Source organism: Pandoraea cepalis (assembly GCF_902459625.1).
Lineage (GTDB): Bacteria > Pseudomonadota > Gammaproteobacteria > Burkholderiales > Burkholderiaceae > Pandoraea > Pandoraea cepalis.
In genome coordinates this window covers 1-57,671 of record NZ_CABPRY010000016.1, presented here as the reverse complement: position 1 = coordinate 57,671, position 57,671 = coordinate 1, and the positions used below count along the sequence as shown (strand labels likewise).

General features: G+C 62.8%; 52 protein-coding genes (1 of these 52 running past the window's edge). 7 read left to right on the top strand and 45 right to left on the bottom strand.

The genetic code is table 11. The features are described 5' to 3' along the window. Nucleotides 1–575: the 5' portion of a histone deacetylase family protein gene (locus PCE31107_RS21810; protein ID WP_130025669.1), read on the bottom strand. It extends 367 nt beyond the left edge of the window; only the first 575 of its 942 coding nucleotides appear in the window; its start codon is at nt 573–575; its stop codon lies off the left edge, out of view. A gap of 485 nt (nt 576–1,060) precedes the next feature. On the opposite strand from PCE31107_RS21810, the gene PCE31107_RS21805 reads away from it, so the two are divergent. Beyond that, a complete protein-coding gene (locus PCE31107_RS21805) occupies nt 1,061–1,624 on the top strand; it encodes a phasin family protein (RefSeq protein ID WP_150610631.1) in 564 nt (187 codons plus the stop codon). Nucleotides 1,625–1,861: 237 nt separating this feature from the next. Here the strand turns inward: PCE31107_RS21805 and lpdA are convergent, their stop codons facing one another. From lpdA to aceE, 4 genes are all read right to left on the bottom strand, one after another. Beyond that, nucleotides 1,862–3,634, bottom strand: a complete 1,773-nt coding sequence (gene lpdA / locus PCE31107_RS21800; protein ID WP_150610630.1) for a dihydrolipoyl dehydrogenase — start codon at nt 3,632–3,634, stop codon at nt 1,862–1,864. Nucleotides 3,635–3,654: 20 nt separating this feature from the next. Next, a complete protein-coding gene (locus tag PCE31107_RS21795; protein ID WP_026131554.1) occupies nt 3,655–4,236 on the bottom strand; it encodes an Ntn hydrolase family protein in 582 nt (193 codons plus the stop codon). A gap of 82 nt (nt 4,237–4,318) precedes the next feature. Further along, the gene (gene aceF / locus PCE31107_RS21790) at nt 4,319–5,962 is read right to left on the bottom strand and encodes a dihydrolipoyllysine-residue acetyltransferase (protein WP_150610629.1); all 1,644 of its coding nucleotides are present in this window, start codon (nt 5,960–5,962) and stop codon (nt 4,319–4,321) included. A 95-nt stretch (nt 5,963–6,057) separates the two neighbouring features. Beyond that, nucleotides 6,058–8,745: a pyruvate dehydrogenase (acetyl-transferring), homodimeric type gene (gene aceE, locus PCE31107_RS21785; protein ID WP_130025666.1), complete on the bottom strand. Its 2,688-nt coding sequence runs from the start codon at nt 8,743–8,745 to the stop codon at nt 6,058–6,060. 342 nt (nt 8,746–9,087) lie between these two features. On the opposite strand from aceE, the gene PCE31107_RS21780 reads away from it, so the two are divergent. From PCE31107_RS21780 to PCE31107_RS21765, 4 genes are all read left to right on the top strand, one after another. Next, entirely contained in the window at nt 9,088–11,571 is a 2,484-nt protein-coding gene (locus PCE31107_RS21780; RefSeq protein WP_246181934.1) for a PAS domain-containing sensor histidine kinase, read from the top strand. Continuing rightward, nucleotides 11,568–12,212 (top strand): response regulator transcription factor, encoded by a 645-nt coding sequence (locus PCE31107_RS21775; protein WP_130025665.1) that lies wholly within the window; start codon nt 11,568–11,570, stop codon nt 12,210–12,212. The genes PCE31107_RS21780 and PCE31107_RS21775 overlap by 4 nt, the downstream gene beginning before the upstream one ends. A gap of 329 nt (nt 12,213–12,541) precedes the next feature. Beyond that, complete coding sequence (gene folD / locus PCE31107_RS21770; protein ID WP_150610628.1) at nt 12,542–13,396, top strand: bifunctional methylenetetrahydrofolate dehydrogenase/methenyltetrahydrofolate cyclohydrolase FolD; 855 nt, start codon at nt 12,542–12,544, stop codon at nt 13,394–13,396. A gap of 235 nt (nt 13,397–13,631) precedes the next feature. Next, nucleotides 13,632–15,710, top strand: coding sequence for a M3 family metallopeptidase (locus PCE31107_RS21765; RefSeq protein ID WP_130025663.1), 2,079 nt, complete (start codon nt 13,632–13,634; stop codon nt 15,708–15,710). 81 nt (nt 15,711–15,791) lie between these two features. Here PCE31107_RS21765 and PCE31107_RS21760 read toward each other — a convergent pair whose 3' ends face one another. From PCE31107_RS21760 to ndk, 17 genes are all read right to left on the bottom strand, one after another. Continuing rightward, nucleotides 15,792–16,469, bottom strand: coding sequence for a DUF4189 domain-containing protein (locus tag PCE31107_RS21760; protein ID WP_150610627.1), 678 nt, complete (start codon nt 16,467–16,469; stop codon nt 15,792–15,794). 233 nt (nt 16,470–16,702) lie between these two features. Continuing rightward, nucleotides 16,703–17,239 (bottom strand): phosphoribosyltransferase, encoded by a 537-nt coding sequence (locus PCE31107_RS21755; protein WP_017231571.1) that lies wholly within the window; start codon nt 17,237–17,239, stop codon nt 16,703–16,705. A 27-nt stretch (nt 17,240–17,266) separates the two neighbouring features. After that, nucleotides 17,267–18,607, bottom strand: a complete 1,341-nt coding sequence (locus PCE31107_RS21750) for an adenylosuccinate synthase (protein WP_130025661.1) — start codon at nt 18,605–18,607, stop codon at nt 17,267–17,269. Between the two features lie 74 nt (nt 18,608–18,681). Beyond that, nucleotides 18,682–19,842 (bottom strand): ATP phosphoribosyltransferase regulatory subunit, encoded by a 1,161-nt coding sequence (locus tag PCE31107_RS21745; RefSeq protein ID WP_130025660.1) that lies wholly within the window; start codon nt 19,840–19,842, stop codon nt 18,682–18,684. Between the two features lie 38 nt (nt 19,843–19,880). Next, on the bottom strand, nt 19,881–20,072 hold the full coding sequence (locus PCE31107_RS21740; RefSeq protein WP_017231568.1) for a DUF2065 domain-containing protein: 192 nt from the start codon (nt 20,070–20,072) through the stop codon (nt 19,881–19,883). Between the two features lie 71 nt (nt 20,073–20,143). Then, the gene (gene hflC, locus PCE31107_RS21735) at nt 20,144–21,046 is read right to left on the bottom strand and encodes a protease modulator HflC (RefSeq protein WP_017231567.1); all 903 of its coding nucleotides are present in this window, start codon (nt 21,044–21,046) and stop codon (nt 20,144–20,146) included. Between the two features lie 12 nt (nt 21,047–21,058). After that, the gene (hflK, locus tag PCE31107_RS21730; protein ID WP_150610626.1) at nt 21,059–22,411 is read right to left on the bottom strand and encodes an FtsH protease activity modulator HflK; all 1,353 of its coding nucleotides are present in this window, start codon (nt 22,409–22,411) and stop codon (nt 21,059–21,061) included. Nucleotides 22,412–22,630: 219 nt separating this feature from the next. Continuing rightward, nucleotides 22,631–23,794, bottom strand: coding sequence for a GTPase HflX (hflX, locus tag PCE31107_RS21725; protein WP_425494745.1), 1,164 nt, complete (start codon nt 23,792–23,794; stop codon nt 22,631–22,633). Between the two features lie 105 nt (nt 23,795–23,899). Beyond that, nucleotides 23,900–24,136 (bottom strand): RNA chaperone Hfq, encoded by a 237-nt coding sequence (hfq, locus tag PCE31107_RS21720; RefSeq protein ID WP_010807283.1) that lies wholly within the window; start codon nt 24,134–24,136, stop codon nt 23,900–23,902. A gap of 126 nt (nt 24,137–24,262) precedes the next feature. After that, entirely contained in the window at nt 24,263–25,600 is a 1,338-nt protein-coding gene (gene der / locus PCE31107_RS21715; RefSeq protein ID WP_017231564.1) for a ribosome biogenesis GTPase Der, read from the bottom strand. Between the two features lie 77 nt (nt 25,601–25,677). After that, nucleotides 25,678–26,853 (bottom strand): outer membrane protein assembly factor BamB, encoded by a 1,176-nt coding sequence (gene bamB, locus PCE31107_RS21710; protein ID WP_165385420.1) that lies wholly within the window; start codon nt 26,851–26,853, stop codon nt 25,678–25,680. 98 nt (nt 26,854–26,951) lie between these two features. Continuing rightward, a complete protein-coding gene (locus PCE31107_RS21705; RefSeq protein WP_150610624.1) occupies nt 26,952–27,581 on the bottom strand; it encodes a tetratricopeptide repeat protein in 630 nt (209 codons plus the stop codon). A 32-nt stretch (nt 27,582–27,613) separates the two neighbouring features. Then, on the bottom strand, nt 27,614–28,990 hold the full coding sequence (gene hisS / locus PCE31107_RS21700; RefSeq protein WP_150610623.1) for a histidine--tRNA ligase: 1,377 nt from the start codon (nt 28,988–28,990) through the stop codon (nt 27,614–27,616). A 21-nt stretch (nt 28,991–29,011) separates the two neighbouring features. Further along, nucleotides 29,012–30,292, bottom strand: coding sequence for a flavodoxin-dependent (E)-4-hydroxy-3-methylbut-2-enyl-diphosphate synthase (ispG, locus tag PCE31107_RS21695; RefSeq protein WP_039829649.1), 1,281 nt, complete (start codon nt 30,290–30,292; stop codon nt 29,012–29,014). Between the two features lie 18 nt (nt 30,293–30,310). Then, nucleotides 30,311–31,339 (bottom strand): RodZ domain-containing protein, encoded by a 1,029-nt coding sequence (locus tag PCE31107_RS21690; RefSeq protein WP_165385265.1) that lies wholly within the window; start codon nt 31,337–31,339, stop codon nt 30,311–30,313. Nucleotides 31,340–31,600: 261 nt separating this feature from the next. After that, nucleotides 31,601–32,722 (bottom strand): dual-specificity RNA methyltransferase RlmN, encoded by a 1,122-nt coding sequence (rlmN, locus tag PCE31107_RS21685; protein WP_130025655.1) that lies wholly within the window; start codon nt 32,720–32,722, stop codon nt 31,601–31,603. A 59-nt stretch (nt 32,723–32,781) separates the two neighbouring features. Then, nucleotides 32,782–33,207, bottom strand: coding sequence for a nucleoside-diphosphate kinase (gene ndk / locus PCE31107_RS21680; protein WP_017231638.1), 426 nt, complete (start codon nt 33,205–33,207; stop codon nt 32,782–32,784). Nucleotides 33,208–33,651: 444 nt separating this feature from the next. On the opposite strand from ndk, the gene PCE31107_RS21675 reads away from it, so the two are divergent. Continuing rightward, entirely contained in the window at nt 33,652–34,317 is a 666-nt protein-coding gene (locus tag PCE31107_RS21675; protein ID WP_369751541.1) for a Bax inhibitor-1/YccA family protein, read from the top strand. A gap of 231 nt (nt 34,318–34,548) precedes the next feature. On the opposite strand, the gene rlmD is transcribed toward PCE31107_RS21675, so the two are convergent. The 12 genes from rlmD to PCE31107_RS23755 form a co-directional block, all read right to left on the bottom strand. Further along, nucleotides 34,549–36,096, bottom strand: a complete 1,548-nt coding sequence (gene rlmD / locus PCE31107_RS21670) for a 23S rRNA (uracil(1939)-C(5))-methyltransferase RlmD (protein WP_425494744.1) — start codon at nt 36,094–36,096, stop codon at nt 34,549–34,551. A 111-nt stretch (nt 36,097–36,207) separates the two neighbouring features. Further along, complete coding sequence (locus PCE31107_RS21665; protein ID WP_150610622.1) at nt 36,208–36,984, bottom strand: 3'-5' exonuclease; 777 nt, start codon at nt 36,982–36,984, stop codon at nt 36,208–36,210. 114 nt (nt 36,985–37,098) lie between these two features. Continuing rightward, a complete protein-coding gene (rpoS, locus tag PCE31107_RS21660) occupies nt 37,099–38,184 on the bottom strand; it encodes an RNA polymerase sigma factor RpoS (RefSeq protein ID WP_130025653.1) in 1,086 nt (361 codons plus the stop codon). 15 nt (nt 38,185–38,199) lie between these two features. Beyond that, nucleotides 38,200–38,973, bottom strand: coding sequence for a peptidoglycan DD-metalloendopeptidase family protein (locus PCE31107_RS21655; RefSeq protein WP_246181936.1), 774 nt, complete (start codon nt 38,971–38,973; stop codon nt 38,200–38,202). 86 nt (nt 38,974–39,059) lie between these two features. After that, nucleotides 39,060–40,208: a protein-L-isoaspartate(D-aspartate) O-methyltransferase gene (locus PCE31107_RS21650; protein ID WP_150610620.1), complete on the bottom strand. Its 1,149-nt coding sequence runs from the start codon at nt 40,206–40,208 to the stop codon at nt 39,060–39,062. Then, nucleotides 40,205–40,966, bottom strand: coding sequence for a 5'/3'-nucleotidase SurE (gene surE, locus PCE31107_RS21645; RefSeq protein WP_150610619.1), 762 nt, complete (start codon nt 40,964–40,966; stop codon nt 40,205–40,207). Before surE ends, PCE31107_RS21650 begins: the two co-directional genes overlap by 4 nt. Nucleotides 40,967–41,130: 164 nt before the next feature. Then, on the bottom strand, nt 41,131–41,949 hold the full coding sequence (locus tag PCE31107_RS21640) for an ABC transporter permease (RefSeq protein ID WP_017231422.1): 819 nt from the start codon (nt 41,947–41,949) through the stop codon (nt 41,131–41,133). A 33-nt stretch (nt 41,950–41,982) separates the two neighbouring features. After that, nucleotides 41,983–42,105, bottom strand: coding sequence for a hypothetical protein (locus PCE31107_RS23825; RefSeq protein ID WP_281352594.1), 123 nt, complete (start codon nt 42,103–42,105; stop codon nt 41,983–41,985). Between the two features lie 6 nt (nt 42,106–42,111). Beyond that, nucleotides 42,112–42,924, bottom strand: coding sequence for an ABC transporter ATP-binding protein (locus PCE31107_RS21635; protein WP_130027800.1), 813 nt, complete (start codon nt 42,922–42,924; stop codon nt 42,112–42,114). Beyond that, nucleotides 42,924–43,955, bottom strand: a complete 1,032-nt coding sequence (locus PCE31107_RS21630) for an ABC transporter substrate-binding protein (RefSeq protein ID WP_017231419.1) — start codon at nt 43,953–43,955, stop codon at nt 42,924–42,926. The genes PCE31107_RS21635 and PCE31107_RS21630 overlap by 1 nt, the downstream gene beginning before the upstream one ends. A gap of 104 nt (nt 43,956–44,059) precedes the next feature. Continuing rightward, nucleotides 44,060–45,262: a CaiB/BaiF CoA transferase family protein gene (locus tag PCE31107_RS21625; RefSeq protein ID WP_150610642.1), complete on the bottom strand. Its 1,203-nt coding sequence runs from the start codon at nt 45,260–45,262 to the stop codon at nt 44,060–44,062. 325 nt (nt 45,263–45,587) lie between these two features. Continuing rightward, complete coding sequence (locus PCE31107_RS23755) at nt 45,588–46,313, bottom strand: response regulator transcription factor (protein WP_246181933.1); 726 nt, start codon at nt 46,311–46,313, stop codon at nt 45,588–45,590. A gap of 202 nt (nt 46,314–46,515) precedes the next feature. Here PCE31107_RS23755 and PCE31107_RS21615 point away from each other — a divergent pair, with 202 nt between their 5' ends. Beyond that, complete coding sequence (locus PCE31107_RS21615; protein WP_150610618.1) at nt 46,516–47,145, top strand: hypothetical protein; 630 nt, start codon at nt 46,516–46,518, stop codon at nt 47,143–47,145. Between the two features lie 138 nt (nt 47,146–47,283). Here PCE31107_RS21615 and PCE31107_RS21610 read toward each other — a convergent pair whose 3' ends face one another. From PCE31107_RS21610 to PCE31107_RS21560, 11 genes are all read right to left on the bottom strand, one after another. Further along, the gene (locus tag PCE31107_RS21610; RefSeq protein ID WP_026131491.1) at nt 47,284–48,615 is read right to left on the bottom strand and encodes a porin family protein; all 1,332 of its coding nucleotides are present in this window, start codon (nt 48,613–48,615) and stop codon (nt 47,284–47,286) included. A gap of 362 nt (nt 48,616–48,977) precedes the next feature. After that, nucleotides 48,978–49,739 (bottom strand): hypothetical protein, encoded by a 762-nt coding sequence (locus tag PCE31107_RS21605; protein ID WP_130025648.1) that lies wholly within the window; start codon nt 49,737–49,739, stop codon nt 48,978–48,980. A gap of 12 nt (nt 49,740–49,751) precedes the next feature. Next, the gene (locus PCE31107_RS21600) at nt 49,752–50,462 is read right to left on the bottom strand and encodes a C39 family peptidase (protein ID WP_246181932.1); all 711 of its coding nucleotides are present in this window, start codon (nt 50,460–50,462) and stop codon (nt 49,752–49,754) included. Between the two features lie 52 nt (nt 50,463–50,514). Beyond that, nucleotides 50,515–51,897, bottom strand: a complete 1,383-nt coding sequence (locus PCE31107_RS21595; protein ID WP_150610617.1) for a hypothetical protein — start codon at nt 51,895–51,897, stop codon at nt 50,515–50,517. 30 nt (nt 51,898–51,927) lie between these two features. After that, nucleotides 51,928–52,470, bottom strand: a complete 543-nt coding sequence (locus PCE31107_RS21590) for a hypothetical protein (RefSeq protein ID WP_246181931.1) — start codon at nt 52,468–52,470, stop codon at nt 51,928–51,930. Between the two features lie 104 nt (nt 52,471–52,574). Beyond that, nucleotides 52,575–53,087, bottom strand: coding sequence for a hypothetical protein (locus PCE31107_RS21585; RefSeq protein WP_150610615.1), 513 nt, complete (start codon nt 53,085–53,087; stop codon nt 52,575–52,577). A gap of 5 nt (nt 53,088–53,092) precedes the next feature. Further along, nucleotides 53,093–53,665, bottom strand: a complete 573-nt coding sequence (locus tag PCE31107_RS21580) for a hypothetical protein (protein ID WP_150610614.1) — start codon at nt 53,663–53,665, stop codon at nt 53,093–53,095. Between the two features lie 753 nt (nt 53,666–54,418). After that, nucleotides 54,419–55,777 carry a sigma-54 dependent transcriptional regulator gene (locus PCE31107_RS21575; RefSeq protein WP_130025643.1) on the bottom strand — a complete coding sequence of 453 codons (1,359 nt, stop codon included), beginning with the start codon at nt 55,775–55,777 and terminating at the stop codon, nt 54,419–54,421. Nucleotides 55,778–56,026: 249 nt separating this feature from the next. Continuing rightward, nucleotides 56,027–56,623 (bottom strand): recombination mediator RecR, encoded by a 597-nt coding sequence (recR, locus tag PCE31107_RS21570; protein WP_017231406.1) that lies wholly within the window; start codon nt 56,621–56,623, stop codon nt 56,027–56,029. Between the two features lie 35 nt (nt 56,624–56,658). Beyond that, nucleotides 56,659–56,985 carry a YbaB/EbfC family nucleoid-associated protein gene (locus PCE31107_RS21565; protein ID WP_017231405.1) on the bottom strand — a complete coding sequence of 109 codons (327 nt, stop codon included), beginning with the start codon at nt 56,983–56,985 and terminating at the stop codon, nt 56,659–56,661. A gap of 148 nt (nt 56,986–57,133) precedes the next feature. Continuing rightward, nucleotides 57,134–57,671, bottom strand: a 538-nt coding sequence (locus tag PCE31107_RS21560) for a DNA polymerase III subunit gamma/tau C-terminal domain-containing protein (protein WP_281352593.1), incomplete at its 5' end; no start/stop codon positions are given.

Here is a 57,671-nt window from a genome sequence, read left to right as displayed (position 1 = left end):
AGATCACCGCGCGCCTTGTGAAATGGGTAGTTATGCTCGCCGTGCAGCGACAGCGTGAACACGCTCGGGTCGTGCTCGAAAATGGCCGCCGTGCCGTTGCCCTGATGCACGTCGAGATCGATGATCGCCACACGCGTGCCCGGGCCGAGGTCGGCCTGCATCGTGCGCGCCGCGACCGCTGCGTCGTTGAACACGCAGAAGCCTTCGCCACGGTCGGCATACGCGTGATGGGTTCCCCCAGCGAGATTCGCAGCCACGCCATCGGTCAGCGCGGCCCGGCAGGCCGCCACCGTCGCCCCCGCCGACCGGCGCGAGCGCTCGACCATTTGCGGTGACCATGGGAATCCGATCGTACGCTGCTCTTTGGGATCCAACTGACCGGCGCTCACTCGCGCCACGTACGCCGGCGAGTGGACGCGACCGAGCATCACGTCGTCCGCGGACAATGCCTCGGCAAGCGCGACGTGCGGCAATTCCCCCGCCACACGCTCGCGCAGACGGGCATACTTTTCCATCGGAAACCGATGCCCGGGTGGCAACGGCAGCACGAAATGATCGCTGTAGAACGCTTGCATCGACGCGAATGGCCGGCAGTGGCGGCACGCAAAAGGGCGTTGAATGACATCGGCACAGGCGCATGGACCACGCGAGCCACGCTCGGTAAGGCAGCGAGCCGTTGACCGCGACGATGTCTCGCCAGTGCCGGAACTCGACGATAGTAACATCGGCGCACGGGGTGCGCCGGGTGCCAAAACGGTGCGGAGCCGCACCAATGAAGCGTTTCCGGACGGTGCCCGCCATTCGCCGCAACGCGGTGTCACACGTCGGCCATGGGATCCCAACCGGTTGATTTTGTAAGCTTTTATTGAATTGTTGCAGCGCACAAAAAAGACTTGACAGCGACAAAAATATCTCTACACTTGCAATTGTGCGATGCACAAAAGAAATCGCACCCCATTTAGAGGCCCCAACCGTGTTTTCACCAAGATAAGGTGAGAACTCATTAGCGAACACGGAGTGGGTCGATACGTTGTGTATGACACCATCATAGGAGAACGCCATGTCGTTTCTGACCCCCGAGCAATTCGCCGCCGCCCACAAAGCCAATCTCGAAACCCTTTTTGGCCTGACCAACAAAGCGTTCGAAGGCATGGAAAAGCTCGTTGAGCTGAACCTGCAAGCTGTCAAGGCATCGCTGGCCGAGTCCGCCTCGACCGCGCAGAAGGCCTTCGCCGTGAAAGACGCGCAAGAGTTGCTCGCCCTGCAAGCCAACCTCGTCCAGCCCGCCGCCGAAAAGGCGATCGCGTATGGCCGTCACCTGTACGAAATCGCTTCGTCGACGCAAGCCGAAGTGACGAAGGTGGCCGAAGCCCAACTGGCGGAAAGCTCGCAGAACGTGCAAGCCCTGTTCGACAATCTGGCCAAGAACGCCCCGGCCGGTTCGGAGTCTGCCGTTGCACTGGCCAAGTCGGCCATGTCGGCAGCCAGCAGCGCGTTCGATAGCGTGCAGAAGGCCACCAAGCAAGCCGTTGAAATCGCCGAGACGAACTTCGCTGCCGCGAGCAGCGTCGCGACGAAGGCTGCTGCTCAGGCTTCGCGTGCTGCCTCCAGCGCCAAGAAGTAATCGATAGCGTCTCGCGACGCTAGCGTTCGAACCCGGCCTCGTGCCGGGTTTTTCGTTTTAGGGGCGAACGGCGACGTCGCCGCCATAGAAAAAACCGCCATCTCGGAGCGAAATGGCGGTTTTTTGGCACCCGACCTCGCCCCGAATGCGGCGCGGCGGATATCGGTCACGTCATGCATGCCCGGCGCGCGCCCCCCGGAATCGTCCGAGGCGCACGCCAGACACCGACGCGCCTTTTTACTTCTTGCGAGCCGGCGGAACGTCGGTGCAAACACCTTCGTAAATCTCCGCTGCCATACCGACCGATTCGGCCAGCGTCGGGTGCGGGTGAATCGTCTTCCCGATATCGACGGCATCCGCGCCCATCTCGACGGCCAGGCAAAGTTCGCCGATCAGATCGCCGGCGTGCGTGCCGACGATGGCCCCGCCAACGATGCGATGCGTTTCTTCATCGAACAGCACCTTGGTGAAGCCTTCGTCACGGCCGTTCGCGATCGCGCGCCCCGATGCCGCCCACGGGAACACGGCCTTGCCGTACTTCACACCTTCGGCCTTCAACTGGTCTTCCGTCTTGCCGGCCCAAGCCACTTCCGGATCGGTGTAGGCCACCGACGGAATCTGGATGGCGTCGAAATAAGCCTTCTCGCCTGCCGCCGCTTCCGCCGCGACGTGGGCTTCATGCACGGCCTTGTGGGCCAGCATCGGCTGACCGACGATATCGCCGATCGCGAAGATGTGCGGCACGTTGGTCCGCATCTGCTTGTCGACATCGATGAACCCGCGATCGCCCACGGCGACGCCCGCATTCTCGGCGCCGATCTTCTTGCCGTTCGGGCTGCGGCCCACGGCGACCAGCACGAGGTCGTAACGCTGGGGCTCCGCCGGTGCCGCCTCGCCCTCGAACTTCACGTAGATGCCATCGGCCTTGGCCTCGGCACCCACGGTCTTGGTCTTGAGCATGACGCGGCCGAAGCGCTTCGTGTTCATCTTCTCCCAGACCTTGACCAGATCGCGGTCGGCGCCTTGCATCAGGCCGTCGAGCATTTCCACGACATCGATCTCGGTGCCCAGGGCGCTATATACCGTCGCCATTTCCAGACCGATGATGCCGCCGCCGATCACGAGCATCTTCTTCGGCAGTTGACGCAACTCGAGGGCGCCGGTCGAATCGACAATGCGCGGGTCTTCCGGCAGGAACGGCAACTTCACCGCCTGCGAACCCGCGGCGATGATGGCCTGCGCGAACTTTACGGTGCGTTTGCTGCCGTCTTCAGCGACGACTTCGATGTGATTCGGATCGAGGAACGTGCCGACGCCGCGCACGACTTCCACCTTGCGCATCTTGGCCATGCCGGCCAAACCGCCCGTGAGCTTGCCGACCACGCTTTCCTTGTAGGCGCGCAGCTTGTCGAGATCGATCTCGGGTTTCGCGAACGAAATGCCGTGATGACCGAGCGTCTGGGCCTCTTCGAGAACGGCCGCCGTATGGAGCAGCGCCTTCGACGGGATGCAACCGACGTTCAGGCACACGCCGCCGAGTGTCGCATAGCGTTCGATGAGCACGGTCTTGCGGCCCAGGTCGGCACTGCGGAAAGCCGCCGAGTATCCGCCCGGACCGGCGCCCAACACGAGCACGTCGCACTCGGTGTCGGCACCGCCGCTGTGCTTGGCCGCAGCCGGGGCCGGGGCGCTCGGCTTTGCCGCAGGCGCGGCGGCGACAGGCGCTGCCGGCGCGGAGGCGGCCACCGGGGCTTCGGCCTTGGCGGCACCGGCACCGTCCACTTCGACAAGCGCGATCAGCGTGCCTTGACTGGCCTTGTCGCCCACCTTGATCTTCACTTCCTTGACCGTGCCCGACACTTCCGACGGCACTTCCATGGACGCCTTGTCAGACTCAAGCGTAATGAGCGATGCATCCCTGGCGATCTTGTCGCCCGGCTTGATCATCACTTCGATGACATCCACGCCCTCTGCGCCGATGTCCGGTACTTTGACTTCGATGAGACTCATGCGGGGTCTCCCTGTCGCATTTATGACTTGATGGTGGTATCGATCGGAAACGTGTGCACCTGAAACGGGGCGGCGGAACTCTTGTCGAACTCCGCCCCCGCCTTCACGCCCGCTTCGGCGATGGCGCTGGCACTCAGATCCTGGTCATAGAGGGCGTACATGGCGCCGAGCGCGAAATTGCGCCCTGAGCCAATCCCCCAGAACCGATCGAAAACAAACACTTCCCGGTAGGAATAAATCCCGTAGATGCCCGTCGGATTCGCGATCACGCAGGTGATCTGCGACGACTCGTACGGATCGTCTTCCTCTTCCTTGGTGTTGAGGAAATACTCTTCCTTGAGCTTCTGATGGACGCGGCAGAACGTGCGGAACACCTCGTCACGCGAGTGCAGACGGCATTCGTCCGCCATACCGGAGAGAATGGCGCGCATGACCGGAAAGTGTGCGGTCGTGCCCGCCAGGCCGACATAGGAATCGCCTACGAGAAAAACCTTGCGATTTTCCTCGTACGATTGCGAGAGCCGCGTATCGCCGAACGTCACAAGCGAATCGGCGGCAATCGCGATCTCACCGGCCTTCTTGACGACTACCACGGTGGTCATGATGCCCTCCCCGTCCAGATCCTGAAGCGTTCGCGCGAGCGCCGCCGGGCTTGCGCTTGCGCGCAACCGGCGGCGCCTGCCATTACAGCATCGCGCGACGGAAATCCTGCAACAGTTGCCCCAGGTAGGCGTTGAAGCGTGCGGCCTCGGCGCCGTCGATCACACGGTGATCGTAAGACAGCGACAGCGGCAGCGTCAGTTGCGGCAGGAATTGTTGCTTGCGCTCATCCCACACCGGTTTCTGATACGAACGCGACAGGCCCAGAATGGCCACTTCCGGAGCGTTGATGATCGGCGTGAAGGTCGTGCCGCCGATACCGCCAAGCGACGAGATCGAGAAACAGCCGCCTTGCATCTGGTCCGGTTTGAGCTTGCCTTCGCGGGCGAGCTTTGCCAGTTCCGAGGTCTCGCGGGCGATCTCGAACACGCCCTTCTTGTCGGCATCGCGAACGACCGGCACAACGAGACCGTTCGGCGTGTCGGCTGCGAAACCGATGTGGAAGTACTGCTTGAAGACGAGGTTGTCGCCGTCCAGACTTGCGTTGAACGTGGGGAACTTCTTCAGGGCCAGAACGCAGGCCTTGACGACGAAAGCGAGCATCGTGACCTTGACGCCGGCCTTTTCGTTTTCCTTGTTCAATTGCACGCGGAACGCTTCGAGTTCGCCGATATCCGCTTCGTCGTTGTTCGTGACGTGCGGGATCATGACCCAGTTGCGGTGCAGGTTCGCGCCCGAAATCTTCTTGATGCGCGAGAGCGCCTTGGGCTCGATCGGACCGAACTTCGAGAAGTCGATCTTCGGCCACGGCAACAGGTTCAGCTCACCACCACCGGCAGGCGCGGCGCCCGACACGGCAGGGCGATTGCCCGCAAGCACGCTCTTGATGAAGTTACGCACATCGTCAACGACCACGCGGCCCTTCGGGCCGGTCCCCTTCACTTGCGTCACATCCACCCCCAGTTCGCGGGCGAACTTGCGCACCGACGGACTGGCGTGGCTGATCGGCGGATGGTCCGACGCGGCGGCGGGGGTCGCAGGCGCGGCGGTCGGGGCCGGAGCAGGAGCCGGGGCTGCGGGGGCAGCGCTCGGTGCCGCCGGGGCCGGTGCGCTCGCTACGGCAGCGGCAGCGGCCTTCGCCGGTGCGGCGGCAACAGCGCCTTCGAGCACAACGATCAGCGTGCCTTCCGACACCTTGTCGCCGACCTTGACCTTCAATTCCTTGACCACACCAGCCGCGGGGCTAGGCACATCCATCGATGCCTTGTCGGACTCCAGCGTGACGAGCGACTGCTCGGCCGTCACGGTATCGCCCACCTTGACCAGCACATCGATCACGGGCACGTCGTCGTAACCGCCAATATCCGGCACCTTGACGTCGATCTTGCTCGTACCGCCGCTGGCGGCCGGGGTCGCCGGTGCAGCAGCCGCAGCAGGTGCCGCCGCCGGCGCGGGCGCCGCCGCATTCGCTGATGCGCCCGAACCGTTTACGGTCTCGAGCGTCAGAATGAGAGAACCCTCAGATACTTCATCGCCGACTTTCAGGCTCAGCGCCTTGATGATGCCAGCGGCCGGGCTCGGCACATCCATCGTCGCCTTGTCCGATTCCAGCGTGATCAGGGCCTGCTCGGCATCGATCTTGTCGCCCGCCTTGACCAGCACGTCGATGACGGGCAAGTCCTTGAAGTCACCGATATCCGGGACTTTCACTTCGATCACTTGACTCATTTTCCACAGTCTCCTCGAGGCTGCGCTTGACGTGCGGCGCGCCCCGCCTGCCGCTTGAGGCGGCTGGCGGTCACACGCGCCGCGCGAAGCGGCCTTTAGACGGTCATCGGGTTGGGTTTGTTCGGATCCAGGTTGTACTTGGCAATCGCTTCGGCAACCTTGGTCGCCGGCAGCGTGCCTTCGTCGGCCAATGCCTTGAGGGCAGCGACCGTGACCCAGTTACGATCCACCTCGAAGAAGTGACGCAGCTTCTCGCGCGTATCCGAACGGCCGTAGCCGTCGGTACCGAGCGCCACATAACGACCCCGCACGAAGGGGCGAATCTGATCGGCGTACGTGCGGATGTAGTCGGTCGATGCGATGACCGGACCACGGGTGTCGTTCAGGCACGACTCGACATGCGACAAGCGCGCCGGCTCGGTCGGGTGCAGCAGATTGTGGCGCGCCGCGTCGTTACCTTCGCGGGCCAGTTCCGTGAAGCTCGGGCAGCTCCACAGGTCCGATTCGACGCCCCAATCGTTCTTGAGCATTTCAGCGGCGGCGATCACTTCGTTGAAGATCGTGCCCGAACCCAGCAGTTGCACGCGCGGTGCCTTGCTGTCGTCCGCCCCGCGACGGAACGCGTACATCCCCTTGAGGATGTCGCGCTCCACGCCCTCCGGCATGGCCGGATGCGCGTAGTTTTCGTTCATCACGGTCAGGTAGTAATAGACATCTTCCTGATCCTGCACCATGCGACGCAGGCCGTCCTGAACGATCACGGCGAGTTCGTAAGCGAACGTCGGATCGTACGGCAAGCAGTTCGGAATCGACGACGCCCACAGCAGCGAGTGACCGTCTTCGTGCTGGAGACCTTCGCCGTTCAGGGTCGTACGTCCGGCCGTGCCGCCCACGAGGAAACCGCGAGCGCGCATGTCGCCGGCCGCCCAGGCCAGGTCGCCCACGCGCTGGAAGCCGAACATCGAGTAGAAGATGTAGAAGGGGATCATCGTCTCGCCGTGCGTCGAGTACGACGTTGCGGCCGCGATCCAGTCGCACATGCCACCGGCTTCATTGATGCCTTCCTGCAGAATCTGACCGCTCTCCGATTCCTTGTAGAACATCAGTTGATCCTGATCCTGCGGGATGTAGCGCTGGCCGACCTGGCTCCAGATACCAATCTGGCGGAACAGACCTTCCATACCGAAGGTGCGGGATTCGTCCGGCACGATCGGCACGATGCGCTGGCCCAGCGCCTTGTCCTTGAGCAGCACGTTGAGAATCCGCACGAACGCCATCGTCGTCGAAATCTCGCGGCCTTCGGCGGTCGCCTTGAGCAGCGCATCGAATGCGGACAGCGCAGGCACCGGCAACGATGCGGCCTTGGTGCGACGCTGCGGCAGATAGCCGCCCAGCTCCATGCGACGCGCGCGCATGTATTCGAGTTCCTTCGAACCTTCCTCGAACTTCAGGTACGGCACGTCGGCGATCTGGTCATCCGCGATCGGCAGCTTGAACTGGTCGCGGAATTTCTTGAGCGACTCCACCGGCATCTTCTTCTGCTGGTGGGTGATGTTCATGGCCTGACCGGCTTCACCCATGCCGTAGCCCTTGATGGTCTTGGCCAGAATGACCGTCGGCTGACCCTTGTGCTGGGTGGCCGCCTGGTATGCGGCGAAAATCTTGTGCGGATCGTGGCCGCCGCGGTTCAGCGCCCAAATGTCTTCGTCGGACCAGTCGGCGACCATCGCCTTGAGTTCCGGCGTATTGAAGAAGTTCTCGCGCACGTAGGCGCCGTCTTTCGACTTGTAGGTCTGATACTCGCCGTCAACGCACTCCATCATGCGCGTCATCAGCAGACCCTTCTTGTCGCGGGCGAGCAAGGTGTCCCAGCGGCTGCCCCAGATCACCTTGATGACGTTCCAACCGGCACCGCGGAACTCCGATTCGAGTTCCTGGATGATCTTGCCGTTACCGCGCACCGGGCCGTCCAGGCGCTGCAGGTTGCAGTTGATCACGAACACGAGGTTGTCCAGATGCTCGCGACCGGCCATGCCGATGGCGCCGAGCGATTCCGGCTCGTCCGTCTCGCCGTCGCCGAGGAAGGCCCAGACCTTGCGGCCCTCGGTCTTCACGATGTTGCGCGACTCGATGTACTTCATGAAGCGCGCCTGGTAGATCGCCATGATCGGGCCCAGGCCCATCGACACCGTCGGGAACTGCCAGAAGTCAGGCATCAGCCACGGGTGCGGATACGACGACAGACCGCCGCCGTCCACTTCCTGGCGGAAGTTCTCGAGCTGGGGCATTTCCAGACGGCCCAACAGGAAGGCGCGGCTGTACACGCCCGGCGACGAGTGGCCCTGCACGAAGATCAGGTCGCCACCGTGCTTGTCGGACGGCGCATGCCAAAAGTGGTTGAAACCAACGTCATAGAGCGTTGCGGCCGAGGCGAACGACGCGATGTGACCGCCGACGTTCGTGTCCTTGCCGGCGCGCAGCACCATCGCGATCGCATTCCAGCGCGTGTACGAGCGAATCTTGTGCTCGACATCCTGATCGCCGGGGATACGGGCCTGCTGGTCGAGCGGGATGGTGTTGATGTACGGGGTATTCGCCGAGAACGGGTGATGTTCGCCGTTGATGCGGGCGAACTCGATCAGCTTCTCGAGCAGGTAGTGGGCACGCTCTGGGCCCTCGGCCGCCAGCACGCCTTCGAGCGAGGCCAGCCATTCTTGCGTTTCTTGGGGATCGGCGTCCGCGGGGGACACGATCTTGAGGGCTTCTTCAGGTACGGCGGACATGGTGTCTCCTTGTCTGTCGTTAGCGGGTTGGCGTGACGGTCGAATCCCGCTTTATGGACGGGCCCACCGGCTTTTTTACCGGGGCATTGTACGAAGGTTATTCCCGCCTTCGCAAGCGAAATTTCAGATTACGATAGTAAATTTTATAATGCGGAATTCTGCTGCAGTGCACATAAAATCAATAGGTTGCTGGTGCCATCACACCACGATTTTCCAGCGTACCGCTCGGTCTCAAGAGCAAATTGCGCGGCCGTCTTACGCAAAAGCTCGGAGGCTTCCGAAAAGCAAGCAGTCACCGTTGATGGCAGCGGGAAACCGCCCGGCCTGCGCTACAATCTCGCCATGCTTTCGCCCCGCCTTGCCAATTCCGCTCCGCCGTCCCGGTCCGCTGCTACGTCTGCCCGCTCCAACCGCTGGTTGCAGGGGTTCGCGGAGTCGCATTACTACTTGCTGGTCCCGCTCGTCTCCATTGTGATCTTTCTCGTGGTGATGAGTCTGATCCTGTGGAGCCTGAACCGCCGGGAGACGGAGCAGCAGCAGGACACGCTGTATCGGAATGTGGCATGGGCGCAGCAACAGATTCGCCTCAACATGCTGGCCATTCAGGATCAGATCAGCTCGCTTGCGCGCGACACGGCAGCCAAGCCGCAGGACGTTGCGCACTTCCAGAATACGGCGAACGAACTGATGCAAAATCATGCGGACATCGTCTTCATGAATTGGCTCGACGCGTCGCAGCGCCCCAAGTGGGCGGCGCCGGCGGATTCCCCGTTCGCGTCGCGATTGCAGGGCTCGGCGCAGCATCCGATGGAAGACGAATTATTGGTCGCGTTCCGCGCCGCCCGCGATTCACGCCGCTCGGCCTATTCCACCCTGATTTATGACGCCTCGGGCGCAAGCTACATCGTCGTGCAGGTGCCCGTGCTGCGCGAGCGCGAATTTCTAGGCACGATCAGTGCGGTGTATTCGGTGGAGGGCTTGCTGATCCACGAGTTGCCGCAGGAGCTTGGCGACAAGTTCAAGGTGTCGTTCATCGACACTCACAACAACGAGCTGGCAACGACATCGACACGCCCGCCGTTACCGCGCGATGTCTCCTACGAGCTGCTCCTCGATCCCCCCGGGCACAGTCTCGCGGTGCGCATCTACTCGTATCCTGCCGTCGGTAATTTCGTCAACAACACGCTGGTGTGGCTGATCGCCGGCTTGTCATGCTTCGTGCTCTGGAGCCTCTGGAGCCTGTGGCGGCATACGCGCCAGCGCTTCGAGGCACAGCAGGCGCTGTTCAACGAGACGTCGTTCCGGCGGGCCATGGAGAACTCCATCGTCATCGGCATGCGCGTGCTCGACCTGCAGGGCCACATTACTTATGTGAACCCCGCGTTCTGCCGGATGACGGGCTGGGACGAGCAGGACCTCATGTACCGGGCGCCGCCCTACCCTTACTGGCCCAAAGACGATATCCACGAAATGCAGCGTCGCATCGACATGACGCTGCGCGGCAAGGCGCCCTCGCACGGCTTCGAAATTCGCGTGCAGCGCAAGGACGGCACGATTTTCTACGCGCGCATGTTCGTCTCGCCGCTCGTGGACGCGCATGGCCGTCAGACCGGCTGGATGTCGTCGCTGACCGATATCAGCGAACCCAAGCGGGCGCGCGAGGAACTCGCCGCCGCCCATGAGCGGTTCACGACGGTGCTGGAGAGCCTCGACGCGTCGGTATCGGTACTCGCCGTCGACAAGGCGGAATTGCTGTTCGCGAATCGCTATTACCGTCAGTTGTTCGGTACGCGCCCGGAAGGCCACCTGGAGTTGTCCGGTGGCGGCGAACTCTCCCCTGCGTCGCTCGATCACATCGATCTGGTCGATGCCTTTGCCGGCCTGCCTGCCGCGTCGCTCACCGACACGGCTGCGCAGACACAGGAAATTTATCTGCCGGCGCACCAGAAATGGTTCGAAGTCCGGCGTCAATATATCCAGTGGGTGGACGGCCACTTGGCACAGTTGCAGGTGGCAACGGACATTACGGCCCGCCGTCATGCGGAGGAGCTGGCCCGTCAGGAAGAAGAACGCCTGCAGTTCACGGGGCGTCTGACGACCATGGGCGAGATGGCTTCGTCGCTTGCCCACGAACTGAACCAGCCGCTCGCGGCCATCAACAACTACTGCATGGGCACGGCGGCCCTGGTGCGCGCCGGGCGCACCTCGCCGGAAACGTTGCTGCCCGCGCTGGAAAAAACGTCACAGCAGGCGGTGCGTGCTGGCATGATCATCAAGCGGATTCGCGCGTTCGTGAAACGTAGCGAACCGAAGCGTCAACCCTCGTCGATCTACGAGATCGTCGCGGATGCCGTGGGCCTCGCCGAGATTGAAGCGCGCAAGCGCCGCATTCGCATTGTGACCGAGCTGCCTGCAGGACTGCCACAGATCAACGTCGACCCGGTGCTGATCGAACAGGTGCTCGTGAATTTGCTCAAGAACGCCGCCGAGGCCATGCACGGCTACACGCCGCCGCCCGGCCAGCGACGCGACCTGAGCGTGCGTCTGCACGTGGAACGGCGAGATAAATCTGTCGAATTCCAGGTGTCGGATCATGGACCTGGGGTGGACGAGGCCACCATCGAACGATTGTTTGAACCTTTCTTTAGTACTAAATCGGACGGCATGGGCATGGGCCTGAATATCTGCCGTTCGATCATCGAATCGCACCACGGCCGTCTGTGGGTAGAAAACAATGACGTCGACGGCGTGCGGAATGGTTGTACTTTTTGTATTCTGTTACCGTTAGAAGGCGATACGACATCCGGATCCGGGGGAGGACTATGACGACACCCAACACCACTATTGAACAAGAAACCGTCTTCGTCGTTGATGACGACGAGGCGGTCCGCGACTCGCTTCGCTGGCTACTCGAGGCCAATGGCTACCACGTACGAGGCTTTGCCAGTGCCGAGGAATTCCTTTCGCACTACAACGGGCATCAGCTTGGCTGCCTGATTCTGGATGTTCGCATGCCGGGCATGAGCGGCCTGGAGCTTCAGGAAAAACTGGTCGAGAACCGGTTCAACATTCCCATCATCTTCGTGACGGGCCATGGCGACGTGCCGATGGCCGTCGACACGATGAAGAAGGGCGCGATGGACTTCATCGAAAAGCCGTTCGACGAAGCGGAATTGCGTGCTCAAGTCGAGCGGATGCTCGCGAAAGCACGGCAAGACGCCACCAGCCAACGCGAGTTGCAAGCCGCCGAGGATCTGCTGTCCAAGCTGACAAGTCGTGAACATCAGGTGCTCGAGCGCATCATCGCCGGCCGCCTGAACAAGCAGATCGCAGACGATCTTGGCATCAGCATCAAGACGGTCGAGGCGCACCGCGCCAACATCATGGAGAAGCTCAACGTCAATACCGTTGCCGACCTGCTCCGCCTGGCACTCTCCAAACGTTCCGGCGGATCGCCTCGCCCCTGACCCCGACCGCCGCCCGCCGCCCGATTGTCATCGCGCAGGCTGACTGGCGGGAGGGGCCGGAGTGCCGGACCAACGACCGGTAGCGTCTCGACCGGTTGCGTCGGCATGATGTTGCTCGCCAAGGAGATGCGGCGAGCAGCGTCAGCCGTGCAGCGCAGTGGCTCGCCCGCAGCCGCCGCCCCCCGCCGCCGCGCCGCCCTCCCCGCGCGTTGCGGCGCGTTGCGGCGCGCCGCTATAATACGGTCTTTGCGCCTGTCACCTGCCTGACCGGCGCGGCTGTATCCGGCCCCTCGGGCCAGCCCCCTTCCTTCCTACGATATCCACGCATCATGACCGCCACCCTCATCGACGGCAACGCCCTCGCCAAACGTATTCGCGCCGAAATTGCCACCCGCGCCGCCGTTCTGACCGCCCGCGGCCACCAACCCGGGCTTGCCGTGGTGCTGGTCGGCGAAGATTCGGCCAGTCAGGTCTACGTGCGCAACAAGGTCAAGGCCTGCGAAGACAACGGCCTGTATTCCTCGCTCGACCGCTATCCGGCCGATCTGACGGAAAGCGCCCTGCTTGCCCGCATCGATGAACTCAACCGCGATCCAAAGATCAACGGCATCCTCGTTCAACTGCCCCTGCCTAAGCACATCGACAGCCACAAGGTGCTCGAGGCCATTGCGCCGGAAAAGGACGTTGACGGTTTCCACGTGTCGAATGCGGGCGCCCTGATGACGGGGGCACCACTGTTCCGCCCGTGCACGCCCTATGGCTGCATGAAGATGCTCGAATCCGTCGATTTCCCGCTGCGCGGGGCGGTGGCCGTGGTGATCGGCGCGTCGAACATCGTTGGCAAGCCGATGGCGATGATGCTGCTCCAGGCAGGCGCCACCGTCACGATCTGCAACAGCAAGACGCGAGATCTGGCCGCCCACACCCGCAACGCTGACGTCATTGTCGCGGCCGTGGGCAAGCGCAATATCGTCACGGCCGATATGGTCAAACCGGGTGCGGCAGTGATCGACGTCGGCATGAACCGTGACGACGCAGGCAAGTTGTGCGGCGACGTCGATTTCAACGGCGTCAAGGACGTGGCCGGCTATATCACGCCGGTACCGGGCGGCGTGGGACCCATGACGATCACCATGCTCCTCGTCAATACGCTCGAGGCCGCCGAGCGCGCCCTCGGCGCCTGATCGTCAGCACCGCGCGTCAAGCCGGGCGTGCTCGACCTCTCGGTCGCGCGCGCCCTTGTTGCTTTTGGGCCCATGGTCGAATGGCCGGCGGAAGCCGTTGAATGGCGGCCGGGCGTCGCATTCCAGGGATTCCGCCGCCAACACGCCCAATCGGACCGGTTGAAAAAAACGACTGGAAAATTGCCCGGGATGCCCCCACACTCTTTGTAAGCCCCTCCCCGTGGACAACGAACGCATGAATACGCCACAAACCAACCCTCTGCTCGATATCCAGGGACTTCCCCGTTTCACCGAGATCCGCCCCGAACATGTGACGCCCGCCGTCGACGTGCTCCTGGCGCAAGCGCGTGCGGCTGTGGACAAGGCCGCAGATCCCTCCACGCCGCCGACATGGGCCAACATTCTCGACGCCGTAGAAGACGGCACCGAAGGTTTGGGTCGGGCCTGGGAAATCGTTGGACACCTGAACGCCGTCGCCGACACCCCGGCGCTTCGCGCGGCATACGGCGATAACCTGCCGCGCGTCACCGAATTCTCCGCCAGCGTCGGCCAGAATCTGGCGCTGTTCGAAAAGTACAAGGCCATCGCAGCCGGCCAGGAATTCGCGGATCTCTCTCCGGCGCGCAAGAAGATTCTCGACAACGAGATGCGCGGCTTCCGATTGGGCGGCGCCGAACTTCCTGAAGACCAGAAACCGCGATTCGCCGACATCCAGGAAGCACAGGCGGACCTCGCCAAGCGATTCTCGGATCACGTGCTCGACGCGACCAACAAATTCTCGCTTGTCGTGACCGACGAGCAGGAACTCGCCGGCCTGCCCGACGACGACAAGGCCGCGGCGCGTGCCGCCGCACAGCGCGATGGCCTGGACGGCTGGAAATTCACGCTACATTTCCCCTCGTACTTTCCGGTGCTGCAATATGCCGACAATCGCGCGCTTCGCGAAACGCTGTACCGGGCCAATGTGACCCGGGCTTCCGAACTCGGCCCGCAATTCGGCAACGGCGAGGCGGACTGGGACAACACCGAGATCGTTGTCGAGCAACTCGCGCTGCGCCGCGAGGAAGCGCACATGCTCGGCTTCAAGAACTACGCCGAGGTATCGCTCGAGCCCAAAATGGCGGAATCGCCCGCGCAAGTCCTCGAGTTCCTCGAAGACCTCGCCCGCCGCGCGCGTCCCTACGCCGAGCAAGACTGGGCCGAACTGCAAGCGTTTGCCGCCAAGTCGCTGGGCATCGAGAAGCTGCAACCCTGGGACACGACCTACGCATCGGAGAAGCTGCGCCAGCAACGCTACGATTTCTCGGAATCGGAAGTCCGGCAGTATTTTCCACTGCCCAAGGTGCTCGACGGTCTGTTTCGCGTGGCCGGCACGCTGTTCGGTGTGACGATTCGCCCGCAGGACGCCGAAACGTGGCATCCGGACGTTCGCTTCTTCCGCATCGAACGCGATGGCGAACTCGTTGCGCAGTTCTACATGGATCTGTTCGCCCGCGAAGGCAAGCGCGGCGGCGCCTGGATGGACAGTGCCCGCACACGCAAGCGCCTGCGAAACGGCGCGCTGCAAACGCCGGTGGCGTACCTCGTGTGCAACTTCCCTGCCCCCGTCGGCGACAAGCCGGCGTTGCTGCCGCACGACGACGTCATCACGCTGTTCCACGAGTTCGGGCACGGCCTGCATCACATGCTCACACAAGTGGAAGATGCCGGCGTGGCGGGCATCAATGGTGTCGAGTGGGATGCTGTCGAGTTGCCGTCCCAGTTCATGGAGAACTTCTGTTGGGAGTGGGATGTGCTTGAGCACATGACCGCTCATGTGGAGACGGGCGCCCCGCTACCGCGAGCCCTGTTCGACAAGATGCTGGCCGCCCGCAACTTCCAAAGCGGTTTGATGATGCTGCGTCAGTTGGTCTTCTCCGACTTCGACATGCACTTGCATTACGACTTCGATCCGCACGGCAACGAGTCGGTGCTGGCGCTTTCGCAACGCATCAACGATCGATTGCACGTTACGCCTCAGGCGGATTTTTCGCGTTGGCCGAATACTTTCAGCCACATCTTTGCAGGCGGCTACGCGGCCGGATATTACAGCTACAAGTGGGCCGAAGTGCTGTCGGCGGATGTGTATGCGGCGTTCGAAGAGGCGGCGAAGGTCGGCGGCTCGGTTCTCGATACCGCCACCGGCGCCCGCTATCGCGATGAAATTCTCGCGGTGGGCGGCAGTCGCGAAGCGATGGCGTCGTTCATTGCGTTCCGGGGTCGCGCACCGGAAGTCGATGCCTTGCTACGCCACAGCGGCATGTCGGCAAGCTGACGCACCGCATCAAGTCAGCGAGGAATGAACAACGGGCGCCTCTGTGCGCCCGTTGTTCATCGTGATGCAGGATGCGCGCCATCAGTCATCTTCGTCACAGCCGTTCGGTTGCCAAACATATTGGCTCGTTCCCTTATCGAAACAATGAGCCGCCTGGAAGCGAATGGTGCATCCGTTTTCATACGTTCGCACACATGCACCGTCGATGCATCGTGTCTGCATGCGAACCACTTGCCCGGTAGGAATCCGGCATGGTGCGGGCGACACTGACGCCGCCTGTGGTGTCGGCAAACGCCTCCCCGGGCGCTGACCGCTATCGAACCAAACCTGCGCGCTATCAAGCGAACATTGCCCTGCGCGCCGACACACGACGAAGGCGTCCTGAACGGCAGACGTCTGCGTGTCACCCAGCGCGATGCCGATCTCCCCATTGACTGCACGCACGACCGCCCAGTAAGCCGGCCCATTACCGGACATCAACACTTCGCATCGCCCGCCCCGGCGACCGGAAGCCAGTTGGGTTCGGCAACGATCCAGCGCGGCCACCTTGGCCTTTGCCATCGACGTCTGGTCGGTCACCGACACATACCGAATCCCGTCAGCGGTCCGCACCCCGGCCACCGCCGACGCGGCGCCACTCGGCGTGCTGGCGATCGCCAGCACGCTTGCGAGCCCTACTGTGCCAATCAAGAGATAGGAACGCCACCACTGATTCATGACGGGACCGCAGCCGCGGGATTTCCAAAAATCGAGATTCATACGGCATCAGATCACATCGAGCGAACCGACGAAGCCTCAAGCAGAAAGGAAATCAGCCGCCATATGCCCTCGCCGTAGGGCCATTCGATCACGCCGCAATCAAGTGACAACGCACCAACGACGCGCGCTCAAAACAAAACAGGCGGCGCATCTCACGATGTCACCGCCTGTTTGTCGGGGTTCCCCCCTTGCCGAACGCCGCCTAGCGGCACGTTCAGCCATCCCGTCGTCGCTCAGGTGCCGCGCTTGATCCACGCCGACAAATTGTGCGGACGCAGCGTGTCGTACTCTTCGAACGGCTGGTGAATCCACGGATTCGTCGGCAGGAAATCGACCGCGTAATCGGGCGCCACTTTCGAACACGCCTTGTGCCACAGCACCGCCGAGCGCACGTCTGTCACCTTCGGGAAACGCTCCTTCAGGTGCTTGCCAACGCGCTCGAGCGTCACGCCCGAATCGACCAGGTCGTCGACCAGCAGCACGCGGCCTTCCAGCTCGCCGCGCGTAATGGTGATGAAGTGAGCGATGTCGAGGTCACCGCGAACGGTACCTTCGGCTTCACGATAGGAACTGGTCGCCAGAATCGCGAGCGGCACGTCGTAGATGCGCGCGAGTTGATCGCCCACACGCAAGCCACCCCGGGCCAGGCACAGGATCTTGTCGAACTTCCAGTTCGATTCGTAGACCTTGAGCGCAAGTCGCTCGATGAGCCGATGATACTCGTCCCACGAGACCCAAAGGTTCTTGTCGTCGTTTTGGGGTAGATTCATGGTGTGCTGTGCCAACGCTACGGTGCTTCAGTGCTTGAACGGGTGACGCAGCAAGATGGTTTCGTCACGATCCGGGCCGGTCGACACCATGTCGATCGGAATACCGCTCACCTCTTCAATGCGCTTCAGATAGTTCTGCGCCTGAGCCGGCAATTGGTCCCATGCCGTCACACCCACCGTGCTCTGCGACCAGCCGGGGAAGTCTTCGTACACCGGCTCGCATCGGGCTACATCCACCGCACCACGGGGCAGGATGTCGACCGTCTTGTCGCCAATCTTGTAGCCGACGCACAGACGCACCGTGTCGAGACCGTCGAGCACGTCGAGCTTGGTCATGCACAGGCCGGTCACGCCGTTGATCTGAATCGAGCGCTTGAGTGCTGCGGCATCCATCCAGCCGGTACGGCGCGGGCGGCCCGTCACCGAACCGAATTCCTTGCCGACCGTGGCCAGTTGCAGGCCGATCGCTTCCTGACGGGCGGGGTTGTCCGCATCGTACAGTTCGCTCGGGAACGGCCCCGCTCCCACGCGAGTGCAATAGGCCTTGGTGATGCCCAGCACGTAATGGAGTTGTTGCGGACCGACGCCCGCGCCAGCCGAAGCGGCACCCGCGACGCAATTGCTGCTGGTCACAAACGGATACGTGCCGTGATCGATGTCGAGCAACGTGCCCTGAGCACCTTCGAACAACAGGTTCTGACCTTCGCGGTTGGCCGCGTAGAGCATCTGCGACACGTCGGCGATCATCGGCTGCAGACGCGCAGCGTAGCTTTGCATCGTATCGAGCGTTTCCTGGAAGTCAACGGCCTTCGCGCCCAAGTATTGCGTCAGGACGAAGTTGTGATAATCGAGGGTTTCACGCAGACGCTCGGAGAAAGTCTCCGGATCGAAAAGATCCTGCACGCGCAGCGCGCGGCGGCCGACCTTGTCTTCGTAAGCCGGGCCGATGCCGCGACCGGTCGTACCGATCTTACCGGCGCCGCGACGGGCTTCACGCGCCTGATCGATGGCGACGTGATACGGCAGAATCAGCGTACAGGCTTCGGAAATGCGCAAACGGCCGCACACATTCAGGCCCGCGCTTTCCAGCTCCTCGATTTCCTTGAACAGCGCTTCCGGCGAGAGCACCACGCCGTTGCCGATGTAGCAGGTGACGTCCTTGTGCATGATGCCCGAGGGAATCAGGCGCAGAATTGTCTTCTTGCCACCAATGATGAGCGTATGTCCGGCATTGTGGCCACCTTGAAAACGCACCACGCCTTGCGCGTGATCGGTCAGCCAGTCGACGACCTTACCCTTACCTTCGTCGCCCCATTGAGTTCCGATAACGACGACGTTGCGCCCCTGATTCAAAGCATTGCCGGACATAACAATAGTTGGTTTGGTTAAAAACGTATTCTACCCGTGTTGGCGTAGGCTAGTGCCGCTTTTTTCAGCGACGTTCACCGGGGTGTCACAACCCATTGGCCCGCTTTTTCGACAAGGACGCGGTCGCCCGTGAACTCCTCGAAATCCTGATCGTGGCCCGGCAGCATGCGAATAACGACTTCGCCCGCGTTGCGCAGGCTGTCGATCTTCGCGCGCAGCCCCGGCACATCGTCGGCCGGCGCTAAAATCGCGTTACTCCGCGCTTCGATCGGAGAAATCGCGGCCAACTCACGCAAATCCAGCGAAAAACCCGTTGCCGGACGGTCTCGACCAAACGCCTGGCCCACTTTGTCGTAACGGCCGCCGCGCGCAATCGCATTGGGGATGCCGTCGACATAGGCCGCGAACATCACGCCGCTGTGGTACTGATAGCCGCGCAAATCGGCCAGATCGATCGACAATACGGCCGGCCCGTCCTTGCTTTGCGCCGCCGCCAGATAGGCCAGATCGTCGAGTGCCGCCCTCACGCCGGGCAGGTCCGGCAACGCCTTGCGGGCACGAGCGAGCGTCTCGGCCGGTTCGCCGTACAGCGTGGTCAGCGCCAGCAAGGCATCGCGCAGGCTCGCCGGAAGATCGCGGGTCAACGCCTCGAGCTGCGGCACGTCCTTCGTGGCCAAGGCCCCGAACAACTCGCTCTCGACGGCCTCAGCGGCCGGCACGCCTTCGATGAGCGCTTCGAGCACACCGGCGTGGCACAAATCGATACGAATCTGCTTCAGACCGGCGAGCTGGAGACAGTAAAGCAGCAGTTCCTGGATCTCGAGATCGGCTTCGAGCCCGCTGTGCCCAAAGATTTCGGCACCGATCTGGAATGGCTCGCGCGTCGCCAGCAGATTGCGCGGACGCGTAAACAGCACGCTTCCGGCATAACACAGACGCGTCACGCCCTTGCGATTGAGCAAATGGGCATCGATACGGGCAATCTGCGGGGTAATGTCCGCACGCAGGCCCATGGTGCGCCCGGAAAGCTGATCGACGAGCTTGAAAGTGCGCAGATCGAGGTCATGGCCGGTGCCGGTCAGCAGCGACTCGACGTACTCGAGCATCGGCGGCATCACGAGTTCGTAGCCGTAGGTACGGAAACGGTCCAGCATCAGCCGGCGCAGATCTTCGATCTTGCGTGCCTCGGAAGGCAGCACGTCGGCGATATTTTCGGGGAGTAGCCAGTTCGGCATGGGTATTTCGGTATTCAGGCGGCGCGAGAAAGCGCCTTTTAGTGGTCGGCCAGCAGCATCAGAATCAGCCCCAGCGAGACGGCGGCCAAACCGAAAAAGCGAATCTGGCCGGACGGCATTTCCGTTATTTTACGAAAACTTTGCCGCCACCGGTCTGGCGCGACAAACGGAAACATTCCCTCGACGATCAGCATGAGGGCCAAAGCGAGAAGAATCGTGCTGGTGCTCACAGGGGACTCGGCCAAAATGCCACCGCCCGCGATTGACGCGGGCGGTGGCAGCTACTCGGATGTCAAGGACGCTATTTTCGCGCTTTTCCGGCCGGCGCGCCAGCCGCGCCGCCGGAACCGCGCATGAATCGGAAGAAATCGCTGTTCGGATCGGCAATGATCACGTCGCGCTTGTCACGGAAGGTCGCCTTGTACGCTTCGAGGCTCTGATAGAACTGAGCGAACTGCGGATCGCGACCGAACGCCTGCGCGTAGATACCGGCAGCCGTCGCATCGCCCTCCCCCTTGACCTGCTGCGCCTTGGCATAGGCCTCCGCCACGACCACGTCGCGCTGACGGTCGGCATCGGCGCGAATCTGCTCGGCCTCGGCCGCGCCGGTCGAACGCAATTCGTTCGCCACGCGCTTGCGCTCCGCCGCCATCCGGCTATAGACCGAATCGCTGATACCTGCGGCCAGATCGACCCGGCGCATCCGCACATCGACAATTTCGATGCCGACTTGCGCAGCGTCCTCGCCGACCTTCTGCTTCACCCACTGCATGACCTGATCGCGCTGCGACGACACGACCTCGGTCACGGTGCGCTTGGTGAACGCTTCCTGCAACGCCGAGCGAATCTGCTGCGTCAGACGATCCTGCGCGAGGCGGCTATCCCCCTTGAAGCTGACATAGAACTTGCGCGGATCGACAATACGCCACTTCACGTACGAGTCGACGATCAGGTTCTTCTTCTCGGCCGTGATGAAGCGTTCCGGCTCGGGGTTGTCGATGGTCATGATGCGCTTATCCAGATACAACACGGTCTGGAGCGGCGGCGGCAATTTGAATTTCAGGCCGGGCTGACTATAGACGTCCTTGATCTCGCCCAGCGAGAACACCACGGCATAACGGCGCTGATCCACCACGAACATGGTCGAGGCAAGCACGATCAACAAAACGATCAGCGCGACAATAACGGTTCCAATACGGTTCATGCGCTTATCCCCTTAGCGTGAATCGCGTTCGCGGTTGCGCAGTGCCGCGCGCGATCGATCATGATCAACATCGCTGCCGTCATCGGCGGCGGGCGAACCCGCGGCCTTCCCCGTGCTGGCGCCCGAGGCCGGTGCCGGGGCCGACGCGTCGCCACGCGAACGCTCCATGATCTTGTCCAACGGCAGATACAACAAACTGTTGTTCTTCGAATCCACCATGATCTTCGTGGTGCGCGAGTAGATCTGCTCCATCGTGTCGAGATACATCCGCTCACGAATGACGCCCGGCGCCTTCGCATACGCTTCCTGCACCGACTTGAAGCGATCGGCATCGCCCTGCGCCTGCGACACAACGCGCGCCTTGTACCCGGCCGCCTCTTCCGTCAGACGCGACGCCGTGCCCTTGGCGCGCGGAATCACGTCATTAGCGTAGGCCTGCGCCTCATTCTTGGCACGCTCCAGATCCTGGCCCGCCTTCACCGCATCGTCGAACGCGGCCTGCACCTGTTCAGGCGGCTGCACGCTTTGCATCGTCACGCTCGTGACCAGGATGCCGGTCTTGTAACCGTCGAGAATGCGTTGAATCGAGGTGACGAGTTCATTGGCGATTTCTTCACGACCAGCGTAGAGCACGAAATCCATGTTGCTCTTGCCGACAATCTCGCGCACGGCCGTTTGCGCGGCCAGATTCACCGACGATTCGGCATCCACGTTATTGAACAGGAACTCGGTGGCGTCCTTGATGCGGTACTGCACGGCAAAGCGCACGTCGATGATGTTCTCATCGCCGGTGAGCATCGACGAGTCCTTCAGATCGGTGTCGCGAATGGTGTTCGAGCGGCCGATTTCGACCGAACGGATCTGCGACATGTTGACGATCTCGACCGCCTGGAATGGATAGGGCAGACGCCATTGGATACCTGACGTCGTGGTGTACTTGTACTTGCCGAATTGAGTGACGACGCCGACCTGCCCTTCCTGGACGATGAAGACGCCCGTTGCCAGCCAGATCAGGAATGCCAGCGCGACGACCACGCCGACGCCGATACCCGAGCCACGCGAGCCCCCGGCGCCGCTATTCGAGCCGCCGTTACCGCTCCCACCGCCCTTGCGGCCGAAGATACGGTTAAGACGCCGATTGAAATCGCGCCACAGTTCATCGAGGTCGGGCGGGCCGTCCTGCTGCGGACCTTGCGGTCCGCGCTGCGGCTCCTTTTGATCCTGCGAATTCGGATTGTTCGAACGATCGGGGCGGTTCGGTTCCTGATTACCGGACGGCGAATCGCCGCCGCCGTCCCGCCCCCAGCGCGGGTCGTTCAGGGAGAAGATCAAGCCAACTCGTCGCATCAAAGCTTTTGGAAGCATAGGTAGAAGCGTGGTGACTGAAGCGGTCTTGGCGTTGCGACCGGCACGCCCACTTCGGAGTGCGCATGCTGCCGGTTCGCGCGTGGTTCCCGAATCTGGTGTGCCGATCGGCGGCCTTGACCGGCCTCCGTCTGGTCTCTTGCCAGGTCGTCGCCCTCGTTGGGCCGTGATGCCGGAAATCCCCATGGCAACCCGCCCTACATGGTGCAACGTCTCGTGTTATCTGTCTTCTGCGCGCGGCGCATCGTCCCAACGGTCGATGAGCCGGACATCGGGCGCTTCTTGCTGCGATTGTAACCCAGCAGTGCTGGCCACAACCGCCTCGCTGATGGCCTCACGCAGCAGGTCGAGGCCCTGGCCGGTTCGCGCGCTCAAAAAGACTCGCGTGACGCGCCCGGTTTCATCCCGCTCGATCCTCGGCCCCTGTGCGGCCAACTCAGGCACCGCGTCGATCTTGTTCCAGACGAGAATCTGCGGGATGTCCGCGGCATCAATCTCCGCCAAAACGGCGTTGACCTCGGCCATCTGCTCCTGACGCACCTGACTCGAGGCGTCCACCACATGCAACAGCATGTCGGCGTGCACCGTCTCCTCAAGCGTCGCCCGGAATGCCGCCACCAACTGGTGCGGCAACTCGCGGATGAATCCGACAGTATCGGACAGCACGATGTTCCCGGCATCGCCAAGATATAGGCGACGCGACGTGGTATCGAGCGTGGCGAACAGTTGATCCGCGGCGTAAGCGTTGGCTTTCGTCATCGCGTTGAACAGCGTGGATTTGCCCGCGTTCGTATAGCCCACGAGCGAGATCGACATGGTGCCGCTGCGCTTGCGCGCACGTCGCTGCGTGTCGTGCTGGCGCCGGAGCTTCTCGAGCCGGACCGTGAGCGACTTCACTCGCTCGCCGAGCAGACGACGATCGGTTTCCAACTGCGTCTCACCCGGTCCGCGCAGACCGATCCCCCCCTTCTGACGTTCCAGGTGAGTCCAGGCGCGCACGAGGCGCGTGGACAAATACTGCAACTGCGCAAGTTCGACCTGAAGCTTGCCCTCATGACTCTTGGCGCGTTGGGCAAAGATATCGAGGATCAAGCTGGTGCGGTCAACCACACGGCACTGCAGCAGATGTTCGAGGTTACGCTGCTGACCGGGGGTCAGGGCGTGATTGAAAATCACCAGTTCGACGTCGTACTCGTGGATCGCGGCACGCAGTTCTTCGGCTTTGCCACTACCGATGAACAGCTTCGCGTCCGGGCTACGGCGACGGCCGGTAACGGTCACGACAGGCGTGGCGCCTGCGGATTGCGTCAGAAGGTCGAGTTCTTGGAGACTGGCTTCGAAATCGAGTTTGCCGAAATCGATGCCGACGAGCGCGGCGTTGATGGTCAAGCTACGCTGGGAGTGGGTATTGGGACTGTTGGACAAGAGCGGGCGATGGGGAAGAGAAATTCGCCCGGCCGGAGTGACTCCCGGTCGGGCGAGCCTGAATCAGGACTGCTCGGCTTCCGGATGGAAATTCACCGGACGCGCAGGCACGACCGTCGAAATGGCATGCTTATAAACCATTTGGGTGACCGTGTTGCGCAGCAGGACGACATACTGGTCAAACGACTCGATGTTTCCCTGCAGCTTGATACCGTTGACCAGATAGATCGAGACGGGAACATGCTCCTTACGCAAGGCGTTCAGAAACGGGTCTTGTAGAAGTTGCCCTTTGTTGCTCATATATAACTCCGTTGTATTTTTAGCAAATGACCGTAAGTCAAGGCGTGTGCGCGCTTCCCGCCTTGACTTCCACACTATAGCTGATTTTGCTAGCGTCGCCAGCAAAACCCCGCCCGGGTTTGGCTTTCATTCGCCCTTGGCGTAAGGGTTCGCGCTGTTGCGAAACTCTATGCGTAATGGAGTGCCCTTCAACTTAAAAGTTTCCCGGAAACGATTCTCCAAATAGCGGCGATAGCTGTCGGTCACGCCATCGAGACTATTCCCGTGGATGACGATGATCGGCGGATTCGAGCCCCCTTGGTGCGCGTAGCGCAACTTCGGACGCGAGAACCCGGAACGCCGCGGCTGCTGGTGCTCCACCGCCTCGTTGAGGGCGCGCGTGAGCTTCGGCGTCGGCAACTTGGTCATGGCCGCCGCGTACGCATCGTCCACCGAACGCATCAGCGGGCCAATGCCTGTGGACTTCGTCGCCGAGATAAAGTGAAAATTCGCAAAGCCAAGGAATTTGAGTTTTCGCTCAAGCTCCTGCTTGATCTGGTCGCGCGAATACTCGTCCAGCCCGTCCCACTTGTTCACGCCGACGACCACCGCACGTCCCGACTCGACGATGAAGCCGGCAATGTGCGCGTCCTGATCGGAGATGTCCTGACGGGCATCGAGCATGAGGATCACGACGTTCGCATCGGCAATCGATTGCAGTGTTTTCACAACCGAAAACTTTTCAACCGCTTCGAACACCTTGCCACGACGACGCAGCCCCGCCGTATCGATCAACGTGTAGTTTCGCCCTTGACGCTCGAATTCGATGTGGATCGAATCGCGCGTGGTCCCCGGCATGTCGAACGCGATCACGCGCTCTTCGCCGAGCAGCGTGTTGACCAGTGTCGACTTGCCAACGTTAGGACGCCCGACGATCGCGATCTTCACTCGCCCGTCGTCGCGCGTGCTGTCCTCGTTCTCGTCCTGATTGGCATAGAACGGCGCGATGGCTTCGTCGATGACTTCCTTGACACCGTCGCCGTGTGCCGCCGAGATCGCCAGCGGATCGCCCAGACCGAGCTCGTAGAAGTCATTCGCGACCGCACTGTACTTCATGCCCTCGGCCTTGTTGACCACGAGCATGATCTTGCGTCCCGTCTTGCGCAGATAGTCCGCGATGATCTGGTCTTGCGGCGTCAGGCCCTGACGCCCGTCCACGATATAGATCACCACGTCGGCCTCGACCACGGCCTGGCGCGTCTGCTTGGCCATTTCGTGGAAAATGCCGTCCTTGGCCACGGGTTCGAAGCCACCGGTGTCGATCACCAGGTACGGATGCTCGCCAACGCGCCCCTCGCCATAGTGACGGTCGCGCGTGAGCCCTGGCATGTCGGCGACGAGCGCGTCGCGCGAGCGGGTCAAACGGTTGAATAGCGTCGATTTGCCGACGTTGGGGCGCCCTACGAGCGCGATCACGGGTTTCATGAATAAGCCTAAAAACGAAGACGGCCGGCGCGCTGCCGGCCGTTCCCGGAAAATGCCCGGGTGCTGCCGGTCACCGGTTAATCCGGACGGAAGCCGTAAATGTTGCCGTCGCGCGTTTGCACGACGAGCGTCTGGCCGGCGAGAATCGGCTGTGCGCTGATCGCACCACTGAGCTTGACGCGGGCGAGCAGTTCGCCGTTCTCACGCGACAGGAAATGCAAATAGCCCTGCTTGTCGCCCACCACCACGACGCGGCCGAGCGCCAACGGCGCCGACAAGTCGCGGTACTTGAGCTTGTCGTTTTGCCACAGTGTACTGCCATCGGCAGCGTTGAAAGCGTAGACGGCACCGTCGGTGTTGACCGCCGCCACGACACGCTCGTCCTGCGTCACACCATTCGGCGACGAAAAATCACGCGCCCACAGGCCATTGCCGGTCTGCACATCGGCGCATCCCACACGGCCCTGGAACGTGGCGCCGCACACCTGGCGGCCGAAGACGACCGGCGTGCCCGTGACGTCGTTCACACGCTCCACCTCGGTCACGCCCTTCGGGTACGACAGCGGCGTGACCCAAAGCGGGTTGCCGGTGTTGGCATCGAGCGCCACCAGCTTGCCACCCGGGAAGCCCGTCACGACCGCACGATCACCCAAAAACGTCATGCCGGTCCCGGTGCGCAGGGTCAGCGTCGACGTCGGCTGCGAGTACGACCAGCGCACCGAACCGGTGGTGGCGTCAAATGCCGTCACCCGGTTGTTGATCGCGCGCACGACGACCAGACCCCGACCGACCAGCGGCGCCGTGAGCACTTCGCTACCGGCATTGGCCTTCCAGGACGCCTTGCCGTCGTGATCGAACGCGATCACGTCGCCCTTGTGCGTCGCGACGACCGTCGTCTCGCCATCGCTGCCCGGACCGGCGGTGATGTTCGTATCCGCCTTGGCCGACCAAGTCGAGGCGCCCGTGTCGGCATCCACGCGCACGATGCTGCCGTTGGCGCCCGCCGCAAACACGGCGTTGCCCACGGCGACCGGTGCGAAGCTATAGGCGCCGGACTTACCAACGCTCGCCGTCCAGATCTGCTTGACGTTCAGCGCCTGCTTGAACTCCGTGAGCGGCGTCGGCTCATGCGCCGGCTTGCTGCCAAAGAGTCCGCACCCTCCCAGCGTACCCAGCACGGCCAGCATCGTCACGGCGCTGCCCGCGCGCTTGAAAATGCCACGGCGCGTCGAGACGGACTGTGACATGGCCATCGTTTGCGGCATCGATCGACGGAAGTCGTTAAAGATCATCATGTACCCGATTTTGCGTTATGGGAGGGTAATACTTGCCAACGGAATGCCGACGCGCGTCAGGCCCCCAGCGCGTCGAGCTTGAACTGAACGAACTGGCGCATGCCCGAGTCCTGCTTATCGAGCTTGTCGAGCGCCAGCTTGTATGCGGCCCGCGCGTCGGCCATCTTGCTCTGTGCGACGAGCACGTCGCCACGGCGATCAGCAAACAGCCCGGCATACGGTGCCGGCGGATTGTCGAGCAGCTTGAGCGCCGCGTCATACGCCTTCTCGTCGAGCAGCACACCGGCCAGACGCAGCTTGGCGAGTTGCTTGTACTCGTCGTCTTTCGCGTTCGACACAGCCCATTGCAGTTGCGCCTTCGCAAGCGCCACATCGCCCGCGTCCGCCAGTGACTTGGCTGCCAGCAGCGCCGTCATCTGGGCGTAAGGCGTACCGCTGAACTTGCTTTCCATGTCCGACGCGATACGCGCCACCTTCGCCTTGTCCTTGGCGTCGATTGCGGTTTCCAGCTCGCCGTAAAGCACACCGGCCTCGACAGTCTGCTTGCGGTCGTAATAACGCCACAGGTTCCAGCCACCATAGGCCAGCATGATGACGACCAGCATCCAGACAACGTAATTGCCGTACTGCTTCCACCAGGCCTTTACGTTCTCGATCTGTTCCTGTTCCTCGTGATAGCTGCTCATTCGCCGGGGTTCTCCGTGTCTGGCGTCTTGGGTTAATGAAGCGTCGTATTCGCCGTGCCGTCGTCGGCCAGGCTTTCGTTCACGCTTTCGTCGGCACTGGCGACGATGGCGTCGATCAGGTGCTCCGCGAGGGCCTCGAACGCCACGCTCGTCTGGTTGTTCGCCGGATCGGCGGCACGCAGATGCTTGACCACGACGGTACCCGACGCCACTTCGTTTTCACCGACGATGATGGCGAAGTTCGCGCCGCTCGCATCCGCTCGCTTCATTTGCGACTTGAAGCTGCTGCCCTTGCCGTCCGGGCTGCAATGGAACACGACGTTCAGCCCGGCGTCGCGCATGCGCTCGGCCGCGATCAAGGCCGGCGCAACCGCCGCCTCACCCTGGTGCACGACGTAGACGTCGGCCCCTTCGGCCTGCGGCACGAGGTCGTCTTCACGCAACAATTCGAGAATTCGCTCAACGCCCATCGCCCAGCCGCACGCCGGCGTGGCGTCGCCACCCAGTTGCTCGACAAGCGGATCGTAGCGGCCGCCACCGGCGACCGTGCCCTGCGCGCCCAGCTTGTCGGTCACCCATTCAAACACGGTCAGGTTGTAGTAATCCAGACCGCGCACCAGGCGCGGATTGATCGTGAACGGGATGTTGTTCGCCTTGAGCAGCGACTGCACGCCTTCGAAGTGCTTGATCGAGTCCTCGCCGAGGTAATCGATGAGTTTCGGCGCCCCTTCGACCATCGCCTGCATCGCCGGGTTCTTCGTATCGAGCACGCGCAATGGATTCGTGTAGAGACGGCGCTTGCCGTCTTCATCGAGCAGGTCGACATGCGTCTCGAGATAGGCAATCAGATCGGCGCGATGACGCGCACGCTCTTCGCCCTGGCCCAGCGAATTGAGTTGCAACTGGATGCCGGTCAGGCCGAGATCGTCCCACAGGCGCTGGCACATCAGGATGATTTCGACGTCCGCATCCGGGCCGGCAAGCCCCAGTGCTTCAACCCCCACCTGGTGGAACTGGCGATAGCGGCCGCGCTGCGGCTTCTCGTGGCGGAACATCGGCCCGAAGTACCACAGGCGCTTCGGGCCGCCGTACAGCAAATTGTGTTCGAGCGTTGCGCGAACGGCCGCGGCCGTTCCCTCAGGGCGCATCGTGAGCTGCTCGCCGTTGAGCGAATCGGTGAAGCTGTACATCTCCTTCTCGACGATATCGGTCACTTCGCCAATACCACGCGTGAACAACGACGTGTGCTCGAGGATCGGCGTGCGGATCTGCTGATAGCCGTAGGCGCGCAGCATGGCGCGCACCGATTCCTCGAAAAACTCCCACAAGGCTTCATCCTGCGGGAGGATGTCGTTCATGCCTTTGACCCCGGCCAGTTTGGCGGGGCGCTTCTTCTTTGCGTCAGTCATATTTTCTTGTGTCCTGCCTGCTTAGGCGGTGACCGCTCCTTCGGTCTGAGCGTAGCGGGTCTTCACGTACTCGTCGACGATCTGCTGGAACTCTTCGGCGATACGATCGCCGCGCAGCGTGCGGACCTTTTCGCCATCGACAAAGACCGGCGCGGCCGGCGACTCGCCCGAACCCGGCAAGCTGATGCCGATGTTCGCGTGCTTCGATTCCCCCGGACCATTCACGATGCAGCCCATCACCGCCACGTTCATGGTCTCGACGCCAGGATATTGAGCCTTCCATACCGGCATTTGTTCACGCAGATATGTCTGAATACTGGAAGCGAGTTCCTGGAACACCGTGCTCGTCGTGCGGCCGCAACCCGGGCAGGCGATGACCATCGGCGCGAACGCACGCAGGCCCATCGTCTGCAGGATTTCCTGCGCCACGACAACTTCCGCGGTACGCGCACCGCCCGGCTCGGGCGTGAGCGAGATGCGGATCGTATCGCCGATCCCTTCCTGCAGCAGCACCGACAGCGCCGCCGTCGACGCCACGATACCCTTCGAGCCCATGCCGGCTTCGGTCAATCCCAAATGCAGCGCGTAGTCGCAGCGCTTGGCCAGTTCGCGATACACGGCGATCAGATCCTGCACGGCGCTCACCTTGCACGACAGCAGGATCTTGTCGGCCGACAGACCCACGCGCTGCGCCAACGCCGCCGACTCGAGCGCCGACGTGATGAGCGCTTCGTACATCACGCTTTGCGCGTCCCAGGGTTGGGCGCGCGCAGCGTTCTCGTCCATGATGCGTGCGAGCAACGCCTGGTCCAGGCTGCCCCAGTTCACGCCGATTCGCACCGGCTTGTCGTACTTGATCGCCATTTCGATCATCTGCGAGAACTGCGTATCCCGCTTGGCACCCTGCCCGACGTTCCCCGGATTGATGCGGTACTTCGACAGCGCCTCGGCGCACGCCGGGTAGTCGGCGAGCAGCTTGTGACCGTTGTAATGGAAGTCGCCCACGAGCGGCACGGCCACGCCCATGCGATCGAGTTGATCGCGAATCGCCGGCACCGCGGCGGCCGCTTCGGGGGTGTTCACCGTGATGCGCACCAGTTCCGAGCCCGCCTGTGCGAGTTCCTTGACCTGAATGGCCGTGCCGATCGCGTCTGCGGTATCGGTATTGGTCATCGATTGCACGCGAATCGGCGAGTCTCCACCGACCGTCACGAGCTGGCCGCCCCAGCGGATGGCGACCTTACGCGACTGACGACGAGGTGCCGGACCGCCGATGATCGGCATGCATTCTACAGAAGCCATGATTACCCTCTTTCGGTCTCACTGCAGCGTCAGACGCGCCACATTACCCGCATTGCGGGACTTGATCTCGACCGGTTGACCGTTGAATTCCAGCGATTCGACGCCCGCCACGTTGCCCACAACGATCTTGAGCGGCGCATCGCCCGTAATTTCCTGTGCGGTGCCAGCGCGCATCAGCTGGGAGAACAGCACCTTGCCCCCCTTCGAACGCACTTCGACCCAGCTATCGGATTTCAGCCGCAACGAAATTTTGCCAGTCCCGGGCGCGACCGCGCTGACCACAGATGCCGGCGTGGGTGCCGCCGCCGACGGCGAACTCGCCCCGGCGAGCCCGGCAACCACATGCGTCGGGTCGGCCGCGGCGAGCAGGCCCGGGCCCGCCGCCGTCGTGGCCGAAGCACTGTCGACCGTGCTTTCCGTATTGCCGATGTTCGCGCTTTCCGCGCCCGGCGGCGTGCCATTGGCGTCGGCAACCACTGGCTGGCTGGCGGGCTCCACACCCTGCGCCGACACAGCGCTGGCCAGCTCGGCCGGCTCGACCGACCCACGGCCCGCCTTGTGAGCGTTGCCGAAGTACCACGCGGCGCCCGCGATCACGACCAGAGCCACCAATGCCCAAGGCCATTTGGCCTGCGACGCGGCGACCGGCGAGCGGAAACGCACCGGGCTCTTCGGGATGCTGGGCTGGCCCACCGGCGCCTGCGGAACATCGACGGCAGCGGCGCGGCCGAAACTGCGCAGCGGCTCGATCATCGGCTCCGGGTCGGCCCCGAGCATACGTGCATAACTGCGCACGACCCCCAGAATAAACGGGATTTCCGGCAGCGCTTCCCACTCGCCGGTTTCCAGACGCTTGAGCTTTTGCACCGAGATTTTCAGGCGCGCCGACACGTCTTCGATCGACATGCCGCGCTTCTCGCGCAATGCGGCCAGTTGCGCCCCCACCTGCGCCCCCAGCTCAGCCCATCCGGCGGCCGCGCCCTGTGACGCGCCCGGGCCCTGAGCCTCGGCTTGCCCGCCGGCTTCCGCCTGATTCTGGTTATCCATCGATACGCCCCCGTTCGTAAGCAGCCGCCCGCAGCGGCTGAGGATATGCTGACCACAATTCCCCGCCATCACCCGCCGTGCGCGCGGCGTAAGGATCTGCTCGGCGCATCAGAAGTTTCTGCAAGGAACTGAAGGAATCGCGCAGGACACAAAACGCGCCCTGCGCAAGGAATGCTGTCGTGCGAGACAGATCCGACGAGCGACATGGCACGCGCGGGGCCGACGGCCCTCGCCACGGTCCGCGCTCGCCCATGCGCAACGTCATACGGTACGCACCTCGACCGCGATTTTCCCGAATTTACCGCGCTGTGCAAGTCGCGTGCGATCCTGCACCTCGCCGGCGAGTTGACCGCAAGCGGCGTCGATATCGTCGCCGCGCGTCTTTCGTACGGTCGTCACGAGGCCCGCGTCGAGCAGAATTTGCGCAAAGCGCTTGATCTGCGGATCCTTCGAGCGCAACAGCCCGGACTCGGGAAACGGATTGAACGGGATCAGATTGAATTTGCACGGCACATCGCGCGTCAGTGCGACCAGCTCGCGCGCATGCGCCTCGGTGTCGTTCACACCGTCGAGCATGCAGTACTCGAACGTGATGAAATCGCGCGGCGCCACTTCCAGGTAACGCTCGCACGCGCCCATCAGCTCGCGTAACGGATATTTCTTGTTAAGCGGCACGAGGACATCGCGCAGCGCGTCGTTCGGCGCATGCAGCGACACCGCCAGCGCCACGGGCAACTCCTGGCCCAGCCGATCCATCATCGGCACGACACCCGAGGTCGACAGCGTGACACGGCGTCGCGACAACCCGTAGGCGTTGTCATCGAGCATCAGGCGCATCGCCCCCACAACATTCTCGAAGTTGAGCAGCGGCTCGCCCATGCCCATCATCACCACGTTGGTGATAACACGCTCGTTCTTGCCCTCGCGTCCGAGGTCGCGGCGCAATGCGAATTCGGCCATCCACAACTGACCAATGATTTCGCCGAGCGACAGATTGCGAGAGAAACCCTGCTTGCCGGTCGAACAAAACCGGCAATTGACAGCGCAGCCCGCCTGCGAAGAGACGCAGAGCGTGCCGCGCGTTTCCTCGGGGATGTAGACCGTCTCGACGGCATCGCCGTTGCCCACGTCCAGCAGCCATTTGCGCGTGCCGTCAGCCGACAGGTGGTCGGTGATGACATCGGGCGACGCGATCGTCGCGCGTGTGTGCAACTTCTCGCGCAGCGACTTGGCCAGATCGGTCATGCCGTCGAAATCGGCGGCGCCCATCTGGTGGATCCAACGCTGGAGCTGGCGGGCACGGAACGGCTTCTCGCCGAGCGAGCCGCAATAGGCGGCCAGACCGTCCGGATCGTAATCAAGCAGATTCGTGAGGTTGGTCATGACCTTGGTCCTTCAACATCCCTTCGGTAACTTCCTGCCATGGAGCGGCTAGACGCGACTTAGCGCGCGTAGACGTTCATGCCCGGGAAGAAGAACGATACTTCCACGGCAGCCGTTTCAGCGGCGTCCGAGCCGTGCACGGCGTTGGCGTCGATGCTGTCGGCGAAGTCGGCGCGGATCGTGCCCTTCTCAGCCTTCTTCGGGTCGGTTGCACCCATCAGATCGCGATGCTTCGCCACGGCGTTCTCGCCTTCCAGAACCTGGATCATCACCGGGCCCGAGACCATGAAATCGACCAGATCCTTGAAGAACGGACGTTCCTTGTGCACGGCGTAGAATTGCTCGGCTTCGGCGCGCGACAGATGCACCAGCTTGGCAGCAGCGATCTTCAGGCCCGCGTTCTCGAAGCGGCTATAGATCTGGCCGATCACGTTCTTGGCAACGGCATCGGGCTTGATAATCGACAAAGTGCGTTCGACTGCCATGAAAAACTCCAAAAAATTAAGCAGTTATACAACCAACATGAACCCGTGATTGTAGCACGAAGGCTGTTATGATGGGGATGGAACCTACAGTGCGCATACCGCTCAAACGCAGGACGGCCGGGACGATCCGGCTTGTCGTGAAGTCAGGATCATCGCGGGATTCCGACACCTTCCCTACATGGGATGGTTGGACAAGGACGCGGCGGATTGAAATTCGGGCATTCGCCCTGACATTTTGAGAAGCGTCCGAGCGCTTTCCCCGCCATCTTTCGGTATCCTGTGACTTCGACGACGAGCCAGACGAATGGCTGCGGGGGATCGACCGGCGACAAAAGCCGGTTGTCGTAAGCGTCAAGAGGCGCTTGCCGGCCCCGCCGGCGGGCACAATGACCACGGAGAACACAAGATATGAACCAGGATTTCCAACGTTTCGGCTACGGCGGGATGCGCGACGTCACGACCGTACAGATGCGCAACAAGGTGCTGCGCAATACGTACTGGCTGCTCGCGTTGTCGATGCTGCCGACGATTGCGGGGGCCTGGCTGGGCGTGAACTATGGCTTCGCGCTGTTCGCGGGCAGCCCGATGGTCAGCATGATCGCGTTCCTCGCGATCGCATTCGGCTTCATGTTCGCCATTGAGCGCTTCAAGAACAGCGGCGTGGGGGTGGCGTTGCTGCTGGGCTTTACGTTCTTCATGGGATTGATGCTCACACGGTTGCTGAGCTTCGTGCTGGGATTCTCGAACGGCGCATCGCTCATCATGATGGCGTTCGGTGGCACCGCCGTGATTTTCGGCGTCATGGCAACGGTCGCCACTGTCAGCAAGCGCGACTTCAGCGGGCTGGGCAAGTGGCTGTTCATGGGCGTGCTCGTGATCCTGCTGGCCTCGGTCGCCAATATCTGGCTGCAACTGCCGGCGCTGATGCTGACGGTCTCGGTGATCGCCATCGCCATCTTCTCTGCGTACATCCTGTTCGATGTGCAGCGTGTCGTGAATGGGGGCGAGACGAACTACGTCACCGCGACGCTGGCCATTTACCTTGACCTGTACAACATTTTCACCAATCTGCTGGCCATTCTCGGCGTGCTCGGCGGCAATCGCAACTGACACGACCGGCAGGTGGTGCGGCGGGCAACTCCGCACCACGCCATGGAAGCGAAAAAGCCAGTCCTTCAGGACTGGCTTTTTCTTTGTGTAACGCGATTTTGCGATGTGTGGCCCACCCGATGCGCTAGTGGGCCGGGGCGCTCAGCCCCGCACTTCGCCCGCCCGGCGCCATCGGCCGCTGCGGCGCCGCGGCCACCGCAACCAATGGCCAACGCCAACCATCACGTCCGATCAGGCCTCGTCGTGAATCACGCCGTCGCCACCGGTAGCACCGGCAATCGCTTCAACGCCCTCAATGCCCTGAATGCCCTCGACGCCCTGATCGGCGGAAGCATCCGACGCCGACACCCGCACCGTCGGCACCCACGGCTGGCCGATGCTCTCATGCTCGAACACGGCCATCGACTCGACGTGCGACGTGTGTGGGAACATGTTCACCACCCCGGCCAGCGTCAGGCGATAGCCCGCCTCATGCACGAGCACGCCCGCGTCACGCGCCAGCGTTGCCGGACTGCAGGAAACGTAGACGATGCGCTTGGGCAGGCCGTCGTAGCCCTGCTGCGCCAATTCGGCGAGCGCCTTCGATACCGCCAGCGCCCCTTCGCGCGGCGGATCGATCAGGTAGCGGTCAAACGCACCCAATGCGCGAATATCCTCCGGTGTGATGTCGAACAGGTTCCGGCACGCGAATTCGGTCCGCTCGGCCACGCCATTACGTTGCGCGTTCGCGAGCGCGCGCTCCGTGAGCGCGGTGCTGCCCTCGATCCCCATGACGGTGCCGGCGCGACGCGCCAGTGGCAGCGTGAAGTTCCCCAGGCCGCAGAACAGATCGAGCACACGCTCATGCGACGCCGGCGCCAGCAAGCGTAACGCGCGATGCACGAGCACACGGTTGATCTGATGGTTGACCTGCGTGAAGTCCGTCGGCTTGAACGGCATCCGGATCTGATATTCCGGCAGGGTGTAATGCAATTCCGGATCCAGCGGGTAGAACGGCACCGCTGTGTCCGGCCCCTTCGGTTGAACCCAGAACTGCACGTGATTTGCCTCAGCGAAGGCGCGCAGAAGGTCTTCGTCCGCTGGCGTGAGGGGCTCGAGAATACGCAGCACAAGCGCCGTCACCTCGGCGCCGATCGCCAGTTCGATCTGCGGCAGACGTTCCCGAATGGACAGCGACTCGACCAGGCGCCGCAACGGCACGAGCATGTCCGAAACGTGGCGGGGCAGCACTTCGCACGAGTCCATGTCGGCCACGTAGCTGCTCCTGCGCTCATGGAATCCGATGAGCACGCCCCCCTTTTTCGGGACGTACCGCACCGTCAGACGTGCGCGGAAACGATAGCCCCAGTCCGGCCCCTGGATGGGCCGAAGGATAGCTTCGGCCTTCACCTTGCCCAGGCGCGCCAGATTGTCCTCGAGCACACGCTGCTTGATAGCGATTTGTGCACGCGGTTCGAGATGCTGCATCGAGCACCCACCGCACTTGCCGAAGTGCGGACACTGCGGCCTGGCGCGCATCGGGCTGGCGCGCAGCACATCAACGGCTTCGGCCTGCTCGAATTTGGGTTTGCGACGATAGCTGAGATAGGTGACGCGTTCGCCCGGCAGCGCGCCTTCGACAAAGATCACCTTGCCGGGCTTGTAGTCCGGTGTACCCGGCTCGCCCTCGGGCGCGGTGCGGCCGACGCCGCGCGCTTCCATGTCGAGCGATTCGATATCGATAATGCCGGGCTCGGCAGCCGGCCGGCCGCGTGAGGAATTTCGGGAGGAGCGGGTCACGTGGTTGTTCTCGTGTGCGACAGCAAACCAAACATTTTAATCGATTCGCTCGCCACTGACCTACGCTCGTTCGCGCAGCGCCGACATTCCCCCCGTCACAAACTCAGGCGATCACGCCCAGGCGGCGAGATATTCCTTCCAGTGCGGCGCCGCTTCCTCTTCGAGCGAGCGTCTCACGAATTCGATCTCCTGCGCGTACTCGGCCTGACGCAAGCCGCCCCGCATCAACTGAAAGCGGCAATAGACGAGATACGTGTTCACCACGTCCGTCTCGCAGTAATTTCGAATCTCCTCAAGCTTGCCCGCGCGGAACGCTTCCCAAACCTTGCTGCCGTCCATGCCAAGCTTGCCGGGAAACCCGCACAGCTTGGCCAGGTCGTCGAGCGGCGCGTTTGCACGGCCCTGATACATCGCCAGAAGATCCATCAAATCCAGATGACGTTGGTGATATCGGCTGATGTAGTTGTTCCACTTGAACTCGCGATCGTCCTCACCCATGTCCCAATAGCGCGGCGCGGCAATGCCGTGAATCATCGCGCGGTAATGCAACACGGGCAGGTCGAAGCCGCCGCCATTCCACGACACGAGTTGCGGCGCGTACTTCTCGATCGTGCGGTAGAAGCCGGAGACGAGTGCCTCCTCGCCATCGTCGAGCGTACCGAGGGATTTCACACGAAAGCCGTCGCGATCGCGAAACACGCACGAGATTGCCGCAACGCGCTGCAAGTGCAACGGCAGGAAGTCGTGCCCCACCTTTTCACGGCGGGCGGCAAAGGCGGCGTCGGCCACGGCATCGTCGGACAGCCCGGCGTACGCCGGCTCGAGCTTGCGCAGGCCGTCAACGTCGGGGATCGTTTCAATATCGAAGACGAGGACAGGAGATGACATGGTCAGAATGTGAAGTGAAATTCAGTGCGCGCCGCCGCATCACGGCAACGTCGTGGCATTCGCCCCCCGACGGCGCGGGCGGCGGATGGCGGCGGTCGTCGAGGTCGACACCAATCAGAGCACGGCGTCCTTGCGCACCCCGTTGGATGCGAAATAGCGCTTGAGCTTGACGAGCGCCTCTTGCTGGATCTGTCGCACGCGCTCGCGCGTCAGCCCCATTTCGTCGGCCAGTTCTTCCAGCGTGGCAGGTTCCACACGGTTGAGTCCGAACCGTCGCTCGATGACGTAGCGATGCTTGGTGGACAGGCGCGAGAGCCAAAGGCGCATGAGGTCTTCCAACTCGCGATGCTGTACCTCCTGCTCCGGGGCCGCACTGTGATCATCCGAGAGCAAATCGAGCAAGCTACTGCCCGGATCGATTTCCAGCGGCGCGTCGAGCGACGCTACATGCTCGTTGAGCGCGAGGATGTCGATCACCTCTTCGGGCGTTTTGCCGGTCAAATCGGCAATGTCTTCGATACTTGCGTCGCGCTGCTCGCCACCATCGACATACGCCGCACTCTTTTCAAGATGACGCTTCGCGCGCAGCACCTGGTTGAGTTCGCGAATCACATGCACCGGCAAGCGCACGGTGCGCGCCTGATTCATGATGGCGCGCTCGATGCTCTGGCGAATCCACCACGTGGCATAGGTGGAAAAACGAAACCCGCGCCCCGGGTCGAACTTTTCAATCGCATGCATCAAGCCGAGATTACCCTCCTCGATCAGATCGAGCAGTGGCACACCGCGATTGAGATAGCCCTTGGCAATGCTCACAACGAGACGCAAATTGCGCTCGATCATGACCTGACGGGCCGCAAACTCGCCAGCCTGGGCACGCGTGGAGTAATCGAATTCTTCCGCGGGCGTGAGCAGCGGTTTGACGCTGATACGGTTGAGATAGTGCTGGACGGTATCCGCCGTGAGTTCGGCCTGCAGCACCGTGCCGAAGTCCTCGGCCTCGGGCTTGCGCTTGCGGGCGGCGGTACCGGCTTCGGCCGCGTCGGACGACGACACGTCGTCGTCCTCCGCCGCCTCGCGCTCGTCGAAAGCGTCGTCCACGTCCTCGTCCTGCCGGGATTGCCGATCGTCGACTTCCTGATCGGGCTCCGGGGCAGCGAGGTCTTCCTCTTGCGAAGTGCGACGCTTTCTCTTGAGCATTCGACCCTGCCTAGTTTATTGAGGCGGCAAATACTTCATCGGATCTACAGGCTTGCCGTCGCGACGTACCTCGAAATGCAGCATGACACGATCCGCATCCGAGTTGCCCATTTCGGCAATTTTCTGACCCCGCGTGACGGAGTCGCCTTCCTTGACCAACAGTGTGCGGTTGTGCGCATACGCCGTCAAGAAGGTAGCGTCGTGTTTGATGATGACGAGGTTGCCATAACCGCGCAGGCCAGCCCCTGAATACACGACCTTGCCCGCTCCCGCCGCATAGACAGGCTCTCCGACGGTCCCGCCAATGTTCAGGCCCTTGTTCTTCGAATCGTCGAAGCGGCCAACGACATTGCCCTTGGCCGGCCACGACAATTGCAACTCGCCACTCGACACAGCGGACGGTGCGGACGGCGCGGCCGTCGCCGACGCGCTGGCCGGCGGCGTCACGACCGCCGGTGGCACCGAGGCCACATTGTTGCCGGCGAGCGGCGCCGGCAACGGCGTGCCGGTATCCCCGGCGGGTGGCTTCACACGCAAGACCTGGCCAACCTCGATCTGATCCGCGTTCTGGATATTGTTCCAGCGCGCGATATCGCGATAGTTCTGACCGTTCTCCAGCGCGATGCGATAGAGGCGATCGCCGGGCTTTACGCGGTAATACCCCGCCGGCACCGGCGTGTTGTCGATGACAGGCGCTGCGCCTGGCGCACTACCGTCGGTCGCCACACCGCCTACGGTACGGTCGACGACCGGCGCCCCGACTTGTCGCGATGCGCACGCTGCCAGCATGCTCAGCAACAGGACGCTGGCGACGCGTTGTTGGAAACCCGCTCGCAAATTCACTCAAATCCTCCGCAGAATAAGGCCCGTCGGGCTTAGATGATGCCCGATTTTAAGGGGACGAATAACACCCTATCAAGCTGGGTCTCGCGCCACTGGCGCGTACCGGTGCGCTCGATGAGGGTCAAAATCTGTTGCTCACCGCCCACTGGCGCGATGAGGCGTGCGCCAACGGCGAGTTGATCGATCAGCGCGTCCGGGATTTCCAGTCCGGCAGCGGCAATCACAATGCCGTCGAACGGCGCGACCGCCGGCAGCCCTAGCCGCCCGTCTCCGTAATGCAGGCGAATATTCGGCACCCGCAGCGGTCGCAAGTTGGCCTTGGCACGCTCATGGAGCGGACGCACGCGTTCGATCGAGTACACGTCGCGCGCCACACACGACAGGACCGCCGCCTGGTAGCCGCATCCCGTGCCGATTTCCAGCACCTTCTCCAGCGGACGCCCGCCAGCAAGCAGCAGCTCAATCATGCGCCCGACGACCGATGGCTTGGAAATCGTCTGCCCGTGACCGATCGGCAGCGCCGCGTCTTCATAGGCCTGATTGGCGAGCGCCGCGTCGACAAATCCGTGACGCGGCACCGCGGCCAGCGCCGCCAGCACACCCGGGTGTTTGACGCCGGATGCGGCTACGCGTTCAGCCATCCGCGCGCGCACCCGCTCGGAGGTCAGTCCGATGCCATCCGGCGAATTCCCGAGCGCCGAGGCGCTCGCGCGTCCCGTGCCACCCGCCGAAACCTTCGTTGCCGTCACCCCACGCACCGCGCCCCTGGCACCGACGGCCGCGCCCGGCTGGGCATGCCCCGTCCCCGTTGTCTTGACGGTGGGCCGCGGCGCACCTTTCGCAGCATGCGGCGCGGGCTGCGCGTGGGGGGCGGACGCGGGTCGCGCAAGTCCTTTCGGTACGACCGCGTGCGGCGTCTGTGCGCCGCCGGGACGCGCTGACGCGCCGGCCATTGGCGTCGCGGCAGCCCGCAGGCCGCCGTGTGTATTCGGAGAAAGATTGCCGCCAGTCGGCGTCTTTCCGTTCCCTTGACTTGCGGGCACCGCGGCGCGCGTCATCGCGGCAGGCGGCGCGCCGGCGGGACTGGCCCGCGACGCCTTGTCGAGCACCGGCGCCTGACGTTGCCGACGGCTCATCACATCGGCCAAGGGAAGAGGAAAACGCTTTGGCGGTGTCGTCATCGTTGGGTCACCCCTGCGCTGGCCAGCCAGTCGTGCACGACGCCAAGTCGTGCGGTATGCGTGAGATCCAGTTGCAAGGGGGTGACCGAGACGTAATCGTGCGCCACGGCATGAAAATCGGTGCCTTCGCTGCTGTCGCGCGCGTCGCCAGCCGGCCCGATCCAGTAAATCGTTTCGCCGCGCGGATTCTCCTGACGGATCACCGGCTGCGATTGATGCCGTTTCCCAAGTCGCGTCGCCACTGCGCCCTTAAGGCGGTCGTACGGCGAATTGGGGATATTGACGTTCAACAGGAAGGGCGCGCCCAGCGGGCGCTCCATATACCGCTCGACGACCTCGCGCGCCACGCGCGCCGCGCTATCGAGGTGATCCCAGCCTTTATGGACTTGCGAGAAGGCGAACGAGGGAATCCCGAACAGAAACCCTTCGGTGGCCGCCGCCACCGTGCCGGAGTAGAGCGTGTCTTCGCCCATGTTCTGGCCGTTGTTGATGCCGGACACAACGATGTCGGGCCTTTCTTCGAGCAGCCCGGTCAGCGCGATGTGCACGCAATCGGTTGGGGTGCCGTTGATGAACGTGAAACCGTTGCCGCCTTGGAACACCGACAGCGGCCGTTGCAGGGTCAGAGAATTGGACGCACCACTACAGTTCTGTTCGGGCGCCACTACGGTAATGTCGCCAAGCGGAGCCAGCGCTTCGTAAAGCGCGGCCAGGCCAGGCGCCTGATACCCATCGTCGTTGCTGAGCAGGATTCGCATGCGGCAATTGTAACCGAGGAAAGGTGCCCGGATATGACGCCGTCACAGCATCACGCCTGTCGTTGCGGCGATTCGGTGGCAACACAACGGCCACGGATCTACCACAAATTTGCCGCCATGCCGTCACGACCGCCGGCGACCTCGGTGTCGCCAGCGGCCATACCTCACATCTTCTCGGTCTCGCCGGCCTGCGGCTGCCACACGAGCAAACGCCGTTCGACCACACCCACGAGCCCGTCGAGCACGAGGGCAAACGCCGTCAGGATCAATACGCCGGCAATCACGGCGTTGATGTCAAACGTGCCTTCCGCTTGCAGAATCAGGTAGCCCACGCCGCGCGCCGACCCCAGATACTCCCCGACCACTGCACCGACGAACGCGAGTCCGACCGAATTATGCAGGCTGGAGAACACCCAACTGGTGGCGCTCGGCAGATACACGCGACGCAGCAACTGGCGCTGATTCGCGCCCAGCATGCGGGCATTCGCCAGCACGACCGGACTGACTTCCTTTACGCCTTGGTACACGTTGAAGAACACGATGAAGAACACCAGCGTGACGCCCAGCGCGACTTTTGACCAGATGCCAAGCCCGAACCACACGCCGAAGATCGGCGCGAGAATCACGCGGGGCATCGAGTTGGCCGCCTTGATGTACGGATCGAACAGCGCACCGGCGCTCGGCGAGAGCGCCAGCCACAGTCCCACCGCCAGCCCGAACACCGTGCCGATGACAAAGGCGAGCACGGTCTCGAGCAGCGTGACGCCGAGATGCAGATAGATCTCCCCGCCGGCGAACCACTGCCAGATCTGGAGCAATACCTTCTGCGGCTCGCCAAAGAAGAAAGCCGCCTTGTCGGGGCTGTCGAAGTAGAACGCGGGGAGCAGCGTCGGGCTCGTCAGGACGTACCAGACGAGAAAAGCCACCACCAGCAGCAGCCATTGCCACAACCGCAAGTGCCGCATGATCGAACGATTACGCATGACGAACGAATTCCGGGAATATCAGACGAGCGATCAGACAAGCCAATCGAACCCACCAAAGCCATCCGGCAAATCGAACCCATCCAGCCAGTCGAGCCAGTCCAGCCATTGCCCCCAGCCGCACCCGCCGAACAGAAAGTCGGTGATTTGCCACACGACGTGTCAGACTGCCTTCAACTGTTGCGCATAGCCCTTGAGCACTTCCTCTCGCAGCACGTCCCAGATCTGGGCGTGCAGCTCGGTGAAGCGCGAATGCGTGCGGATTTCCGCCACATCGCGCGGACGCGGCAGATCGATGCGGAACTCCCCGATCGGATGCGTGCCCGGCCCTGCCGAGAGCACCACGACACGGTCCGATAGCGCTATCGCCTCGTCCAGATCGTGCGTGATGAACAGCACCGCCCGGCGCTTGGCCGCCCACAGATCGAGCAACTCGTTTTCCATGAGCTGACGCGTCTGGATGTCAAGCGCCGAGAACGGCTCGTCCATCAGAATGATGTCCGGATCGAGAATCAGCGTCTGCGCCATGGCCACGCGTTTGCGCATGCCGCCCGAGAGCTGGTGCGGGTAGCGATCGCCGAACCCGCCCAGCCCCACGCGCTTGAGCCACTCGTGTCCGCGCGCCTTCGCTTCATCGGCCGATACGCCACGGAACTCCAGCCCCGCGGTCACGTTGTCGATGGCGTTGCGCCAGGGCATCAGCGCTTCGGCCTGGAACATATAGCCGGCGCGCGAATTGATGCCCTTGAGCGCCTCGCCGAACACCTTGACGGTGCCGGACGACGGCACCAGCAGCCCGGCAGCGACGTTGAGCAACGTCGACTTGCCGCAACCGGTGGGGCCGACGACCGAGACAAACTCGCCCGGCGCAATGTCGAGCGACGTGTCGGCCACGGCCGTGTATCGCTTCGCGCGATCGTCTCGCGCGACGAACGTACACGTAATGCTGTCGAAACTCAGAGCCGGCGCTGTCATCATTTGTACTTGGCGTCGGCCTTCTTCGTGAATTCGTTCGTGAACGTCTTCGCCAGATCGATCGGCTTGCCCTTGACGGACTCGTCGAACGCCTGCAACGTGCGCAGCGCCGTGGCCGGGCCGTCAGCGGGAATCAGGCCGTCCGGGGACATAGCCTCTTTCACGCGGCCCCAGGCATCGAGGTACAAGGCGCGGTCGCCCAACAGATAGGCGTCGGGTACCGTCTTGATGATGTCCGCCGGCCCAGCCGTCTGAAGCCAGCGCAACGCACGAACCATGGCATTGGTCAGCGCCTGCGTCGTATTCGGATTCTTCTGAATAAACGATTCGTTCGTGTACAGGCACCCCGCCGGCATATGGCCGCCGAACACCGACACCGTCTCCTTGAGCGTACGCGTGTCCGAGATCACGCGGATCTCCTTGTCGCGCTCGAGCATGGTGATCACCGGATCGAGGTTGACGATGGCGTCGATATTGCCCGAGCGAATCGCGGCGAGCGCACCGGACGACGCGCCGACACCAACGAACGCTACCTCGTTGGGCTTGACGCCGCCCTTGGCCAGCACGAAGTTCGCCATGATGTTGGTGGACGAGCCCGGCGCCGTCACGCCGATCTTCTTGCCACGCAGGTCGGCCAGCGACTTGTAATTCGGCATGGTCTTGTTCGACACGCCGAAGACGATCTGCGGGGCGCGCCCCTGCAGCACGAACGCGCGGATGAACTGGTTTTTCGCCTGCAACAGGATCGTATGTTCGTAAGCGCCCGACACCACGTCGGCGCTACCGCCCACGAGGGCTTGCAACGCCTTCGAGCCACCGGCGAAATCCGAGATTTCGACGTCGAGACCTTCGTCCTTGAAGTAATTCAGGCGTTCGGCAATCGTAAGCGGAAGGTAATAGAACAGGTTCTTGCCGCCGACGGCGATCGCGACCTTGGTCTTCTCGAGTTTGCCTTGCGCGAAGCTCGGGCGAATGCCTGCGCCGATCAAGCCGGCTGCGGCCAGCGTCGTGACGAACTGACGTCTTTGCATGAGGTTTGTCTCCGTGGTTGCAGCGTTTTTTCTTGGTGTAACGTGCTTATTCGCGAGCCGCGGACAGTGCCGCGCCCCGCGGTCTAGCGCGAGATCGGCTCAGCTCAAATGACACCGTTCTCGCGCAGTGCCTTGATTCGTTCGGCATCATAACCTAGTTGCCCGAGCACCTCTTCGGTGTGCTCGCCAAGTGCCGGGCCGAGCCATTGCGTCTGCCCCGGCGTTTGCGAAAGCTTGGGCGTGACGTTCGGCAGATCGATGGGCGTGCCGTCCGGGAACGTGTGACGCTGAATCATCTCGCGCGCGATGAACTGCGGATCCTTGAACATGTCGGCCACGGTATAGATACGGCTTGCCGGCACGTCGGCCCCTTGCAGCACAGCCAGGGCATCATCGATCGGACGCGCGCGCGTCCATTGGCCGATGGCGTCGTCGATTTCCTGCGTGCGCGGCACGCGGCCGTCGTTGTGCGCCAGGGCGGGATCGTCCGCCAGATCGGGCCGGCCGATGGCGTGCATCAGCCGCTTGAAGATCGGATCGCTGTTGCCGCCCACCACGATCATGCCGTCGGCGCACGGATAGGTGTTCGAGGGCACGATCCCCGGCAGCGATGCTCCCGTGCGCTCGCGCACCATGCCGGCCACACTGTACTCGGGCACCACGCTCTCCATGAGGTTGAAAACGGCTTCGTAAAGGGCGACGTCGACCACCTGCCCCCGCCCGCCGTTCACATTGCGGTGATGCAACGCCATCATCGCGCCAATCACGCCGTGCAACGCCGCGATGGAGTCGCCAATGGAAATGCCGATGCGCGGCGGTGGCAGGTCCGGATACCCGGTGATATGGCGCAGTCCGCCCATCGACTCGGCAATCGCGCCGAAGCCGGGCCGGTCACGGTACGGCCCAGTCTGCCCGTAGCCCGACAGGCGCACCATCACGAGCCCCGGATTGTCGGCCGAGAGTTGCTCGTACCCCAATCCGAATCGCTCAAGCAGCCCGGGACGGAAATTCTCGACCACGATGTCGGCCTGCGCGGCGAGCTTGCGCACGATTTCCTGCCCCTCGACAGACTTGAGGTTGATCGTCACCGATTTCTTGTTACGGGCCTGCACGGCCCACCAGAGCGACGTGCCGCCCGCGTCGGGGTGCAGCTTGCGCCACTTGCGCAACGGATCGCCGTGCTGCGGATCCTCGATCTTGATGACTTCGGCGCCGAACTCCCCCAGCATGCGCGCGGCAAACGGGCCCGCGATCAGTGTGCCGAGTTCGAGCACCTTCACGCCGGCGAGCGCACCGCGCGCCGGCAGACCGGCGGCGCCCCCCCCCTGCGACGAGGTGGCTTCGGAAGACGGGCCGGCAGCGGATGCCGTAGACGCCGGGGCGGGACCTTGCGGCAATACAGACTCGAACGGCTTGGACGACTTGGACAACGCGTGGACTCCTGTGCCTCGTCGACGGGCATCGCCGTCGACTTCGAGGCGCCGCCGTCAGCGGCGCCTGTCGCAATGGGTGGCAAACGAAGCTCGTATAGTAATTCGACAGTCCGCGATCGGCCAACCATCGCGCAGCGATTCCCGGAAAGTTCCGGGTTGAATGGTCGCGAAATCCGATCGGGCAACCCGGGGTCGCTCGTCAGGTCTCGAACAGATGACGCGCCCCGCGCTGCGCCGCGATGTAGATCGCCTCGCCACGATTGCGGGCGCCGAGCCGCCGATACAGGGCAGACACGTGGGTCTTGGCGGTTCCCTCGGAGATCGCCAGTTGCTGGCAGATCGTTTTGATGGATAAACCGCGCGATAGGAGTGCCAGAATTTCGTACTGCCGCGCGGAGATACCGAGCAGCGCCGACTCGGCCAGTTGCGTCGCCTTGTCGCCGCCCATCGGGAACACCGGCAGACGCGAGAGCGGCAGCGCTTCGCCCAGTGCCTCCTGGCGCCAAAGCACGAGCAATGCCGAGATGGCCTCGTCGGGAACGAATCGACCGCCCGAGAACGCCAGATCGAAGACCGCACGCGTGCGCGCGACCGAACTCGGCCATGGCAGACATGCCGCCGCGCCAGCCTGCAGCCAGCGAATGATTTCATCGGGAAAACCCGCATCTCCGATAACGAGCACCGGGACAGGCGGCGCACAGTCGGCGGCAGTCGCACACAGACCATCGATGTCTGGCGTACGGGCCACCGACTCGGCAAGCACAAGCGCGCGACGCGACGGCAACTCGCGCAACCAGAGCCAGTCCTGCGCCGCCGCCTCGTCGACGTGACGCAAAACCGGCGGCGTCGCGTTCGCGTCGGTCTGCAGTGCGACCTGCAGGCCGCTCAGCCAACTGGCAGCCTCACCCACGACCAGCACACGCATGGTTTCCCCCGTCGTTCCGGTCAGCCCCCCCGGGCCGCCGCCCCGCTTGTTATCAAGCCCGATGCGTTCATGAGTTACCCCCCGTCGCATGTTCGACACATGCCCAGGCGGCCACGAAAACCGAAGAAACCCTCCAGCCTTCGTCATGAGGCAAACATCAGGCGTCACCTCGCTTGTAGCGCAATCTACGCACGAAACCCGCATGGCAGCTGTTCCTGAACTCACGAACGCCGCTCCATGTGGCCTCTGCGCGACAAACCGCAATCTGCGTAAGTTATTTACTCAATTTTCTAACATTCCGCTATTACTTTTTTCCCTTCCTTTTCTCGAATCGCGCCATAAAATACAACGTGTGCTGAGAGGACAGTCGTTGGAGGCCGGGGGGCATGCCATGAACCAAAAGATCAGCGTCAAGATGACGTGCGTTGCTATGGGTTGTCTGGTGGCGGCGTGCTTTGCCATCTCCGCGCAAGCTCAGTCCGCCGATATGCGTGGCGTTCCGGTCGCGGTCAGCGACGCCTTGCTCGCCAGCACGCGTGCGGCGAACCTGCAGCACAGCATTGTCGCCAACGTTCCGGGCATCGCGCCCGTCGCCATTGCACCGGGCCACGCCGTGGCGGCAACGGCCAACAATGTACGCCTCTGGGACGAAGTCGTCCCTCCCGCGCCACTGCCAAAACCCACGCAGGCATCGATTTCCGTGCCGGATGGGCCGCGCATGATCGCTGCGATTTCGCACGTTTCACCCCCTGCTCTGGCCGCTGGAATGCAGCCGACCCGTCTTTCCGTCAACGCAGGGGTTGGTCATATGCCACCCCGCCCGTCGCGCTAGCCGAGGGTCGCTACGGGCCGCGCCCGTCGCTATTCCGTACGCCTTCCTCGACCCTGATTCCATGCGCGTCGCCGGTACCGGCGACGCGCAAACCCCGTTCCTGCTGTCTTCTTGCACACCTGTGCGGTGCCCCCGTCGTCAGAACGTGTACGGGAAGCGCAAACCGATCACATAGTTCGGCGCATCCGGCGACATCCCCGCATTGACGTAACCGTTGACCGTCCAGTGCTTGTTGATCGCATAGTTGATGCCGAAATTGAGCGACGCCGCGTTCGTCGAGCTGCCCGCCACCGTGGTGTAGGCGCCGCCTGGGCTGGCCGTCTTCGTCGCGCGCGAGATCGCCGTCGAGTACGAGATCGACAGCGCCGTCTTGTCGTTGAGCGCCAATGCCATGCCCGCGCCCACCTGAATGATGTCGCCGAGCTTGACCTTCGCGGGTTGCGTCGTGCCTTCGACAGCAGACACGTCGTCAAACGTGCGGGCCACGTTGTAGGTGTACGCCACGTTCGCGAACAAGACGATCGGATCGTAGGTGCGCAGGAACGACAGGCCGGCCGTGAACGCCCAGATGCCGTTCCCCGTCGGCAGGCGCGACGGCGTCGTCAGGTTGTTATTGGTCGGATCGGGCGTGCCGAGCTTGATGCCAAACGGTGACGTACCAGTCGGCGCGGTCACGCGAAACGAGGCCACGATATCGGGCCAGTTCGCGTTCTCCTTGACGAGCTGGTAGTACAGGGACGCATTCACGTCGCCGATGTTCGCCGAGTTCTTGCTGATGTCGCTCACCGACGATGCCGCGCCGCCCACCCCACCCGAGATGAAGTCCGAGTTGCGGTAGAGATACGGCACGTCAAACGCCACGCTCAACCGGTCATTGATCCCGTAGCGCGTGTTGACGTCGAACGTCCAGACGTTGGCCTTGGTCTCGCCAAGATTGAGCTGACCGAGAAAGATGGCATCAAGGGCGAGAAAGCCGCTCAGTACGAGTTGACGCCGATCGTAGTAGCTGTAGCTGATCCCCGTATCGATGGTCAGCTTGTGGTCGAACAGCGGCGCGTGCTGGGCCTGCACAACCGCTTCTTCGGCCGGCGTGCGCTGCGATTCGCTCGTGCTCTTTTGCATCTGCTGGGTCTCGCCGATCGGCGTGGCCGACGAGGGCCCCGACGCGCCGGCGGCGCCGCCGCCCGGCGTGCCCGCCGAACCGGCGGCCGATCCGTCACCGGGCGAGACCTGCGCGATCTGCGCAGTGTCCCAGGCGGTCAGACCGCGTCCGCGTTGCGCCATCTCGATATCCGTGAGGCGCTGCTTGAGAGAAGAAATTTCCCGCTGCTGCCGGTCGACCATGTCCATCAACATTTGCAGACGGTCGTCCGGCGATGGGTTCGTATGCTCCTGAGCCTGGGCCGATAGCGTGAAAAGCAGTACCCCCAACGGAATAGCGGCAACGGGAAAAAAGCGATGAGTGTTCATGATCCCCCCCGGGTAAAGGTGCGGACAGGCGTCCGCGCGCAATCCAACAAACACGTATTGCCAACAACGGTTGTCCTTGCTGCTCGACTGCGGGGTGATGCGTGCGAAACCCATTCCGATTCCGGTGGACGTGCAATGCCCGGGCTCTGCCGACATCACCTTCTTGTTCACCGCAAGCGACCTGCGGCGACGCCCCACTTCTCGTTATCTTGGCGTCCGGCCAAGGGTTGCAACGTTGCCGGACACGGTTACCGGCGTCACCCTGCGCATCCATGGCAGCGCGGCGCCGTCACTTCACTTGCTCCTGCCTTACCCTTCACTTGCGCTTCACGTCGTCGACCTGGCTTGACGATCCTCGACCGTCATCGGCGGATCGCGGCGATGTTTGCCAACGCGCTCTGAATGCCGGCCTGATGCAGGGCGGCCGACGTAAGCGGACTCGTCTGCAGATTCAGTTGCATCGTGTTCATGACCTGCTGGGCGTTACCCGCCACCTGCACGACCTGCATGATCTGGTTCATCGCAGCACCGGCCCCGCCGCCCACGCTCTGGCCGAGATTGCCGTTCGGCGTATTCAGCGTGATCTGCATGCCGGCCGACGAAATGGCCACGCTGGCGTTCAAATTGCCCACCGTGGTCTGCGAACTGTTTGCGCCCTGCCCGCCGACCGGCACCAGCGACGCGATCGTTACCCCAGGACCGAACTGAATGATGGCTTTGTTCAGGGCGTTGTTCGCATCGCCGGCCACCTGGGTGATCTGGGCGACGCCGTTGATCAGTACGCTCGCCGCGCCCGACACTGACTGCGTAAGCGGTCCGGTCGCGTTGACCAGACCGGGGATAATGCCGGTCGCGGCACCGGTCTGCACCTGGAGGCCGCCGCCGTTTTGATTCACACCCAGCACGCCGGTGGCCATCAGGCTCGCACCGGTCGGCATCTGCCATTGCGACTGCATGACGAGCTGAAAGCCCGTGATCATGTTCTGTTGTGCGTACTTGCCGGTCGCGTGCGCGAGCACTTCATCGCTCACAGGCGTCCAGCTCTCGGGCACCACGCTCGATGCGAATGCCGGCACGGCACTTGCAAGCAGCGGGATTGCCAGCATCGGGACAAATCGATTCATGATGGTCTGATCTCAAAACAGATCCGCCCGGATGATGCCGAAGTCCACCATCGGGGTCGGAGATGTCCCGGTCGCCAAGGCGCTGTCGCGCAACTTGACTGCCAGGGATTCGTTTCCTTTGAGCAGCGGTGAATCCTCCAAAAACGGCTTGCCGACGACCGCCAACACCAAGCCGTTCCATTGCTTGGCAAAATCGGCCTGCTCGATAATGCGATTGCCTAGCGCCGGATCGGACACGAACACCCGTCCGTCCTTCGCCGCCTTGATGACCACAAAGTGTTGATAGCCGTTGACGTCGATCAGCGCGATGACCGGAATCCTCAAGTCGTAAAGCGCGTTCACGTCAACTTTGAATCCTCGCCCCTCGAGTCCCAGCGTCTCCACGAATTTCTTCATGTCGAGCATCGAGAAGCCATTCTTGATGACCGTTTCCGGGTTGGAGAACGCCATCATTCGCTGGATCATTTCCGGCTCGGGTATGTCGATCCCGTAGCCGTATCGCAGCAGCGTTGCCAAGGCTGCGGATCCACAGCTGAAGTCGTATTCCTGCTGGACCAGATTCACGTAGTGCATCGACTTGAACGAGCGCATCTTCTTGACCGCCGGTACACCCGTCGAAGATTCGAGGTTCACCGATGCATACTGCGCGTGCCCGGCCACGCTTGCGCACGCCAGAGCGCAAACAGTAGCGATCCTCACTGCGGCACGACGCGCATCCTTCATGTCACACCTCATGAAAAAACCGGTCCGGGAATCCCCGGACCGGTTTGGTACTTCACTTGATTGCCGAGACGGCGAGGCTGTTGCTCTGCACGTTGCCGATGCCCGAAGCCACGTTCACACCGATGTTGCCGCTGGCGTACGCGAGTGCGCCGTTACCCAGCGAAGCATTGGCGATGAAGTCGCCCGAAGCGTGCATCGAGGCCATTTGGTCGGTTTGCGCCGTCGAGTTGGCCGCACCACCCGAGTACCAGCCGTGCCCGCTTTGCGAGACGGCGGCGGCCAGGCCGTTCTGCTGCACGTTGCCCACACCTGCGGCCACGTTCACACCCACATTGCCAGTCGCACCGGCGAGGGCGTTATCCCCCACGCTGGAGGTGACATAGAACTGCGAGATGCTGGCCGAGCCCTTCGACGACTGATTCGCGAACACCTGTGCCGAGGCATACACCGGCTGGGCGTTGAGCGAAGCGATCGCGACGTTGTTGGCCTGCGCGTTGTCGGCACCTGCCGCCACGTTCACACCGATGTTGCCGTTGGCGTTAGCCAATGCGCCATGGCCCAGCGTGGCACCCATCGTCTGGTACTGCGCCGTGTTGATGTGATACGTGATCGAGCCATGGACCCACGTGGTCGACTTCATGTACGTGTCGGAGAAGCCCCACAGTGCACCTGCGGCGATCGATTCGCTATGGACTGAAGCCTGACCATAGTTGAACAAGCCGTGGAACCCTGCGTCGAAGCTCTTCTGCGTGTTCAGGAAGCCTGCCGCAAGGAAGCCCGCCGACTCCTGCTCTTGCTGATGGTAGGCGTAGCCGCCCCACACAGCGCCTTGGCCCGCGCCAAAGTTACCGAAGAGGTAGCCGCCATACACGCCGCCTCCGCCGGGCAGCCAGAAATGACCGCCACCGATGGCGCCGAAGCCACCGGCAATGTTGGAATATTCATATCCACCACCGGCGATGAAGCCGCCTGAGCCGGAGTGGGACTCACCCGCGATATACCCGGCACCGGCCTGGAAGGACTGGCTGGTGTTCAGGTGACCATTGGCCTCGGCGTTCACCCACTTTGTCGTGTTGTCATACGACGTCGTGGTCGAACCGGCGAGCAGATACGCGCTACCCTGGTTCGAGACCGTCGTGGTCTTGGAATGCACGCCGTACGTCACGTCGCCCGTCACGTAGCTGCCAAGCAGGGGCCCCGTGAGATGCACGTGATGCGCGTCGACACTCTGATTGCTTTGCACGACAGCGTTGCCGGTGTTGTCCACCGTGACGCAGCCGCGAATGCCGACCAGACCGAAAATGCCGACCAGGTTCAGAACGTTGGTTTCGTTGCCGATGAACGAGAAGCTGTATTGCTGGTGATGAGACGGGTACGCCATGGCGGAACCCGTTGCTACCAGCAGTGCGGCCGCTGCAATTGCTTTCGTTTTCATGACCATCTCCTTGACGAGAGAGTTACCCAGTTAAAAAGATGTGCCCGCCGGGGGACGGAGCACAAAAACATTTGCGGTTACATTGCCTATCCCAGCCGACTGGTTCACTTGGACCACACCGTTCGCACCGCGGAAGGCGTCACCGGAAATCGACGCCGTGCGGAACAGATCGTTGAGGTTGTCGTGCCCAGCCGGGCCACCCTTAGCGATCGCAGCGGATAGTGCCGTATCCGATACGCTCGCCACTCCAGCCGCATCGCCCGTCACAATGACCGTGGCGTTGCGTTGAAGATTGCCGGCACCGCTCGACTGGTTGACTTGCGTCAGCCCCGAGGTGCCCGAAAATGCGTTGCCTTGAATTGCGGCGCTGGCCGCACCGGTCGTCGTGGTGACGATCGCCTGTTGATTCGTGCTCGACGCGCCGACGCTCACTCCGCCGCCATTGGCGATGACCGCGCTGTTGGCCTGGGCGTTGTTCACGCCGGCCGCTTGATTGACACCAAGGGCCCCGGTCACACCCACCGCCACTCCGTTATCGATGGTGGCGTGCGTGCCGGCGAGTTCGCCGTTCACGATCCACACGTCTTGTGCCGACGACACCCCTGCGACGGCGCTCAGGGCGGTGGCTGCCGCCAGAGCGATGGCGCGATGGGCACGATGCGACAGGCGATGCGCGCTCATTTCGCCGCTCCCGCCGCACCAATGCTCGTGAGCGGTGCCAGTGCCGAGTTGATCACTGACGGTACGAGCGTACCGATGCTGCCGATACCACCGCCACCGCCGACGCCCGCGCTGAAGCCGCCGCCCACGCCGTTCGAGGTGTTGAGGGCGTTGCCACCGCGGGCATTGCCCACCAGCACTCCCATCACCGGGTCGATGCCGGAGCGCACGGCCCCCGTGACGAGACCGACCGAGGCGCGGCCCGTCAACTCACTATCCATGACCTGATTGACAGCCCCCATGGCGGTGTTGAACGGCCCCGTCGGGAATGCCGGTACGGCGATGCCAATCGGGTTCTGCTCACGGGGCAAGCCGCGATAGGCGACTTCCGGGCCGATATTGCGTTCGATCACCAGGTCCCCGGGCGTCGCCGGTTCGGCGTGCGCGCGGCCGGGGAGCAGCGCCGGGGTCAGCGCCACCATCATCGTGGCGAGGACGCTGCCGGCATGCACCAGGGAGAATTGAGTCATCTGATTCACCGCGTGGAGTAAGTCACACGCGTCACCTGAACGTTGTTCACGCCGCTCGACAGTTGTTGCGGACGCGGCATCGGCGTCACGGCGCCGGGCAGTTCGTCCCACAACGTCACGCCGTTGGCGAGCGTCATTCCAGGTGACTGGACCATCGCGCCGCCTTGCAGATTGCGGCCGCGCTGGCTCCCGAGTTGTGCGTCATCGATGTGGGCTGCCGCAAGGGGCACCCCGGTCACGCCGATGTCCTGGACGCTGGCAGTGGGACTCGTGTCGTCGCCACCGGCAGCGGCCGGAGCTTCGTCCGTCGTCGTCCGGGCCGCGACCGGTACCAGGTCGGAGACCGGTGCCGCCATGGCAGGGGCGGCATCCGTGACCCGCATCGCAGGCAGCGTCGTCGAAAACGACGTCGGCACCATTGAGCCCGTCAGCATCGCCACATGCATAAGCGGCGAGCGCGAGAATTCATGCGCTTGCGCCGGTGCAGCGCACAGACCGAACGTCGCGGCAATGGCAGCGGCCAGCGCGCCTGCGCCTTGTCGTACTCGGTACTGAATGTCGGTGGTGAGAATTCGCATCGCTGTGCCCTCCTTGCCCGGCTCAATAAAGCGACTTCCGTGCCACCCGACTTAAGTGATTGAAAACATTGACGTTAGATTTTTCGACTTAGTCGAACGCCTGGGCCAATGCGCGAAAACGTTTCAGCATTGATACGCAGGCCATGCCAGGCCGCCGATGCCACATCACCGACGCATTCCACAAACATTCCGAACTGCGAACGATATCGGCGCCGCCAGCGAGGCTTGCCCTGGAGCCCCGGTTGACAAGGGCTTCCGGTGACAGAATTGCGGCAGTTTTATCCGCCTGCGACATAACGACACAGCGTCGTCACAGATGCCCGCGCGAGGCGCGACGCCGTACGGTGCCGTGGATGTTTCATCTTTGATCGGTCGGCGCGACCACCGGCCGCGCCCATTTTCGGTGGCGGCAAAGCGCGTTTCCCCCCGACCGCGGGCAGGACTTCGCGACGTTGAGAAAACGCAGGTGACGACGCGCCGCAGACGCACACGCATGACGCCGCGAGACGCGTGCTCTCGACAGGAGAGACAACGCAATGCGTATGGAAGAAGTTCAAGGGGACTGCGGGAAGGTTCGCCGGATTCGCCCGTCGTTATTGGCGATGGCAGAAGTCGTGGATTGCGAGGACAGCGGTGAAAACACAGCGTAGGCCGGTCATTCTTGTGGCCCCGACGCGACGATATTCAGGAGCCCAAAAAGAAACGACCGCCCTGCTCATCACAGGACGGCCGCCCTCTCTTCGCCAGAAGACATCAGGCCGGCACGCCCGATTCGTCACCACGCATTCCATATCGGCACATGAGCCGGTAGAGGGTAATGCGCGAAATGCCCAGCTCTGCCGCCACGTCCGTGAGCCGATGACAGTGGCGCAGCAATGCCTGCTCGATGGCCGTTCGTTCGGCCTCCGCGCGAATTTCCTCGAGCGTTCGCACGAGGGTCGGCACCCACGGCGTCAAGTCGAGATCCTTGGCCGAAATCATGCGGCCGTCGGCCATGACAATGGCGCGGCGCACGCGGTTGATCAGCTCGCGTACGTTGCCCGGCCAGTGATATTCGTACATCGCCTGTACCGCGCATTGAGTGAAGCCGCGGATCTTGCGATGGTTGTCGCCCTTGAAGCGTTGCAGAATATGGTGCGCGAGGATCTCGATGTCCTGCCCGCGCGCGCGCAGCGGCGGTTCGTCCACCCGCAGTACGCAAAGGCGATGGAACAGATCCATGCGGAACCGCCCTTCTTTGACGGCTTCCTCCAAATCGACGTGCGTCGCCGAAATGATGCGCACGTTGACCGGAATCACTTCATGGCCGCCGAGACGCTCGATGGCGCCCTGCTGCAGGAAGCGCAACAGGCTCGCCTGGCTTTCGATCGGCAGGTCACCGATTTCGTCGAGCAGCAGCGTGCCGCCATTGGCGGCCTCGACACGGCCGATCTTGCGCGCATTGGCGCCGGTGAAGGCGCCGCGTTCGTAGCCGAAGAGTTCGGATTGCATCAAGTGCGGCGGAATTGCCCCGCAATTGATCGCGACGAACGGCCCTTTGGCCCGCGAGGAGCGCTCGTGAATCGCCACGGCGCTCAGCTCCTTGCCCGTGCCCGACTCACCCGAGATGAACACCGGGGCTTCGGTATTGGCCACTTTGCGGATCGTGCGGAAGAGTTGCTGCATCGCCTCGCACGTGCCGACCATCTCCTGATCGCCGCCGACTTGCGGCGCGACGAACTGCGCCTCCGAGAGCGATGCCATGCCCCAGGCATGTCCGATCGAATGGGCGAGTTGGTCGTTCGTACAGGGAACGTTGACGTAATCGAAGCAATAGTCGCGGATCAGCCGGCGGATCGCTTTCGTCGTCAGTTGTTCGGGATTCGTCGCGGCAACCCAGCCGACCGTGGCGGGTTGCATGCAGGACTCGAATGCGCCCATCTCGCGGTCGCTATAACCGCTCGCCAGGTCGATGAGTGCTGCGCTGGTCGTCCCCGGATTCAGAATGCGACTGACGTCGCTGGCGCTCTTGGCCGGCAAGACTTGCCAGCCTTGCTCTCCCAGGAAAGACAACAGACCGTCGTTGTGCTTTCGGGAGGCGTAAATCAGGGTGCGCCCGGTATCGTTAGCCATACCTTAACTCCCTGCCTAAGCAGTGCCCGTGCGCAGTTATTGGGTCATCGACCGGATCTACGCGACGGGAATACGGCCCCGCGCCGCTTGTGAACTTTTTGAATGCCCCGTGCTGGTGGGTCATCAAGTCGGCAGGTTCAGTCTAGAAGACCGGGATAGGTGCAGAAATACCGAATAACAGCTAATCCGATTGGATGAGAGGAGCAGTACCTACGCGCAGCGTTGGACCGCGACACACGCGCGTCATGCTCAGAGCGTATGTCTGTCGAGCACGGCACGTGCGATCGTACCGGCATCCACATACTCGAGTTCGCCCCCCACGGGCACCCCCCGTGCCAGCCGACTCACGCGCAAACCGCGCGCCTTGAGCATCTGTCCGAGATAGTGCGCGGTGGCTTCGCCCTCGTTGGTGAAGTTGGTGGCGAGCACCACTTCCTTGACCACGCCGTCCGTGGCGCGGCGAATCAGTTGCTCGAAGTGAATCTCGCCGGGACCCACGCCGTCGAGCGGCGAGAGATGCCCCATGAGCACGAAATACAGCCCCTTGAAGGTCAGCGTCTGCTCCAGCATGTTCTGGTCGGCAGGCGTTTCCACCACGCACAGCAGGCTCGTGTCGCGCTCGGGATCGAGACACGTCTCGCAAATCTCGACTTCGGTAAACGTATTGCAGCGCGCGCAATGGCGAATCTGCTCGGCGGCATGCACCAGCGCCTCGCCCAGCCGCACCGCACCTTTGCGGTCACGTTGCAGCAGGTGGTAAGCAATGCGTTGCGCGGACTTCGGGCCGACCCCCGGCAACGCGCGCAGGGCATCGGCGAGTTCCTGCAGGCTCGAGAGCTGGGACATGCGTCGTGTATCTCTTGAAACTGGCGGAGGACCGCTCAGAACGGCATCTTGAAGCCCGGCGGCAGCGGCAGACCGGCGGTCAGGCCGCCCATCTTCTCCTGCGCCGTCGCTTCGGCCTTGCGCACCGCGTCGTTGAACGCCGCCGCCACGAGGTCTTCGAGCATGTCCTTGTCGTCCGCCAGCAGGCTCGGGTCGATGGTCACGCGACGCACGTCGTTCTTGCACGTCATCACGACCTTGACCAGACCCGCCCCCGACTGACCCTCGACTTCGATCAGGGCAAGCTGCTCCTGCGCCTTCTTCATGTTTTCCTGCATTTGCTGGGCCTGCTTCATCAGACCTGCAATGTTTCCCTTCAGCATGGTGACTCCTGAATCAATCGTATGAGGTAGGTCGGATGCCGCGCGTCGAATACGGTGCGCGCGGAGCATCGCGGTGTGTCGTCGTGTGTAACGCGCGTTTGAGGATTTTCTTCGAAAACCCGGCACCGAATTGCGACAGCGAACGGCCTTATTGTAACGGGCGAACGCTGCCCGGCAGAATCTGGGCGTCGAATTCGTCGATCAGTTCGCGCACGAGCGGATCGTCCGCGATCGCCTGTTCCGCCGCGCTTTGGCGCGCCGCCGCCGCTTGCGCGGCGAGCGAAGCCGCTGTCGTCCCCACCTGCCCCAGCTCGACATGCAGTTGCACCTCGGCGCCGAAGTGCTCGGTCAGCGTCTGACGCAGCTTGTCGGTGGTGGCCGCGTCGGCCAACTGACGCAGCGGCACGCGCAAATACAACGCGCGACCGGCGACTTCGGTCAACTCGCTTTGAAACGCCAGTTGTTGGGCAAGACCGCGTGCCGGGAGACCGGCGGCCAATGCCGGCCATTCGCCGGTAAAGACCGGTGCGACACCGTCGGCTTCACGATAGATGCAAGCACGCGGGGTCGCCGCAGGCGCTGCCGTTACCGCACCGGCAGCCCCTTCAGGCTCGGGCTCCGGGTCGGCACCGGCTGGCGCCTCGTCCGGGGCGCGCGACGCGCTGCCGCGATTGGCGCCTGCGCCG

Bases quoted from the DNA above. Each gene is read 5' to 3' on its own strand.
- PCE31107_RS21750 (WP_130025661.1), bottom strand. From the start codon at position 18,607: ATGTCCGGCAATGCTTTGAATCAGGGGCGCAACGTCGTCGTTATCGGA.
- PCE31107_RS21565 (WP_017231405.1), bottom strand. From the start codon at position 56,985: ATGCTGAAGGGAAACATTGCAGGTCTGATGAAGCAGGCCCAGCAAATG.
- hflK (WP_150610626.1), bottom strand. From the start codon at position 22,411: ATGCTTCCAAAAGCTTTGATGCGACGAGTTGGCTTGATCTTCTCCCTG.
- der (WP_017231564.1), bottom strand. From the start codon at position 25,600: ATGAAACCCGTGATCGCGCTCGTAGGGCGCCCCAACGTCGGCAAATCG.
- hisS (WP_150610623.1), bottom strand. From the start codon at position 28,990: ATGACTGACGCAAAGAAGAAGCGCCCCGCCAAACTGGCCGGGGTCAAA.
- PCE31107_RS21575 (WP_130025643.1), bottom strand. From the start codon at position 55,777: ATGGCTAACGATACCGGGCGCACCCTGATTTACGCCTCCCGAAAGCAC.
- lpdA (WP_150610630.1), bottom strand. From the start codon at position 3,634: ATGAGTCTCATCGAAGTCAAAGTACCGGACATCGGCGCAGAGGGCGTG.
- PCE31107_RS21705 (WP_150610624.1), bottom strand. From the start codon at position 27,581: ATGAGCAGCTATCACGAGGAACAGGAACAGATCGAGAACGTAAAGGCC.
- PCE31107_RS21600 (WP_246181932.1), bottom strand. From the start codon at position 50,462: ATGAAGGATGCGCGTCGTGCCGCAGTGAGGATCGCTACTGTTTGCGCT.
- ispG (WP_039829649.1), bottom strand. From the start codon at position 30,292: ATGGCTTCTGTAGAATGCATGCCGATCATCGGCGGTCCGGCACCTCGT.
- PCE31107_RS21690 (WP_165385265.1), bottom strand. From the start codon at position 31,339: ATGGATAACCAGAATCAGGCGGAAGCCGGCGGGCAAGCCGAGGCTCAG.
- hflC (WP_017231567.1), bottom strand. From the start codon at position 21,046: ATGAACCGTATTGGAACCGTTATTGTCGCGCTGATCGTTTTGTTGATC.
- PCE31107_RS21650 (WP_150610620.1), bottom strand. From the start codon at position 40,208: ATGACGACACCGCCAAAGCGTTTTCCTCTTCCCTTGGCCGATGTGATG.
- PCE31107_RS21765 (WP_130025663.1), top strand. From the start codon at position 13,632: ATGAATACGCCACAAACCAACCCTCTGCTCGATATCCAGGGACTTCCC.
- PCE31107_RS21675 (WP_369751541.1), top strand. From the start codon at position 33,652: ATGCGCGACGTCACGACCGTACAGATGCGCAACAAGGTGCTGCGCAAT.
- hfq (WP_010807283.1), bottom strand. From the start codon at position 24,136: ATGAGCAACAAAGGGCAACTTCTACAAGACCCGTTTCTGAACGCCTTG.
- PCE31107_RS21755 (WP_017231571.1), bottom strand. From the start codon at position 17,239: ATGAATCTACCCCAAAACGACGACAAGAACCTTTGGGTCTCGTGGGAC.
- PCE31107_RS21595 (WP_150610617.1), bottom strand. From the start codon at position 51,897: ATGAAAACGAAAGCAATTGCAGCGGCCGCACTGCTGGTAGCAACGGGT.
- PCE31107_RS21635 (WP_130027800.1), bottom strand. From the start codon at position 42,924: ATGACAGCGCCGGCTCTGAGTTTCGACAGCATTACGTGTACGTTCGTC.
- PCE31107_RS21610 (WP_026131491.1), bottom strand. From the start codon at position 48,615: ATGAACACTCATCGCTTTTTTCCCGTTGCCGCTATTCCGTTGGGGGTA.
- recR (WP_017231406.1), bottom strand. From the start codon at position 56,623: ATGTCCCAGCTCTCGAGCCTGCAGGAACTCGCCGATGCCCTGCGCGCG.
- PCE31107_RS21805 (WP_150610631.1), top strand. From the start codon at position 1,061: ATGTCGTTTCTGACCCCCGAGCAATTCGCCGCCGCCCACAAAGCCAAT.
- PCE31107_RS21585 (WP_150610615.1), bottom strand. From the start codon at position 53,087: ATGACTCAATTCTCCCTGGTGCATGCCGGCAGCGTCCTCGCCACGATG.
- aceE (WP_130025666.1), bottom strand. From the start codon at position 8,745: ATGTCCGCCGTACCTGAAGAAGCCCTCAAGATCGTGTCCCCCGCGGAC.
- PCE31107_RS23755 (WP_246181933.1), bottom strand. From the start codon at position 46,313: ATGCGTGTGCTGGTCGTGGGTGAGGCTGCCAGTTGGCTGAGCGGCCTG.
- PCE31107_RS21775 (WP_130025665.1), top strand. From the start codon at position 11,568: ATGACGACACCCAACACCACTATTGAACAAGAAACCGTCTTCGTCGTT.
- PCE31107_RS21780 (WP_246181934.1), top strand. From the start codon at position 9,088: ATGCTTTCGCCCCGCCTTGCCAATTCCGCTCCGCCGTCCCGGTCCGCT.
- PCE31107_RS21605 (WP_130025648.1), bottom strand. From the start codon at position 49,739: ATGAATCGATTTGTCCCGATGCTGGCAATCCCGCTGCTTGCAAGTGCC.
- folD (WP_150610628.1), top strand. From the start codon at position 12,542: ATGACCGCCACCCTCATCGACGGCAACGCCCTCGCCAAACGTATTCGC.
- PCE31107_RS21760 (WP_150610627.1), bottom strand. From the start codon at position 16,469: ATGAATCTCGATTTTTGGAAATCCCGCGGCTGCGGTCCCGTCATGAAT.
- PCE31107_RS21580 (WP_150610614.1), bottom strand. From the start codon at position 53,665: ATGCGAATTCTCACCACCGACATTCAGTACCGAGTACGACAAGGCGCA.
- surE (WP_150610619.1), bottom strand. From the start codon at position 40,966: ATGCGAATCCTGCTCAGCAACGACGATGGGTATCAGGCGCCTGGCCTG.
- rlmN (WP_130025655.1), bottom strand. From the start codon at position 32,722: ATGACCAACCTCACGAATCTGCTTGATTACGATCCGGACGGTCTGGCC.
- rpoS (WP_130025653.1), bottom strand. From the start codon at position 38,184: ATGCTCAAGAGAAAGCGTCGCACTTCGCAAGAGGAAGACCTCGCTGCC.
- PCE31107_RS21630 (WP_017231419.1), bottom strand. From the start codon at position 43,955: ATGCAAAGACGTCAGTTCGTCACGACGCTGGCCGCAGCCGGCTTGATC.
- PCE31107_RS21640 (WP_017231422.1), bottom strand. From the start codon at position 41,949: ATGCGTAATCGTTCGATCATGCGGCACTTGCGGTTGTGGCAATGGCTG.
- PCE31107_RS21745 (WP_130025660.1), bottom strand. From the start codon at position 19,842: ATGCCGAACTGGCTACTCCCCGAAAATATCGCCGACGTGCTGCCTTCC.
- ndk (WP_017231638.1), bottom strand. From the start codon at position 33,207: ATGGCAGTCGAACGCACTTTGTCGATTATCAAGCCCGATGCCGTTGCC.
- PCE31107_RS21655 (WP_246181936.1), bottom strand. From the start codon at position 38,973: ATGCTGGCAGCGTGCGCATCGCGACAAGTCGGGGCGCCGGTCGTCGAC.
- bamB (WP_165385420.1), bottom strand. From the start codon at position 26,853: ATGGCCATGTCACAGTCCGTCTCGACGCGCCGTGGCATTTTCAAGCGC.
- PCE31107_RS21795 (WP_026131554.1), bottom strand. From the start codon at position 4,236: ATGACCACCGTGGTAGTCGTCAAGAAGGCCGGTGAGATCGCGATTGCC.
- aceF (WP_150610629.1), bottom strand. From the start codon at position 5,962: ATGAGTCAAGTGATCGAAGTGAAAGTCCCGGATATCGGTGACTTCAAG.
- PCE31107_RS21615 (WP_150610618.1), top strand. From the start codon at position 46,516: ATGGCAGCTGTTCCTGAACTCACGAACGCCGCTCCATGTGGCCTCTGC.
- PCE31107_RS21665 (WP_150610622.1), bottom strand. From the start codon at position 36,984: ATGTCATCTCCTGTCCTCGTCTTCGATATTGAAACGATCCCCGACGTT.